Below are 57,671 nucleotides of genomic sequence, written 5' to 3'. Positions count from 1 at the left end.
GGGCATGCCCGCGCAGCGTCTGGATGACGTTGTCGTAATAGGCCGTGTGGCCAAAGCCGTAAACGCTGGTGGTGTCGTAGCTCGACGCGGCCACCAGGGCGTCATCCTCGTGCGGGGTGTCAAAAGCCCAGTGCTCGATCTTGTTCACCGCCGTGCCGCCAATGCGCACCGTGCCGCGCTCGCCCAGGATGGTGATGGAGCCTTCGAGGTTCTTGGGGTAGGTCAGCATGGTGACGTTGATGCTGGCCAGCCCGCCGTGGCGCAGGCGCAGGCTCATCACGCCGGTGTCTTCGGCTTCAATGTCGCGCGCCAGCGTGGCGGTGTAGGCGTGCACGTTGTCCACCGGGCCCACCAGCCAGTCCAGCAGGTCCACGTAGTGGCTGGCTTGGTTCATGAAGGCGCCGCCGTCCATGTCCCAGCGGCCGCGCCAGCGGGCCGCGTCGTAATAGCTTTGCGGGCGGGTCCAGAACACGTTCACCGTGCTCATGAAAATGCGGCCAAAGCGCCCCTGGTCGATGGCGCGCTTGACCAGCTGCACCGTGGCATTGAGGCGGTTTTGCTTGACCACAAAGAGCTTGACCCCGGCCTCGCGGCAGGCGCGCACCATGGCTTGCCCGTCTTCGAACTTGGTGGCCATGGGCTTTTCGGTAAGCACATGGCGGCCCGCGCGCGCGCACTCAATGGCTTGCTGCGCGTGCAGCCCGCTGGGCGTGGCCAGCACGACCACATCCACATCGGCCTGGGCCAGCAGCGCCTGCAGCGAGCTGTAGCCCGGCGCACCGGTGAGGGCTTGAAATTCGGCCAACGCCTGGGGCTGGGTGTCGCACAGCGCCACCAGCTGCGCAGCAGGAGCGTGGCGCTGCAGGGCCTCAACGTGGTTGCGCGCGATGCGCCCACAGCCCACCAGGGCAAAGCGCAGCGGGCGCTGCGCGTCGTTGAGCATCGCGCTGGCGCCTGCGGTGATGTGTTCAGACATGTAGATGCGGTGGGGCCGCCACCAAAAGACCAAGCCGCTGATTTTATGTGCCGCCCCGCCGCCAGGCCCGAGTCGGCGGGGTGAATCGCTAAAATGCCCGTCGCAACAACGAGTGCATGATGAGCCACACCCCTGCCCCTGAACACGGCGCTGCCGCCACCCCCGCCCACGATGACAACCAACTGATCGCCGAGCGCCGCGAAAAACTCGCTGCGCTGCGTGCTCAGGCCCAGGCCAAGGGCGTGGCCGCCTTCCCCAACGACTTCAAACCCCGTGACCGCGCCCTGCCCCTGCAGCAACGCTGGGGCGATGTGGCCAACGAAACGCTCGAACCCCAGGCTGTGGCGGTGAGCGTGGGTGGGCGCATGATGCTCAAGCGCATCATGGGCAAGGCCAGCTTTGCCACGCTGCAAGACGCCACCGGACGCATCCAGCTCTTTCTCTCCAAAGACGCGCTGGGCGAAGAGGCCTACAACGACTTCAAGCACTACGACCTGGGCGACATCCTGGGTGCCGAGGGCACGCTGTTTCGCACCCGCACGGGCGAACTCTCCATCAAGGTCACCACACTCAAGCTGCTGACCAAGAGCCTGCGCCCGCTGCCCGACAAGTTCCACGGCATGGCCGACCAGGAGCAGAAGTACCGCCAGCGCTATGTGGACCTGATCACCGACGAGCACGCACGCGAGCGCTTTGTGGCGCGCTCCAAGGCCGTGTCTTCCATCCGCAACCACATGGTGGAGCACGGCTTTTTGGAAGTCGAAACGCCCATGCTGCACCCCATTCCCGGCGGTGCCAACGCACGGCCTTTCGTGACGCACCACAACGCGCTGGACCAGCAGATGTTCCTGCGCATTGCGCCTGAGCTCTACCTCAAGCGCCTGGTGGTGGGCGGTTTTGAGCGGGTGTTTGAGATCAACCGCAACTTCCGCAACGAAGGCATCTCGGTGCGCCACAACCCCGAGTTCACCATGATGGAGTTCTACGCGGCGTACTGGAACCACCACGACATGATGGACTTCACCGAGGAGCTGATCCGCCACGCCGCACGCGCGGCCACGGGCAGCGCACGGGTGAGCTACGCGGGCAAGGAAGTGCATCTGGACGAACCCTTCGCCCGCCTGTCGGTGCGCGAGTCGCTCATCCAGCACGCTGGGCTGACGCCTGAGCAAGCCGACAACGCCGAGGTGCTGCGCGAGCGCATCCTCGCCGCCGGCGAGGATGCGCTCGCGCACTGGAGCCTGGCGGAACTGCAGTTCGGCCTGTTTGAAGCCGTGGTGGAAGAGAAGCTCTGGCAACCCACCTACATCATTGACTACCCGGTGGAAGTCTCGCCCCTGGCCCGCGCCTCGGACGCCGACCCCAAGATCACCGAGCGCTTTGAGCTCTTCATCACCGGGCGCGAGTACGCCAACGGCTTCTCGGAGCTGAACGACGCCGAAGACCAGGCCGCGCGCTTCCAGGCCCAAGTGGCCAACAAAGACGCGGGCGACGAAGAGGCGATGTTCTTTGACGCGGACTTCATCCGCGCGCTGGAATACGGCATGCCCCCCACAGGCGGCTGCGGCATCGGCATCGACCGCCTGGTGATGCTGCTCACCGACAGCCCCTCCATCCGCGACGTGGTGCTGTTCCCGGCCCTGCGCCGCGAGGCCTAAGGCCTCTCCACACACCGGGGCCGCCAGGGCCCCGGTCATGGCCTCACCTTCAGCCGCTCAGGCCTTGCCGTGGCGGAACTGCGGCGCGCGCTTTTCCAAGAAGGCGGCCATGCCTTCTTTTTGGTCGGGCGTGCCAAAGAGCGAGTGGAAGGTGCGGCGCTCGACGGCCACGGTGTCGCTGAGCGGACCTTCAAAGGCGCGGTTCACCAGTTCCTTCATGAGCACGGCCACGGGCGCGCTCATGGCATTGATGGCTTCGGCGGCGGACAGCGCTTCATCAAGCAGCTGCTCGGCCGGCACCACGCGCGACACCAGGCCCGCGCGCTCGGCTTCGGCAGCGTCCATCATGCGTGCGGTCAGCAGCAAGTCCATGGCCTTGCTCTTGCCGATGGCGCGCGGCAGGCGCTGTGTGCCGCCCGCTCCGGGCGTGACAGCCAGCTTGATTTCGGGTTGGCCGAATTTGGCCGTGTCGGCGGCGATGATGAAGTCGCACATCATGGCCAGCTCGCAACCACCGCCCAGCGCAAAACCTGCAACCGCAGCGATGACGGGCTTTCTCACGCGCAGGATGTGCTCCCAGTTGCGCGTAATCATGTTCTCGCGAATGGCGCGCATGTAGTCGTACTGCGCCAGCGTGGGGATGTCGGCCCCGGCGGCAAACGCGCGCTCGCTGCCGGTCAAGACAATGCAGCCAATGCCTTCGTCAGCATCAAACCCCAGCAGCGCATGGCCCAGCTCGTCAAAGAGCTGGTCGCTCAGGGCGTTGAGCTGCTTGGGCCGGTTCAGGCGGATCAGCGCGGTCTTGCGCTGGCCTTCGCCGCGAACCTCGGTGAGGATGCATTCGTAGGGGGCACTCATCGATCAAACTCCTTGGGTCAGAGGGGAGATACACGTAAGCGGGGGCGCATGCCCAGCATTCAACCCAAGGATAAGGGATGGCGCTGCCTACAACTCAGGGGCTTAGCCCTGCGCAGCCACAGAGCGGCGACGGCCCAACGCGCCCAACGCTGCCAGGCCTAGGCCCATGAGGGCGTAGGTGGCTGGCTCGGGTACAGGGGCAGGCATGACGTCACCAGGGCCGGTGATGGTGCTGCTGAAGGTCCCAGCGTCAATATTGCTGTAACCCGTGGTGACCACGGTGTAGGTGGTGCCCGTGTTGAGCATGTAAGAGAAGCCCGAGGTCCCGATGGTCCCCTGGAAGTCATCGTTGCCGATGAGTGCCCCGGTCAACGGGTCCTGCGGGTTAAAGCCGTTGTAGAGAAACAGGAAGTTATCCCAGCCCGCGGCCTGGCTCAAAAAGTCATAGTTGCCAGCAGCGGAGACAGTGAACGAGAAGGCTTGGTACTGCACATTCGTGCCAATGTTGGACAACACACTGAGCGACTCCACCAGCCGGTTGTAGGTGGGGCCCCCAGATGTGTCTGCACCATAGCTGTAGGTACCAGCCCACGCGCCGACACCCATGAGCGCCAAGGCGGCACCCGCCACCAGAGACTTGAGCTTGAATCGCGAAAGTTGTGACATTTCGTTTCCCCCAAATTGGATCCGGCGCCGCGTGCGACATGCTACGGTGTCCGAATTTCGTGAAATAGTTCACGCCCAAAACCTAGTTGGACATTGCAGGGGTTTCAACCAAACCACTTGTTCCGAGGTTCATCTCCCCCCGGGATTTGGGGGGGTCAATGGCGGTTTGCAGGGGCAGTTGGCGCAGGTTCAGTTCAATCCAAACGCCGCTGCCTTGCGCCATGCGCAAGCGCACAGGCAGGTATTGAAGGGTCGGTGCTAGCCATACCTCTGCCTGCAAGTCGCCACCGCTCATGGTCACGGCTGGGCGCAGATGGATCAGCTCCATCTCACCCAAGGCCGTTGGCATGCGCTCGGAGGGGCTGGCGTCGTAACGCCAAGCGTAGAGCTTGCGGGGCAAGGCCAGCGGGAACTCGATGGCACCCCCGCCTTGCAACTGGCTGGCGCGGCTCAAGAAAATCCAACTGAGCTGCACAAACTGGCTGACCGAGTCCTGCACGCCCTCGGGCCGAGCCTGGGGCTGACCTTGGCCCAGGCGCAGCTCGTGCTCGTCAAACACGATGGCTGCGCGCCGGGGTGCGCCCAGCAGCAGCTGGGTTTCCTCGTCGTAGCGCGTGGGGCTCAGGCCCTGCGCGGTGATTTGCCCGTCGCTGCTCATGCGCCGCCGAACCAAGGGCGCCAGGCTGGGGCCGATCTGCACCTCCAGGTGGACTTGGTAATGGCGCCCCTGGCGCAGCCAGCGCACCTGGGCTTGGCCGAACACCTCGCCGCGGTAATAGCCGTGCAGACGGTAGTCCAGCTGCGTAGAAACAGGCCATTCGGGCCCGGGCTCGAAGGGGTTGACGCCCGACTCAGCAGGTGCGCTGGCGGTCGCTTCAGGGGCTGGCGCCAGCTCAGGCGAAGCAGTGGCCTTCGCAAGCTCTGCAGCAGGCGTCGCGGCGGATGCGGCCGAGGCAGGTGCCTCTGGCGGCGGAGCCGTCTCAGTCTCTGGCGCTGGCAACTCCTGCAGGGCCAGCGTCGTGGACTCGACCGCAGGTGTGGACTTGGCAGGAGCCGCTTCGGGCGCTGGTGCGGCGGGTTGCAGCTCCTGCACAAACTGCGCCTCCAGCAGCTGCGGGGCAGCACCCAGGCCGTCCAACCATGGGCCTTGCTGGCGCTGCCACCACTGCAGCAGCAGGGCGTGTGCAGCCAGCACCGCCAGCACCAGGGCGGCCGCCAGCAGCCGACGCTTCAGGCGCCCAGCCATGCGCGGCGCAGTTTTTGCGCGCGCGTCGTGGCCTTGTCAGACACACTCAAGGTCACGGGAGCGCTGGCCGTGGCCACCGCGCTGGGCAGCTGCAGCGTGAGCTCCAGCATGCGCTGGTCTCTCGCCACGCTCAGGCGCAGCTGCGAAGGGGCCTGGCCCTGCAAGGTCAGCGGCAGATCGTCGAGCTTGCGCACGCGCCAGCCGTTGCACGCAACGATTTCGTCGCCCGCATGCAAGCCGGCCTGCAGCGCGGCACCGCCATGCAGCACGTTTTTGACGCGCAGCGCGCCGCCCTCTTCGCTCACGCGCAAGCCCCATTGCTGGGCCAGCGGCATGGCCTCGTGGCTCCAGCGCAAGCCCATGCGCTCCAGCAGCGCAGGCAGCGGCAAATCGTCGGTGCCATGCACCCACTGGCGCACTTGCTCGGCCAGCGCTGCTGAGCCCAGCGTGCCCACGGCGGCCAGCACATCAGCCTCTTGCACCAGGCGGTCGGGGCATTGCGCCCACAGCTGGCGCATCAGCTCGTCCAGGCTGCTGGGGGCTTGGTCCTGGCTGCGCAGGCTCAAGTCCAGCGCCAGCGCCAGCAAAGCGCCCTTGCTGTAGTAGCTGACCACGGCATTGAGGGTGTTTTCGTCAGGCCGGTAGTACTTGGTCCACGCCTCCAGGCTGGACTGCGCCAGGCTGTGCTGCAGCCGACCCGGGCTGGCCAGCACCTGGCTGATGTGGGCGGCCATGAGCTTCAAGTAGCGCGCCTCGTCCAGCAGCCCGGCGCGCACCAGCATGAGCTCGTCGTAGTAGGACGTGAAGCCTTCAAACAACCACAGCAGCTCGGTGTAGTTCTCGCGGTCAAAGTCCAGCTGGGCGAAGTCCCGCGGGCGCAGGCGCTTGACGTTCCAGGTGTGGAAGTATTCGTGGCTGATGAGGCCCAGCAGCTTCAAATAGCCGTCGCTCACCTCGGGCTGACCCAGCCGCGGCAAATCGCGCCGCGAGGCCAGCAAGGCCGTGCTGGCGCGGTGCTCCAGGCCGCCGTAGCCCTCTTCTATGCAATTGAGCATGAAGACATAGCGCTGCATGGGCGCCGTGGGCTTGGCCCCATGCCAAAAGTGCAGCTGTGCTTGGCAGATGCGCTGTGTATCTTGCAGCAGACGCTGCAAATCCGCCACCGGCAGCTGACCGCTGACCACCAGCTCGTGCACCGCGCCGCCCGCTTCAAAGCTGCCGCTCCAGAACTCACCCAGCTCAAAGGGGTGGTCGGCCATGGCCTCGTAGCTTTGCTCGCAGTACAGCCCCGGCCCACGCTCAGGCATGGCCGTGGCCACACGCCACTGCGGCGCCCAACCCGACAGCTCAATGCGGTGCTCGGCGTCTTCAAAACCGTGGGCGCGCAGGCACAGGCTGGTGGGGTTGAAGAAGGCGCGCTGAGCGTCCAGATAGGCTGTGCGCACCGAGGTGTCAAAAGCGTAGACGCGGTAGCTCAGCTCCAGCGCCGCCGGCCCTTGGCAGGCCACTTCCCAGCGGTTTTTCTCGGTCTGACGGCAGGCCAGTTCACGACCGCCCTGGCGGGCCGTGATGGCGCCCAAATGGCGCGAAAACTCGCGCACCATATAGCTGCCGGGAATCCAGACGGGCAGGCTCAAGACCTGCAAAGACTGAGGTTGCGAGAGCGTGAGCGTGACCTCAAAGAGGTGGGCGTGCTCGTCCAGTGGTGCGATGCGGTAATGAACCATATGTCGATTTCTGCGGCCCGCTTGGAGCCCTCCCCCTCACACGCAATGCATCAGCCCCGGGCCGACGCCTTGCTCACAAGCCTTGAGCCGCCAGGAAGCAGCACAAGGCCGCGCCGGTGCTGAGTCGAAAGCGCATGGTCAGCCAGTCTCCTGCCCCCAGGCCCTTGTAATGGCGCCGGTCCACGCCGTAGCACACCAAGAACATGACACCATGCACCACCAGGCCCGAATGCGCAGGCATCACCGCCCCCACCCAAGCCACCGCGGCCACCAAACTGCCCCAAGCAAAGGGAAAGGGCGAGGGCACAGCCTGACGGAAACCCAAGCCCCAGTACACGCCGCCCAGCAGGCTCACCACCAGCCCCGCCCAGGCCTGCAGGCCCAGCGACACATAGGGCAGCACCTCGGGGCGCACCAGCCACACCAGCGCAGCACCCAAGGCAAAGGGCAGCAGTCCGGCGTAGCCCAGCCGCGGCGCCATGGGGTTCAGAGAGGTCGTGGAGTTGGGCATGTTCAAGGCTTGGTCTGGTTGAGCCGTTGTTCGACTTGGGCAGCGCTGAGTGCACCGGGCACGCGCGTGCCGTCTTCAAAAATCACCGAGGGCGTGGAGCCAATGTGGTGGCGCCGGATCAGCGCCTGATTGCGCTCGATGGCGTCGTCATCGCACTGGCCCGAGGGCTTGGGCAAGGTTTTGCCGTCCAGCATCCAGTCACGCCAGGCTTGCGTGGGGTTTTTGGCGCACCACGCCGAGCGCGCCTTCTCGGGCGAGTCACCGCCCAAAATCGCCACCACAAAGGTGTAGACGGTGACGTCTTTGACGTCTTGCAGATTGCGCTCAAACAGCTTGCAGTAGCCGCAGTTGGGATCAGCAAACACGGCAATGCGGCGCTTGCCATTGCCGTTTTTCCAGACGATGGCATCTTTCAGTGGCAGGGACGCAAAGTCGATCATGTTGATGCGGGTCAGGCGGTCCTGGGTGAGATTGCGCCGCGCCTTCAAGTCAAAGACTTCGCCCTCGATGAGGTATTGCCCGGTGGCATCGGTGTAGCGCAGCTCGTTGCCGATGCGCAACTCCCACAGCCCCGGCACGCCCGAAGGCCGCACTTCGTCGATCTTGATATTGGGCGGCAGGCGCTCGCCCATGGACTTGCGAATGGCGCCCTCGTTGGCCCAGCTCCCAGCCGAAGCACAGGCCAGCAGACCCAGACCCAGCCAACGCCGCGAGGCGTGTGTCAAAACAGATTGCAGCATGAGTGAGATTTCAGCGGCCCAAGGCCTGAGAAGTCAGCCAGCGCTTGAGCGGGGCCAATTGGTTGAGCAAGCCCATGCCTTGATTGCGCAACAGCGCCGACACGGGGTGTGAGCTGGCAAAACCGCGCAACAGCGCGTCCGTGAGTTCGCCCATGGTCCAGGTGGGCCAGGCGCGTGCGCGCTCGTAGCGGCGCAGCAGCTTGATGTCGCCCAGCGCGCGCCAGGGCTCGCGCTCGCTCAGCACCTCGCACAGCGCGCGCACATCGCCCAGTCCCAAATTCAAACCCTGCCCCGCCAAGGGGTGCACCTGGTGCGCAGCGTCGCCCAGCAACGCCCAGCCCGACCCGCACAGGGGCTGGGCACGGCCCAGGGCCAGGGGCCAGCTCTGGCGCGGGCTGTGCAGGGTCAGCGCCCCCAGCTCGGGCGCAGCGTCAGCACATGCGGCGTTGAGTTCGGCTTCGAATTCCAGGGGCTCCAGTGCCATCAGGCGTTCGGCCTCGGCCTCGGGCAGCGACCACACCAAGCCAAAAGACGTGCCCGGCTGCGGCTGGTCAAAAGGCAAAAGCGCCAGCACATCGGGACTGCGAAACCACTGGCGCGCCACGCCGGCGTGGCCCTGCTCGGCACACAGGCGCGCAGCAATGGCGCGGTGGCCATAGTCATGGCGCTGCCAGCTGCCGCCCTGTGTGGCCAGCAGCTGCGCGCGGCGCGCGCTGTCGCGGCCCTCGCACACCAGCTCCAGCGCAGCGGGCACGGCCTGGGCCACACGCTGCACACGCGCCGCGTAGCGCAGCGCCTCGTCCAGCTGGGCTTCCAGCGCTGCGGCGTCCACGATGAAAGCCAGCTCGCGCACGCCCTGTTGCCAAGCACTGAATTCAAGCTCGCTGCCCGGGCGGTCGCCGCGCACGCGCATGTCGTACACCGCGGTCGCCGCATCTTGGGGCAGTGCATCCCACACGCGCAGCTGCTGCATCAGCGCCACCGAAGCGGCGTTCAGGGCATAGGTGCGCACGTCCGCGCCCGGCGCGGCGCCCGAGGGCGCTGGGCGGCCCAGCAAAGCGACACCCAAGCCCTGGGCACCCAGCGCCAGCGCCAGGCTGCGGCCCACGGCGCCGTCGCCTCGGATCAATACATCCACACCGTTTGTCATGCGGCGCATTGTAGGAGCCTGCACCCCTGGGGCCCGTGGGTGCGCCCAGCGCGCGGGCTGCGCACGTAAAATCGCCGCCCAGCGCGCACCCTGTGCGCAAGCAACACGCACCGCAAGGCGCGTGCGCACACCGCTTTACCCACGCACGGCTGGGCAACTTGCTCCAGAGGCTGTGCCCTAATGAAAGCCCCAACATGAGCCTCAAATGCGGCATCGTCGGCCTGCCCAATGTCGGCAAGTCCACTCTCTTCAACGCGCTGACCAAGGCTGGCATTGCCGCCGAGAACTACCCGTTTTGCACCATCGAGCCCAATGTCGGCATCGTCGAACTGCCCGACCCACGCCTGCAGCAGCTGGCTGAGGTGGTCAAGCCCGAGCGCATCGTGCCTGCCATTGTGGAGTTCGTGGATATCGCCGGTCTGGTGGCCGGTGCCTCCAAGGGCGAAGGCCTGGGCAACCAGTTCCTCTCGCACATCCGCGAGACCGACGCCATCGTCAACGTCGTGCGCTGCTTCGAAGACCCCAACGTCATCCACGTCAACGGCAAGGTCGACCCCATCTCCGACATCGAAGTCATCCAGACCGAGCTCTGCCTGGCTGACCTCGGCACGGTGGAAAAAAGCCTGCACCGCTACAACAAAGTGGCACGCGCAGGCGACAAGGAAGCCATCGCCCTGGTGAAGGTGCTGGAAAAGTGCCAAGCCGCGCTGGACCAGGCCAAGCCCGTGCGCTCCATCGACTTCAGCAAAGAAGAGCTGGTGGTGCTCAAGCCCCTGTGCCTGATCACCGCCAAGCCCGCCATGTTTGTGGGCAACGTGGCTGAGGACGGCTTTGAGAACAACCCCTTCCTGGATCGCCTCAAGGAATACGCCGCGGCCCAAAACGGCCCCGTGGTGGCCATCTGCGCCAAAACCGAGGCCGAACTCTCGGAGATGAGCGACGAAGACCGAGCCATGTTCCTGGCCGAAATGGGCCAGACCGAACCCGGCCTGAACCGCCTCATCCGCGCCGGCTTCAGCCTGCTGGGCCTGCACACCTACTTCACCGCCGGTGTCAAAGAAGTGCGCGCCTGGACCATCCACAAAGGCGACACAGCCCCCCAAGCCGCCGGCGTCATCCACACCGACTTCGAACGCGGCTTCATCCGCGCCCAAACCATCGCCTTCGAGGACTTTGTTCAATACAAAGGCGAACAAGGCGCCAAAGACGCCGGCAAGATGCGCGCCGAAGGCAAGGAATACGTGGTCAAAGACGGCGACGTCATGAATTTCTTGTTCAACGTCTAAGGCCCCACCCACCGCAGCAAAGCCCCGTCGATACGGGGCTATTTCATTTCAGCGCCTTTGCAAGCAGCCCCCTGAGGCGCGCCTCAAGCGTGTATGCGGATCTGCAGAGAAACACCTTGATCGGGCTTGAAGTGCGACGCGTCAAACATACGCGCTACGTTCCTCCACTTTCTGCTTGGTGTATCTGCGTCACGGTTGTTGCCGGTGCCATCAAAAAACATGGCGAGGTGAATCACTGTGGAGCAGTCTTGAGACGGGCCAAGCGTTCCGGTTGGCACATCCCGGTTCGACGCTCGGGCCGCTTTCAGATCAGGGTTGGCCATCGCGGTGCCTCCGATACTTTTCGATCTCCTGCATGCCCCTCAGGTTGGGTCGGGGATAGTACTCACTCATCAACAGCTCAACATGCCCACCTGCACTTGGGCGGTGCAGCTGGGTTGGGTACAAGCACCCTGGCCGACCGCACTGGCTTTGCGCAAACCCGCCAGTGCACCCACGCGAGCTTGTGCCCCCTGGGCGGGTTGGGGCGGTTTGACTAGCGCCATTCTGGCCTCTTCCAATCGGGGTTGTCCAAGGGCCTCGGTTTACCCAGGCCGCTGGGATGTTCAGGATGGATCACATCGAATCGGCTCGAGTAAATCTTGACTTCATCGTTCAGCAGAAACATCACCTGCAAGTCCCACACCCGCTCGTAGGGCTCGATGGGGACGATTTTTTTAAGGGTCTTTCTTTCCCACCTGGGGGGCTTTTGCCCAATTGCAAACCCCGGGGGCAGTGGCGGGCATCGCTTTTCGTCGATGACCCGCCCACCACAATCCGAACGCACCCACTCCACCGTCACCTCCAAGCCTGGCCGCCATTTGGCGGGCAGCACGACGCAGCACACGTTGCTTGCCCCACCCTGCCCTATCCCCAGCCCACCTCCCCAGCCCCCATCCACGTAGAACTCTTGAATGCCCTCGCTGGTGTAGTTGTGCCCCACGATGGACGTGGGAATCGAGTCTTTGTCCGGCTCAGGGGCCTTGTAGCAGCCGGTCAGCAGCAGCACCACGGCAGCGCTCACCAGCCAGGTCCGGGTCTTTGTCATGGGGTAGCGTCCTCACTCTTATCCAAGGCTTGCCAGACGGGCGCCGGCCAGGCGGCGGCCCATTGGCCAAACGCCAGACCGCTGCTTTTGTAACTGGGCCACAGGGGTTGGACCAGGGCGTGCTGATCAAAGTCATCCCCCACGGCCAAAGCCAGAACCACGTATTCAAACAGCTCGTTGAGCGCGTTCAGCCCATGGTGGCGCGCCCGTTCGATCAAATGGCACAGCCTTTGGTGCACCTCCCCGCCCGGTGCATCAGGGCAGGCCTCAGGCATGCGTTCGTGCAATAGCTGGTACACCATATCTGGCTCGGCTTGGCGCAACATCAGGGTGTACTGCGCGTCGGTCAGCTCGATCGCCGGCGGGCGAAAGGGTCTGTCACCAAGCAAGCCTGAATCGGAAGAAGCTTGCGCGAATGCCTGGGTTTGCAGCGCGTGGCCCTGCCGGTGAGGCCAGCTCCATTGCTGCAGGCCAGCGCCCACCAGTTGGCGTTGTGGCTCGCTCAAGGCTTCCAACAGGTTTGCACTGACGCGGGTGTCGGCAAAGCGGCAATGCAACAGCAAGCCGTCTGCGGTGACAACGCGGGCCAGGCTGCTCAACGCCGTTTGCAACTGCGCCTGGTCTCGGTTAGCACACACCAAGGACCAAGCCGGGATGCCCGCGCAGCGACGAGCCCAACTCTGCAGAGCTTCCTCGCTCCACTCTGCAAGCGGGCTCACCAAGGGACCGTACTTACCCAGCGCAACAAATTGAGCCTCTGTCAGCAGGGGTTCCCAGGTCATGCCATATTGACGCTGCCAAGCGGCAAGCACATCAGCTTCCACCATGCTTGCGTCGACCAAGACGACCCAATGGGCTCTGCCTGCCTCATGGCGACTCCACCATTGACTGAGGCTCGAGGCAAAGTCCTCAGACAGTTCCGACCACGCAAAGTTCATTGCTCGCTCACTGCATCATGGCAAAGGGTGATCCAGCCTTCATGGCTGCCATCAAGCAAGGCGCGCAGACCTGCAGACTGGGGGCGTTGGGCTTGAGATAAGCCTTTACCCCCTTGTCGGGCAAGATACAGGCCTGCCCTAGCCCTCAGGGGCCTTGCTCAATCGCGAGCTGGAAGAAGATCCGCTCTGGCGCTTTGGAGTCGTTGGAGATCGAGGCGTAGCCGCCCTTCACCTTGGGGGCAAGCTTCCAGCGCACATCGCACTTGTCACTACCCACTTCACCGACCCCAAGCTCGGCCTGAACCGCTTGATAGAGGCTATCGCAGGTGAGGGGGGCTGTGAGTTCCAGGTCAATGATGCCCAGGCCGCCATCCTGCACCGATGCCAGCTTGAGGCCGGTTATGGGGGCGCAGCTCAAGTCGTTACTGCCTTGCGGCCGCTGACAGCCGGGGAACAGCGCTGACATGTTGGCCCAGCTTTGGGTCAGGACGCTTGGGTTTTGGGCCAAGGCGCGCACCAGGCTCAGGGCATCGGCCTTGGGCGCTTCAGCGGCTGCCGCGCTGCTCGCCGCAGCCGCGGCAGTGGGGGCTGCTGCAGAGGCGGCACTCGGTGCTGGCTCGACAGGCACATTGGACTTGACGGGCTTCTGGTCGCAGGCCGTGAGCGCCACGGCCAAAAGAGGAGCCCAGAGAAGGTGGTGTTTCATTCGAAGACTGCTCTATCGATACTGGGGGTCGGGTCTATCAAGTCTTTACGGCGCTGAAAGGGTGGGTTGCCCTTGACCGTCAATGCACCTGCGGCGGTGGTTTCGTACATCTCTAGGTGCAGCATGTCGCTGGGAACTTTGATGCCCACCAACTTGCCAACTTTGCCGAGCTTGTCGCCCCGCTTGACCACAGACCCGCGCGCCACAAAGATGTTGGCTTTGTGCTTGTCAACTTCGCCATAGCGCGCAATGAAGCTGCCGTGGTCGACTTCGATGGCGTAGGTCTCACAGTAAAAGGGATAGACGGCGAGCACTTTACCGTCTGCCATGGCTCGAACAATGGTCCCGGTCGGGGCATACAAATCAATGCCAGCATGCTTGCGCCCCTTGGCTCGACCGGAGCCAAACCGTCGGGCGCCATCGTGGTAGTTGGCTGTTGCCTTCACCGTCAGCGGGTAGAGCAAGCCAGTGATGATTTTCTTCTGACCGGTGCCGCTGCTTTGCACGGCCACCGGTTTCGCTGCCTTGGCCTCATTGGTCAGATGCGGGATCTTCTGGGCCGTGGTGGCGGCAGCGGCTTGTGCCTGACTCTTGCTCCCCGCCACGATCACGTTGTTGTGGGCCACCGTGCCGTCATGCGCTTTGTTGCCCGTGGGCAAGACGACGTGGCTGCGTTTGTGCTCCACCACCGCAGCCGTGTCTTCCAGACCCTCTGCCCCAATGTGTGGCGCCAACACGGAGGCCAGCCAATCCATCTCTGGGCGCCGCCACCAATAGGCGGGGGCAGTGTCTCCACCCGAGCCTGGCAGGCGAAGCACTTGCCCGACCGAGATTTTGTTCACGTCGTGGATGCCGTTGGCTTTGGCAATCTCAGCCACCGTGGTCTTGTTGGCCTTGGCGATGGAACTCAGTGAGTCTCCGGCCTTCACCTTGTAGGAGGTGATCTTGCCAGTTCCTCGACCCGGAAAGTATTGCAACAGCTTTTTGTAGTGGACGTTGAGGATGGTGAACACCACCTCAGACAAGGCCGGCACCTCTAGCTTTGGGGTTCGGCCACTGCCATCGGTGACGCCGGTGACCACCTTCACTGCGCTTTGGTGTTGCACGCTGCTCGGGTGCTGGACCGCCTGCGCCTGCGCCTGCGGCAAGACCACGGCGAAAGGTTGGTTCGCATAAGGTTTGCCATCAGCGGTCTTCAAGCTGAACTGCACCTCCGCCTTCTGCTTGAGCAAGCGCTCCACCTCCGGCAGCTTGGCCAAGATCTTTTCTGTGATGATCTTGCGCACAGCGATAACGTTGGCCTCGTCTTCCTTGCCCTCTGGGTTGAAGTACCAGCCCTCATGGTGGAAGAGGTAGATGTTGGCTTCTACATCCTTCGGAAAGAGCGCTTTGGCGCGGGCCCTGCAGATGAAATAGGACAGCAGCGCGCCGTAAGCACCACGCTGGGCGTCAAAGACCAACATCTCGCTGAGGTCCAATTCGAACCCCAGGTAGTGTTTGGAGTACTGCGGCTTCTTGGCCTCGGCCACGGTGGCTTTGGTGTACTGCGCCAAGCCCGCCGCTGAAGTGGTGCCCGCCGCGGCGTCAGGGTTGAAACCTGACTCCACGCGCACCAGCAATAGCAGATACGCAATCTCCCGGTAGCTCAGCTTGTAGCGCGTGCCGATTTCAACCAAGAGGTCAATGACCAAGGCTTGGTTCTCTGGCGACACATCGCCAAAGATGCGCGAGTTGCCCGCAATCTCGTTGGCTTGTTTTTCAATCTCAGGCGACTTGCTCAGCCAAGAATAGGTCTTGATCTGACTGTCTTTGTAGGCTGCCCCTTTCTTGACCGCCAGTGCCTGGTAAAGCGTGCTCAAGTCAGCCTCCTTCGCCTGGCATGATGGACTTCACAGCGCCCTTCTTGGCCTGCGGCAAAGACTTATAAAGTTTGCGTTGTTTGGCCGGGTCTTTGATCACCTGCAGTTGGCTGTCAAAGAACTCGGCGTCTTCGTCGCCCTCTGCTCGGCCTTGACCAGAGGTGTAATCCAGCAGCAGGATGGGTCCTTGCGAAGTTTCCAGGCAACTCCATAACACCGCGAACAGAGGTGCTTGGCCTTGGCCTGCTGGCCGCGTTGGAATGCGGATGGTCTTGTCGCCCAGGGTCAACCGCTGCCCCGGCTCGCAGGCATTCAACGCCATAGACTTCGTGGCTGCTTTGCAGCGCGAGACCACTTCAAACTGCTGCCCACCGCAGCTAATGGGCGTGCGCCAGTCCTCAAGACTAGGCTTGGCTTGCACGGCCGTGACGCAGGTGCCCAGCACAGCGGCTAGAACTCTGGAGTTAAGGTGCAACTTCATTTGGACTCCGCCCCGCTCCAGTACTTGTCCATTTCCTGGTGGGATGCATTGACGTTTTCTTGAACCCACTCATCGCCACCGAGCAAGGTCAGCTCCACCGGCGCTTCTGCCCTGCTGTAGGCCTCTAGCGTCTGGCCGGCCGAGTCGGTGGTGCCCAGCTTCACTTCGCCGCTGGGCAAGGTCATCAGATAGTGCTGGCCGCCTTGTGGTGCCCCTTGCTCGTCGCGCACGACAAACGACGCGGCGTACATCTTTTCAGCAGGGAGGTCTGGCAACGCGTAGTTCACCCTACCCGCCCCCTTAAAACTTTTCCTCCCCGCCTGCACCGTGAGCTTGCCCGGGCATTGCACGGTGATGTTGCCGCCCTCGATGGTGATGCTCGCTCCCCCGGCTGTGGCCAGCACGATGCGTTTGGCCGCGCCCCAGTTCACTTCACCACTTTGGCTTTGGATGCTCAGCTCGCCCTGGGCTGCGATCAGCGTCAGCCCACTGCCGGTGGCGCCGCTGCCGGGTTCAATGGCGCCGGCCCCTCACCCGCCGTCCACTCGTCTGGTCCGTGTCGAATGCAAGGTTTGCTCAAAGCGCTGCAAACTCTGCTCGAAGGGCGGCGGATCGACCTTGACGTCATCCGGCGCAGTTTGCCGATCAAAGCTGCGCATATTCAGCGAGATGTGCGGCAGCACCCGTGACCCAGGCACACCGCTCACCCCAGCGTAGACGCTGTAGCCCGACACTCCCTCGTCCGTGGAGACCGCCCCCATCAAGCCGCTTCGCGCTCCGATCTGGGTGCTCTTGGGCCCCAGCACCTTGAGCTTGCGCCCGTAGCCGTTGCCCATCACCCCGACAACCGTGGCGCGCGCAGTCGCTTCAATCAGCGGGTCGTCAGGGTCGTAATTGCGCTCCCCCACCACGCCTGTGCTCAAGGTGTAGATCACCCCAGGGCTGTCGGCATAGCGGAACGACACATCGGCATTGAAAGGCCCCTTGCCATCATCCGCAATAAAGCCATGCGGAATGCAGACGCCCGCCTTGTTGGGCACTTGGTAGAGCGAGCGGGGCTCAAAGCGACTGAGCAAATCTTTGAAGGCGACCACGCGCTGCTCGAACGGAGCCTCCCCTTCACCACCGGTGGACATGAACTGAAAGGCATAGCCGCCGCGCAGCAAAAACGCATACAGCGTGGGGCCTGCGATGTACCCCGTACTGTCGGGCAGGCCCCAGTCGGTGGGGTGCCAGTCTTTGTCGAGGTTTTGTTTGCGAATTGCGTACTGGCGCGCTTGTTCAATGCTCTCCCGAATGCCTTCCTTAAAGTTTTCCGTTGCCTTGGCATCCGCCTTGATTTCGGGGAACTCAAGTTGCTCTGCAAGATCTTCTGCTACAAGTTTTTTTACCCGGATGTTTTCATCAAAACTGCGAAGACCCCTTCGCTTATCCATCGCCGCCGACTCCTGCATATCCAAGATGGTTTTCTGATTGGCTACGGCAATCACCACCACGGCCACATTGCCCATCTGAATGCCATCACGCGCACCCCGAAGTAGACGAGAGAAGCCCAAAATCTCTTCGTTGCTTCGGCCCTTGGGTAGGCCCCAGGCCAACTCGGATTGCCTGCTCACCTCAAACACCAATCGCCCCAAGCACTCGCTGCGCGCATCCGCAGCAGGCACATAGGTGGGGTGGTAAGCCTCTGCAATGTCTTGCGGCGTCGGACCCATGGGCTGAAGCTGAGCCTCGCTGGGAGTGCATGCAGCCAAACCCGCCAAGGCCCCCGCGCAGAGCCAATTCGCCAAGGATGGAGGCCTCAAGCGTGTGGCGTAGTAAGGGGTCATGCTGTGGAATCCTTCTGACCCTGATTGGTCTGGGCTAAGGCAGGGCCGGTGGCGGGCAACTCATTGGCCGCGATGGTGGCAAGGTGTGTTTTGCTGAACAAGTTATCTTCACCTCGGGTCCAGCCAGTCGGTCGCGCAGCGCATGCAGCTTTGGCTTGGTCACTTGTTCGGCTCAAACCCCACCCAGCGGTTGGCTGCCTTGAGCCAAGTGAGGTGCTCTCACCTGCGTCATTCGGGGGCCTTCCAGTCGGGGTTGTCCAAGGGCCTCGGTTTACCCAGGCCGCTGGGATGTTCAGGATGGATCACATCGAATCGGCTCGAGTAAATCTTGACTTCATCGTTCAGCAGAAACATCACCTGCAAGTCCCACACCCGCTCGTAGGGCTCGATGGGGACGACTTTTTTGAGGGTTTTGTAACGCCACGGTTTATCTGTGCTTGACACGATGTGCGACTCATTCTTTGAAATGGGACACAGGGGGCCACCCACGCCTCCTGGACCACAATCCGATCGCTCCCACTCCACCGTCACCTCCAAGCCCGGCCGCCATTTGGCGGGCAGCACGACGCAGCACACGTTGCTGGCCCCACCCTGCCCTATCCCCAGCCCACCTCCCCAGCCACCATCCACGTAAAACTCTTGAATCCCTTCGCTGGTGTAGTTGTGCCCCACGATGGACGTAGGAATCGAGTCTTTGTCCGGCTCAGGGGCCTTGTAGCAGCCGGTCAGCAGCACCACGGCAGCGCTCACCAGCCAGGTCCGGGTCTTTATCATGAGCTTCGTCCTTGTGTTGCAGGCCCTAATGGCCTGTAGGCAGGCTGCCTGACAGGCCGCGCGGCAAACCTTTAGCTTCGTTCCAACACCACGCGCCAGCGCACATGCCCTTGGCTCTCGCGCCGGGTTCGAGTCACCGTCATCGCCCGGGTAATGGGTTCGGCCACAGCGCCTGCGCGGCTCACGATGTCTTCGTAGTCCTTGTCCGTGATGGTGGGCAGCTCGCCGGGCCTCGTCTGCTGCAGTGCCAGTACGCGGCGCTCAAACCCATTGAGTGCCTCGCCTTCTCGCTGGCGGGCCTGCACGCCAGCGATCAGTTCTCGTCGCTCCTGCGCGGTCGTCGGGCCCACCAGGTAGAAGGACGCGTGCGAGTCGTGAATGTGCTGGTCAAACAGTTCGGCCACTTCGGCACTCAGCGCTTTGGGGTGCAATTTCTCGGCAATCACGTCCATCTCCGCCTCGCTGAGCTGAGACAGCTGTCCCCGTCTTTGGGCTGCCGCATCGTTCAAAGTCGCCACCACAGGGCGGGTGCGCCGTGCCACGGCAGCATCCCGGTCCGCGAATGCTTGCACCACGTCGCGCTGAAAGTCTTGTTCGCTGGCACGCAAGTCTTCTTGGTCCTGCGCACTGGCTGCGGCATAGCTGCGCAAGGCGCTGAGCTTGCCACCCACCGCCAAGCGCCAGCGCCAATACCAGCGCATGTGCTCGGCCAAGGCCTTGTGCAGCAAGCCTCCCTTAGGGCCCTGCTTCACGTAGGCGTTGAAGCGGCGAATGAGGTCGGGGGAGATTTTGAGATCAGCGTCCGTTTCATCTCTACCCAATTCCTTTAGCGCTTTTGAATCCGCCAACGGCACCCCAGCCTCCCGGGCTTCGCGGTACATGTGCAGCAGTGGCACTTGCGAGAGCAGGTCGGCCCGTGTGAGGCCCTTGCCCTGGTCGCGCGGGGCGTAGCCCCCGCCCACGTCGGAGTGGGCCCCGGGGTACATCACCTCGTGCACCGTGCAGTGGCTGCGCGCGGCGGTAGACAGCGGAAAGGATTGGCGTATTTCATGCGCTGCCACGTAGTGAACGCAGCGCTCCACGCGCGAGGGCAGCTCCAGCGTGCCGTCGGCCCAGCCCATCAGCCCCTCTGGCCCGCGCACGGGAGCCGACTTGGCCACCCCCACTGACGCCACCGTGTCAAACAGGCCCACAAACTGAATGCGCAAGTTCGGAAGCTTGCCCTCGAGAAACATGTCGAAATCCACGTACTCGGTCCATAGCGCCGACATCCAGTGGCAGAACGCGCGGGCCTCTGCCGCCCCACGTGAAAACCCAAACACCGACAGCTGCAAGCTCGTGATCCTGGGCTTGGCATTCTCGATAGCGCTCGCCAGCTGCCTCAACACGCCACTGAATACACCGTTGCGTCGGCCATCGGAGCAAGGCGTGAGCCCATCGCCACCCAAGAAGCCCGCCCCAGTGATCCTTTGGCGGATTTCGTCTTGCCCCAGAAGTGCTGACCCAATCGCTGCCCGGCAAATGGCGTTGATGGCCTGAAACATGGCCCAATGGATGCGTGCCTCGCCGCCACGCCCCATGGCCTTACCCTCGGGGAGCTCGCCATGCTCACCAATTTCAGGAAACGGCGTTCCAACGCCAGGAACATACACCCTATGTTTATAGGGGCGCTCATCATGAAACGCGTCATGCAACACCACCACGTTGGTGTGGCTGCGCTTGTTGGGGTCTGGCACGTCCTCTTGGTCGCGTTTCTTGTTGTTGTTGGTGCCATCAAAAAAGAAACCCACCTGCACTTGAGCGGTGCAGCTGGGTTGGGCACAGGCACCCTGGCTGACGGCACCGGCTTTGCGCAAACGCGCCAGTGCACCGACGCGAGCTTGTGCCCGCTGGGCGGGTTGGGGCGGTTTTACCTGCGTCATTCGGGCGCCTTCCAATCAGGGTTGTCCAAGGGCCTCGGCCAACCCAACCCGCTTGGGTGTGAAGGATGCCAACTTGCGTAGCGACTCGAGTAGACCTTGACCTCGTCGTTCAGTAAAAACATCACCTGCAAGTCCCACACCCGCTCGTAGGGCTCGATGGAGACGACTTTTTTGAGGGTCTTTTTAGGCCAAGGTTTTTCGTCCGTTGCGATATGCGTTTCGTTTCTTGAAATTGGGCACAAAGGCCCACCCACGCGGCCAGGGCCGCAGTCCGTGCGTCGCCACTCCACCGTCACCTCTAAGCCCGGCCGCCATTTGGCAGGCAGCGTGACGCAGCACACGTTGCTGGTCCCTCCTCCTCCGATGCTGACATTTCCGCCCCAGCCCCCATCCACATAGAACTCTTGAATCCCTTCGCTGGTGAAGTTGTAGCCCACGATAGACGTAGGAATCGAGTCTTTGTCCGGCTCAGGGGCCTTGTAGCAGCCGGTCAGCAGCAGCACCACGGCAGCGCTCACCAGCCAGGTCCGGGTCTTTGTCATGGGGTAGCGTCCTCACTCTTATCCAAGGCTTGCCAGACGGGCGCCGGCCAGGCGGCGGCCCATTGGCCAAACGCCAGACCGCTGCTTTTGTAACTGGGCCACAGGGGTTGGACCAGGGCGTGCTGATCAAAGTCATCCCCCACGGCCAAAGCCAGAACCACGTATTCAAACAGCTCGTTGAGCGCGTCCAGCCCATGGTGGCGCGCCCGTTCGATCAAATGGCACAGCCTTTGGTGCACCTCCCCGCCCGGTGCATCAGGGCAGGCCTCAGGCATGCGTTCGTGCAATAGCTGGTACACCATATCTGGCTCGGCTTGGCGCAACATCAGGGTGTACTGCGCGTCGGTCAGCTCGATCGCCGGCGGGCGAAAGGGTCTGTCACCAAGCAAGCCTGAATCGGAAGAAGCTTGCGCGAATGCCTGGGTTTGCAGCGCGTGGCCCTGCCGGTGAGGCCAGCTCCATTGCTGCAGGCCGGAGCCCACCAGTTGGCGTTGTGGCTCGCTCAAGGCTTCCAACAGGTTTGCACTGACGCGGGTGTCGGCAAAGCGGCAATGCAACAGCAAGCCGTCTGCGGTGACAACGCGGGCCAGGCTGCTCAACGCCGTTTGCAACTGCGCCTGGTCTCGGTTAGCACACACCAAGGACCAAGCCGGGATGCCCGCGCAGCGACGAGCCCAACTCTGCAGAGCTTCCTCGCTCCACTCTGCAAGCGGGCTCACCAAGGGACCGTACTTACCCAGCGCAACAAATTGAGCCTCTGTCAGCAGGGGTTCCCAGGTCATGCCATATTGACGCTGCCAAGCGGCAAGCACATCAGCTTCGACCATGCTTGCGTCGACCAAGACGACCCAATGGGCCCTGCCTGCCTCATGGCGACTCCACCATTGACTGAGGCTCGATGCAAAGTCCTCAGACAGTTCCGACCACGCAAAGTTCATTGCTCGCTCACTGCATCATGGCAAAGGGTGATCCAGCCTTCATGGCTGCCATCAAGCAAGGCACGCAGACCGATGCAGGAAAGGTAGGTAAGCCCACACGCTGCTGCTGCCCTGTCTTGAAACTCTTCCTCCCCGCCTGCACCGTGAGCTTGCCCGGGCATTGCAGCGTGATGTTGCCGCCCTCGATCACCACGCTGGCGCCGCCTGCGGTGGCCAGTACGATGCGTTTGGCCGCGCCCCAGTTCACTTCACCACTTTGGCTTTGGATGCTCAGCTCGCCCTGGGCTGCGATCTGCAGGCTGTCGGCTTGGGCTTGCAGTTGCACGTCGCCCTGGGCCGCAATCAGTGTCAGCCCACTGCCGGTGGCACCGCTGCCGGGTTCAATGGCACCGGCCAGCAGGCCCAGTGCCTGCCCGCTGTGCAGGCGAACGGCGCCGCCCGCGCCGGCGTGTAGCGCACCGCCAGCCCCCAGCACCACGGCTTCTTGTGCCGCAATTTGCAGGTCTTGCCCAGCCACCACAGCGGTGCTGGCGCGGCTGGCCAGTTCAATGATGGCGCCACCAAGCTGTGGCACCCGGCTCTGGCCGGTGCTGGTTTGGTGGGCTTGTGCGTCGCTAGAGGCAGCATCAAACGCTTTGGCGTCAACCATGCCTTTGAGCGCTGTGTGGTGTGCGGCCACGGGGGCTTGTGTGCTGTTGAGCGCACTGGCGTTGGCCTTGGGTGCGCCTTGCTGGGCACCGAGCGCCACGCTTTGGTGCTGCACTGCAGCTTGGTTCAGCCCCTGGGCCAGCACTTTGAGCTGGCCCGCCAGGGCTTGGGCAGCTGCGGCGTCGCCCGCACCTTCGCTGGCACGGGCGCCGTAGCTGCTCACCAGCACGCCTGATTCTGCGCGTAGCGCGCCGTAGGCGTCACTTCGCAGCTCCCACCCCTGCCCTCGCAGGCCGCCGCGGTGGTTGTCGGATTGGTGGATGAGGTGCCCCAGATTGAGCTGGCTGGCGTACTGCGTGCTGCCCAGCTGCACGCGCAGCTGCCCCGGCGTGTCGTCCAGCACCAGCTGGTTGTAGCCCGTGCCACCCAGCTCTTGGGTTTTGATGCCGCTCAGCGCCCCTGCATTGGCTTGCCCGCCGCTGCCCAGCACCCCGGGCGCAGCTGCATGCCATGCCGGGCTGTGGCCGCCTTTGACATTGCCTTGCGCTGCGGCGCTGGCGTCGGTGCTGTGGGCAAAGGCCTCACCAACTTCACCCTGGCCGTTGTAGAGCGCCCCCACCACCAGCGGGCGCTCGATGTCGCCGCCGACAAAGTCCACCAACACCTCTTGCCCCACCCGGGGAATGAACTGCGCACCCATGCCGCTACCCGCCCAGCGCTGCAGCACGCGCACCCAGCTGGAGCTGGTGCTGGTGGAGGGCCCAGCCTCAGCCTGCTGGAAGTCAAAGCTGATGCGCACCCGCCCCAGTGCGTCGGTGTGCACCACATCGTCCGCACCACCTTCAGGTGAGCCCACCACAGTGGCACAGAGCAGCCCCGACACCGTGGGTGCCACATGACGTCGCGCACCGCTGCCATCGACCAACTGCGGGCGCCAAGGCTGACCGGCGCGCAAGGCCTCAAACCGATTGGCATAGCCTGTGGCCAGCACCTGCTGGCGCAGTGCCTCGTCCACCCAGGGTGCCTGCAGCACTTCACCGGGCACATCACCCAGCTGCGCACGCACCTGTTCTTGCAAGGTCTTGGGCAAATTGCCCTGGCCCGCATGCACCACATGGGTGAGCAAAAAGCGCTGTGCGTCTTGCTTGCGGCTCAGGCGTGCCAACAGATCCAATTCGCTGCCCTGCAAGTCAAACCACTGACCTGCCGTGAAGCTGCGCACCGTGGAGCGGCCCAACCAGCGTTTATGCCTTGCCTCATGGCTTTGCTGCATGAGCCGTGCGGCGCGTTCTGCCTGCCCTTCGTCGGCAAAGGCGTAGGCACCCGGGTCGTCGTAGTCTTCCAGGTGTGGTGCGTTGGCACCACCAAAGCTCTGTGCTGTGGGCACGCTGGCAGCCACGGCGCGCTTGTTTTTGTAGTCCCAGCTCAACACCGTGGTGCTGGCCACGGGAAGGCGGCGTGCGCCGCCCAGGGCGTAGATTGCGTCCTGCCCCTGCTGGGCGCCAGTGCCGTGAAAGCGCACCCCGCCCACGCTGGCGGCACTGACCGCGTCTTGCACGCAGCTGTGTGGATTGGCGCTGTCGGCGAACAGCACCAGGCGGTGCTGCGCTGGCGCGCTCTCATGTTGCTCAAGCCGCAAGCCAATGCCTTCGCGCGCCAACAGGCGCTGGACGAAGGCCAGATCGCTCTCCCGGTATTGCACGGTGTAGCTGCGCACTCCGGCATTGCTGCTGTCCTGCAAATGTGCCTGCACGCACGGCGCCCAGTGCCAAGCCGCGAGTGGATATTGGGCAAAGACGCTTTCAACAATCTCGACCACGCTACGCTCTTGCCACACTTGGCTGCGCCGGTGGTGACCCAACAATGCCAGCCAGGGCTCGACAGTCAGAACATAGCGAGCCAAGCCGCCGTCAGCCGAGTCGGCGCTGGCCTGTGTGACCACGCCGCTGCGGGGGTGTTCGCTGCCATCGGCCAAGCGTGCCCACAAGCTCACGCATTGGCCCAGCAGCTGCTGCGGCTCGATGTGTACGCTGGCGCTGAGTGCGCTGACCTGCATCAACCAAGGCTCATCCAAGGCCTCGCGCAAGCTAAAAGCCTCCACCAGCAAGCCCGCCTCTGGCAACGCAGACGCTTGCAGGCGGTACATGCGTGTGGTGTCACTGAGCAACCGGCCCAGCATGTCCATCAAGTTCATGGTTGCGTCGATTTTTTGGCTGATTGCTGGCGGGCCGCACGCTCAGCTGCTCTGCGCTCATTGCGGGGGCATGTTTCAACCTTGCCCCAGTGACCGGTACAGACTTTTGCTTTGCAAGCCAGCGCCTCTTTGCGAGGCTTTGCCGGACAAGACTTGATGCGAAGGGCAAGCGCCTCGCGATCTGCCTCCAGATTGGTTTCGTCAAGATGCGTCATGAGCGCCGAAACAAGCGCCACATCGCTATCGGGCTGAACGGGGTTTGAAGTGCGCTTGGGCTTCTTCGTGGCCGATACGGGTCTCTCCGCCTTGGCGACCTCGTCCTTAGCAGGTACTGCTCGCTCTGGCTTGGAGTCGACCTTGACTTCACGGACTTGGGTTGTTGGTGTCGGGCTGGAGGCCAAAGGCATGCTGATGGCAGCAGGCACAGCCTGCACCTGCCCCCCGAGTGAGCCATCGCCAGCCGCAGGCAAAACGGCTTGAGTTACCAGGGCAGCGTTAGCGGCCTGCGCATACTTCGGCGAAGTAATGTTTTCCGATGGTGAGGATGGGGTGATGGACCAATACGCGCCGCCTCCGACAAGAGCACTCAACAAAACGGCGACAACACCCACACGCACTGATTTCGAAGACGTTTGCAGACTCGCGTGACGTGCCCCCCTGCTCACAGCATCGGGGCTCTCCAAGGCCATGAAGATGGAGTCCTGCACCTCCTCTTGTGCCGCCGCCGGCGTCAGCAGAGACGGCCTCGGCCTTGGTGCCCGGGCTATACCCAGGGATGGATCTGCTCGACTTGGCACCGCCGCCTCCTCACTTCACGCCTGTACCCGCGTATGCATAGAGCGCGCATTCTGACCTCCTTACCTCACGGACCACCGTCGCCCTTTCGGGGGATGCGATCTCCGCTTGCATGCGCCAGCGACTCGGACAGAATAGACCCGCCCCTCAGCAGCCCGTCGTCATGGTGCTTCTCGCCTCACTCCTTTACTTACTGCTTGTTTCGTTTGTTGCAGCTTTAGTTGTGGTGCCGCACTGGCGCCAGCGGCTCATCGAACGCGCGGGTGCGCTTTGGAGCTACGGATTGCAGACTCTTGGGCAAGGCGGCAGTCGAATCAAATGCATCCGCATGTCATGGCCCTTTGTTTGGAAAGCACTGGAACTCCTAACCGGGGGCCTGTCCCGCAATTGGCGCTGGCTGAGTGTAGCCACCGGTGTTTTGATCTTGGTTCCATGCCTTGCGATTTGGCTCAGGCACCACAACGCCTATGACGGTTTTGACCACACAGAAAGCCGCGAGATCAACCCTCAGATCGCAGCACTGCTGCAGGGCGAGCGCCTCGTTCCTCCTGCACCACTGCCACCCGATCTGTTCTTGACTCGGGACGTGGAGCGAGACCGCCCGAGCACTTCAAGTGCTAACCGAGATTGGGCGCTGCTCGACGAAGAGTTCCGCAATCGCTTGCTGGCCGTCTACCGCATCATGCGTGAGGAGCACGGCATCGAGATGGTGCTGCTGGAAGGCTACCGCAGCGCGCAGCGTCAAGCGCAGCTTGCGGGTATGGGTCCCACCGTCACTCAAGCGGGCGCTGGTGAAAGCTATCACCAGTACGGGCTGGCGGCAGACAGTGCGTTTTTGTTCGATGGGCGCGTGGTCATCAGTGAACGCGACCCGCGCGCGGCCAAAGCATATGAACTGTTCGGCGAAGTCGCACGAACAGCGGGACTGGTTTGGGGAGGAGGGTGGCGCACCCTCAAAGATTTGGGGCATGTGGAACTGCGAAGGCCTGGCGTCATACGCCAAAAAACAGCCGCGCACAGTTCGCATTGAGCGTCAGCAAAGGGAGTAAATCATGGGCCGACCCTTCATCGTGATGGGCGACAAAACAAACCACGGCGGCACGGTGATCGAAGGATCACCCACCACCGACACCAACGGAAAACGCATTGCACGCGTGGGGGACAAAGTGAGCTGCCCTGTGAAGGGTCATGGTGGCGTTACTGTCATCGTCTCAGGCGACCCCACCTGCCTGATTGATGGCAAGCCTGCTGCACGACACGGCGACAAGACAGCCTGTGGGGCCATCTTGATTGCCGGCCAAGCCCTCACCCTCGACTGACCCCAGCCGGGACCAGCGCCCCGCCCTGCAGCGCGGCGCCTGTGCGTGGTATTTGACAGAGAGAACTCCATGGGTTGGTTGCGTGGGCTAGGTTTGCTGGTGGCCGTGACATGCGTTGTCTGGGTGGCTGTGCTTTGGCATTGGCAAGGCACCCATCGCGACATGTCGGTTGAGGACATCCTCATCTATCTGGGCGCATTGCCACTGACCCTGTTCGCCTTGCTCTTGGCTGCGCGCTGGGCGTGGCAAGGGGTCGAAAAGCGTTTGACCGCACCGGAACCAGCAGCCAACCCGGCCGAGACTCCGGCGGCTGCACCAACGCTTGCACGCCCGCCCAAAGCGATGCGCGTGCTGGGTGCGTACGTGACCACACCAGCTGGAGACACGGTGGGGGCCATGCTTGATGCAGCCGAAAAGAATGATGCTTGCGCAGACCTGAGTGACACCTTGTACGACGCGGAGGGCCTGCCTGTCATGGTGAGCTGCGTGCCCGAGCTCTCCACCGATGCCCTCACGCAAGAACTCGAAGCCCTGAACACTGACAAAAGCGAACACCCCGAACCCAGCGCAGCACTCTTGCGCGCCCTGAGCCTGCTGGAAGCGCCGCTGCAACAGGCCGCAGAGGCGCTGGGCGCTTGGCATGAGGCGCAAGCGCCGGTCAGCCAAGCCGCCCCTCGATTGCACGTCCGCGTACTGGCGGCATGGCCGCAGTTTTGGAATGCCGCCGAATTGCAAGTGGCGCAGACCTGGCTGCAGAGTCGCCTGCACAAATGGGGATCGAATGTGGGCCTGCCGCCGTCGCTGTGGCTCATGCAGCCCAGCGCAGCAGCGCTACCGCTGTGGTCGCAGGTGGAGCGCCTGGCTGACGCTTTGCGTCACGAGCGCCTGGGCGATGCGCTCTTGGTCTTGGCCACGCACAGCGATGTGTGTGAGCAGCGCATTCAAGCCCTCGATGACGTCGGGCAACTCTTCAACGCCCGTCGCCCCAAGGGGCTAATCCCTGGGGAAGCAGCATGCGCCATGGTGCTGGACGAAGCGCTGCTGAGTCAGCCTGCCGCGGGCGCAGAAGACACCCCCTGGCTTTACGCCGCCGCGCTGCAACAACGCGACAAATCCGTGGATGCGCCCGGGCGCATTGGCGCGAAGTGGAGCACCGCTGTGCTTGAACAGGCCATGCTCAGCCGGACTGAGGCGCCGAGCGCCAGCTGCGTGGTCAACGACGCGGACCATCACAGCCCCAGAGGCGCGGAGATGTTCGCGGCCATGCACGAAAAGTTTCCGGATCTTGATGCCGCCCAAGACCAACGTATGTTGGGGCCGCTGCTGGGGCATGTGGGCGCAGTCGCCCCCTTGTTGGTGCTGGCCAGTGCCGCAGAACTGGCCCGGCAAAGCACCAAACCCTGCATGGCACTCAGCGTGTCTGACCCGCTATGGCGCCTGGCCGCCCTGGCCGAACCCTCCCCTCAAGCCGTGACGGCTTCCACCCCTTCTGAATCTCCCAACGCAGCATGAACCGCTTTTGGACCATACTTTTTGACACCCGGGTGCTGACCGTTTTGGGCTTGGCCTCGCTGGCAGCATTTCTATTCCTAGGTGCCGATGCTTTGAAAGTGGCGCTGATTTGGGCAGCGGCTGCTTTTGCTGTCTTCCTGCTGGTTTGGGCTGTGGTCTGGGCGATCAATCACTGGCGCGCACGCCAGGCCGCACAGGCCCTGGAAGAAGCCATTGACGAGCAAGCCCGTGTGGCCGAGCAAACCACCGCTCAACACAAACGCGCCGACGTTGCGGCTCTGCGCGAAAAGCTGCAGGCCTCCATCAAGACAATCAAAAGCTCCAAGCTGGGTCAACTCAGCGGTTCGGCAGCGCTGTATGAGCTGCCTTGGTACATGATCATCGGCAACCCAGCTGCGGGCAAAAGCACGGCCGTGGTGCGGTCTGGTTTGACCTTTCCTTTCAGCGGCGACGGCAGCGACAGCGGCAACATCCTGCAGGGCATTGGTGGCACACGCAATTGCGACTGGTTCTTTACCAGCGAGGGCATCCTGCTCGATACCGCCGGGCGCTACTCCGTGCATGAGGAGGACCGGGGGGAGTGGCTGGGCTTTCTGGACTTGCTCAAGCGCTACCGCAGCAAAGCGCCCATCAACGGCATCGTGATGGCCGTCAGTGCGGCCGAGCTGGCGCAGGGGCGTCCGGAGCAGGCCATTGCACTGGCCAAAAATTTGCGCCAACGGGTGCAGGAGCTGACTGAACGACTGGAAGTCTTCGCACCTGTGTATCTGGTGTTCACCAAGGCCGACTTGATCAGCGGTTTCACGGAGTTTTTTGCCGACAGCGATCGCAACGAATGCGACCGCATCTGGGGCGCCTCCCTGCCCTATGAACACAAGGAGCGGCACAACGCCGTTGCGCAGTTTGACAAACACTTCAACGAGCTGTGCGACGGGCTGAGAGAACTGTCCCTGGCCCGCATGTCCCTGGCTCGAGGCCAGGCACTTGCCCCCGGGGTGTTGTCTTTCCCCTTGGAGTTTGCGGCGCTCAAACCAGTCTTGCGCGCCTTTGTGGCAACCCTGTTTGAAGAGAACCCCTATCAATTCCGGCCCGTGTTTCGGGGCTTCTACTTCACCAGCGCCATTCAACAGGGCCTGCCAGACAGCCGCGCCAGCACCCAGGTGGCACGGCAGTTTGCACTGCAGCTGCAAGGCGCAAACGAAGCCGGCGCAGGACCCGAACACGCCCGTGAACACGGTTTTTTCCTGAAGGATTTGTTTGCCAAGGTCATCTTTGCCGACCGCAACCTGGTGCGCCAATACGCCAGCCGCGAAAAGCTGCGTTGGCGCGTTGGCACTTTGTGTTCGGGGGTGCTGGTGCTGGCCTTGACGCTGGGGGCATGGAGCTGGACTTACCTGGGCAACCGCCAGCTCATGGCCAATGTCCAAGCTGATTTGGAGATGGTCAGCAAGCTGCAATCCGAGCAGCAGGATTTGGCCTCCAGACTGCAAGCGCTGGAAATCTTGCAAGAGCGCATCACCCAACTCAAGCGCTACCGCAAGGACCCGCCGTTGGAGCTGGGCCTGGGCCTCTATCAAGGGGATGCGATTGAGACCAAGCTGCGTGAGGAATACTTCGCTGGCGTGCGCCAGGTCATGCTGCAGCCGGTGATGCAGGCCATTGAAATCTATCTGGCGGAGGTCAACGCCAACCCGCAAAGGCTCAAGCCCCTGGTCACACTACCGGAGTCGGGTGCAACGCCCGCTGCACGCAGCGAAACCCGTGCCGCTGGGGCACGCTTCATCGACGCCTCGCCGGAGGACTCTGCTGACGCCTACAACGCGCTCAAAACCTATCTGATGCTGGCTGACAAAGAGCGTCTGGAGCCCAGCCACCTCACCGACCAAATCACTCGCTTCTGGCGCGGCTGGCTCGATGACAACCGAGGCACCATGCCGCGCGAGCGCATGATTCGCAGCGCCGAGTCCATCATCAGCTTTGTCAGCAGCAACTTGCAAGACCCTGCCTTCCCGGTGATGAGCAACCAGCTCGCGCTGGTGGATTCCACACGCGAACACCTGCGCGAAGTGGTCAAGGGCATGCGCGGTGTGGAGCGCGTGTATGCCGATGTCAAAGCCCGAGCAGCCACGCGCTTTCCGCCCATCACGGTGGCTGGTTTGATGACCGAGACCGACCAGCACACCGTGGCGGGCAGCTACGCTGTGCCCGGCACCTTCACCCGCGAGGCCTGGGATGGCTACATCAACCAAGCCTTCAAAGATGCGGCGAACAAGGAGCTGCAAAGCGTGGACTGGGTGCTCAAAACCAGCGCACGCGATGACCTGACGCTGGAAGGCAGCCCCGAGCAAATCCGCAAGCAGCTCACCGAGCTCTACAAGCAGGAGTACGTGCGCGAGTGGCAGCGCTTCATGCAGGGTGTGACGGTGACCGAGTTCGCCTCCTTCGAGCAGGCTGTGGAGCGGGTGAACCGCTTGGGCGACCCGCAGCAATCGCCAGTCTTGAAGGTCTTGCAAACACTGCTGGATCAAACGTCCTGGGACAACCCCTCGCTGCTGAACGAGCGCCTAGCGACAACGCAAAAAGGCGTGGTGGAGTGGTTCAAGCGCACCATCTTGCGCCAAGCGCCATCGCGTGTGGACATCAACCTGCAGCTCGGCGGGCCACAGGCTGCGATTCCCTTGGGGCCGATTGGGCGCGAATTCGCACCGCTGGCCCGCATCATGATGTCGCGAGAAGGCACCACCGCGCCCATCAACGAGTACCTGGTCTCACTGTCCAAGCTGCGCACCCGCTTCAACCAAATCAAAGCGCAGGGCGACACTGGGCCGGGGGCTCGCCTGTTGGTGATTCAAACGCTGGAAGGCGGCGACTCTGAGCTGGCGTTGACCTTGCGATTGGTGGACGAGCGTTTGCTCAACGGCATGACTGACACCGCCAAAGCAGCGCTGCGCCCCTTGCTGGTGAGGCCGCTGATCCAAGCCATGGCCGTGACCGTGCCCCTGGCGGAGAGCGAGGTCAATCGCATCTGGACGGCTCAAGTGCATGAACCCTTTTCGCGCACGCTGGCGGCCAAATACCCCTTTGATGCAGCCTCACGCGTAGAGGCCGGCCCGGCCGAAATCGCCAAAATCTTTGGTCCCGACGGGGCGGTGGCCAAGTTCTCTGCCGAGGCGCTGGGCCCGCTGGTCGTGCGTCGCGGCGACGTGGTTGAGTCACGCCAATGGGCGGAGCTTGGCGTGCGCCTGCGGCCCGAGTTCAAAGCCAGCTTGGGCCATTGGGTGGGCCCCTTGGACGGCTCTGCCTCTGCGGGGGCTGCGGGCGCTGCCGGGGCAGCTGGCGCTGGTCAGGCAGCTGCGGGTGCGGCAGCGGCCAGCGCCGACCAAGTGGTGTTCCAAGTGCTGCCAATGGGCTCACCGGGCCTGCGGGAATACGCACTCGTGGTCGATGGGCAAACGCTGCGCTACCGCAATACGGCGCCCGAGTGGATGCAGATGGTGTGGCCCAACCCCAGCGGCGTGGCTGGTGCCCGACTAAGCGCCATCACCAACGAAGGCCAAACGGTGGAGCTGGTGAACGAACCGGGCAGCTACGGCTTGAACCGCCTGTTCGAACTGGCCCAACGACGCAAGCTCCCGGACGGCGCTTTTGAGATGAGTTGGAGCAAAGACATCCACAAGGTCACCCTGCAGCTGAAAGTGCTGCGCTCCCCAGGCGAAACGGCGCCGCAAAACAGCCAGGGCCGCGGCACGCAAACGGCCGCCGCGGGGGGCGGCCCTGTGGCGGGCATGGTGCGCCTCAAAGGCGTACGCCTGCCCACCGTCGTTGCCGGTGGTGACGAACCCTTGTTGCAACCTGCGAACTCTGGCGCACCCACAGGCGGCGCTGTCAGCACGTCCGCGGTGGCGGTGCCTGCTGCAGGAGTGAATCCGTGATGGCCTCCACCATGCTTCACACCGAGCCGCTGCTGTACTTCGGCAAGCTACCCTCGCGCGGCGACTTCGTGCGCAGCAGTCGCGGGCAAGGGCTGTTGAACATCCTGGACCGCTGGCTGTCCGGCGGTATCGAGGCCATGGCTCGCGACCCGCGCTGGAAAGAGGTGTACGACCAGTCCCATCCAATGCACTTTGCCTTCCTGGGGCCGCGCAACAGCTATGGCTGGGCAGGCCACTTGCTGGCCAGTCATGATGCATCGGGACGGCGCTTCCCGTTCATCGTGGGCAGCCGCGTCGAATCCTCGCAACCCAGTGCTGCGCTGGCTTACGCCCCGCTCGTGCTGAGCCCCTTGTGGCAGGGCTTCAGCCACTACGCCCAACGCGCTCAGCTGGACCCCGACGCCGCGCCATTGCTCTTGCAATACAACCAGGCTGAGGTAGAGGTCGACCTTGCGCTGGAGCCGCACATGCAGCGCTTGAATGAGCTGCTGCAAGCCACCACAGTCGGTGAGCTTCAGCAGCAACTGCAGCGGGACGGCCATGTTCTGAGCCTCAAGCGCACCGTGCTGGCCTTGGGTCTTTTGCTGCAGCCCTTGCCCAGCAGCGGGCAGCGCAGTCTGGACCGAGGACTTCGTTTGCCCCTGCCCCAGGACCCGCTCACACGCACCGCGGTGGCCTCGCTGTGGATGACCATGGTCAGCAGCTTTTTGCAACGCGCTGACTTTGAGTTGGCGCTGTTCATGCCGCAGTCCCAGGCGGAACCCGCCGAGCTCATCGTCGGCTTCGACGGCGCGTCTGCGCGCATTCTCCAAGCCGTGCTCGATCCGGCCTTCGCGCCCGAAGTCTTGATCGACGTGCGAGACGCCGACTGGGTGGACGAGCACCTCGGGAACGACTACGCCCTGCACAAGCTCGCCAGCTATCTGGACCAAGATCAGCTCTCGCTGCAGCAAATGATGCTGACCTTCAAAGAAGTCTTTCTAGGACATTGACCGTGAGCACGCCCATGCACGTACGCCTCCTTCCGCGCCAAGGCCCGCACCTTTGGGCCGCCTTGGCTCTGGGCCTGACCCTGAGTGGCCTGGCCGCCGCGCAAACAAGCGCGCCTGCGCCCAGCAACAACGCGCCAGCTCGCCCCAACACCACCGCACAGCCCGGCATGGTGGTGGTGGCGGGCACGGTGCCCGACGAAGCCTCGCGCCAACACATCCTGGTGCGGCTGCGGGAACTCTACGGCGTTGACCGCGTGGTCGACCAGCTCGGCGTTGCCCCCCTGGCCGCACCACCGGCGTGGTCCGAACATGTGCAGCGCATCCTCACGCCCGAGCTCAAGCGCGTGAACCGCGGGCAAATCGCCATTCAGGGCAATATCGTGCAGATCAAAGGCGAGGTCGCGGATGAGGGGCAACGCCAGCTGGTCGTCAACACCTTGAGCACGCAGCTCAACAACCCCACCTATGCCCTGCGCAACAACCTGCGCGTGGCCGGCCCGGGGCAGGACAAGGTGGATGCGGCGCTGGCCAACCGTGTCATCGAGTTCGAAGCCGGGCGCGCCGTGCTGACCGCCACCGGTCAGGCCGTGCTTGACCAATTGCTGCCCGTGTTGGCACAGCTACCCGGCCGCAAATTTGAAATCCTGGGCCACACCGACGCCATCGGTGCACGCGCCACCAATGTGTCCCTGTCTTTGGCCAGAGCAGACGCAGTGAAGGACTATCTGGTGGGCAAAGGTTTGGCGGAGGGCCTGCTCAACACCTCCGGCGTTGGGCCTGACCGCCCCGTGGCAAGCAACGACACGCCTGAGGGCCGTGCGCGCAACCGGCGCATTGAGTTCCGCGTGGTTCAGTAGACCTCAATTCAAGATGACACCAAACGGGGGCCATCCCGTCTGTTGTGCCTGTGTGCTCAGGGCACAACCCAGGCAATACCCCCTCAATCCACCACAAACACCAGCGCCGTGCGCGGAGGAAAGACGAAGTGGCCGGTGGTGGGGTTGAAGTGGGCTTGCTCGCGGGGGCGGGGGTCGGCGGCGCCAGGCTGCAGGTGCAGCGGGTGCAGATGCCAGGCTTGGCCTGCGGTGTGGGGCAGGTGCAGGGTGTGGGCATGAACGTCGGCGTTGACGGCGTAGATCACGCGGCTGAAGTTGGCGCCGGGCAGGCGCTGGCCGTCGAGTTCGCCCACCAGCAGGGTGGCTTGCTGCTGTGGGCCTGTATTGTGAAAGCGCAGGCGTTGCCGGACTTCGGCGGCACTGTCCAGCGCGAACAGCCGCGTGCTGGTGCGCAGGCGCAGCAGGTCAGCGAAGGCGGCAGCGCTCCAGCGCATGTGCTCGCTCTGCGGCTTGATGCGCGGATTGGCCAGCACCGGGGCCATCCAGGGGTAGTGCGCAGCGTTGTCGGGCTGGGGCGGCAGTCCGCTGCCGAAGTGGTTGTTTTGCAGCGTCCAGTCCAGGCGGTTGAACCAGTCGCCAGAGTCGTAGCTGTTGCGGTCCAGTGATTTGGAGCGCAGGGTTTCAATGCCCGCGTGGAAGTAGGCCACACCCTGGCTAAAGGCGGTCAGCGCCATGCCCAGCACTTGCACGCGGGCGCGGTCTTCGCGCGTGGTGTCTTGCGGTAGGCGCAACGCGTTGATGTCGAACAGGGTTTGGTTGTCGTGGTTGTCGGCGTAGTTCACCACCTCGCCCGGTGCGGCTGTGTAGCCCGCGCTTTGTCCAGCGTAGTCGATGTCGGCCAGGCGCCGCTCTTGTCCGTCCCATGTATGCAGACGATAGTCGCGCAGGCTGCCAGCCAGGCCCACGCGCAGCCAGTCGGCGCTGCGCAGCAGGTCCTCGCGCTGGGCCGCGCTGCCCAAGGCGTTGGGGGCATAGAACTGACCGTTGAGCCAGCCTTGGCGGCGCACCATGTCCGCGCCGCTGTCGGCCGCGCTGCCGCCGCGCAGGGCGTCGCGCGCCCGGTCGCTAAAGGTGGCAATACCACTGCCGTAAAGCGACAGCTGTGAGGCCTGCACAAAGCGCGCACCGTCGGCCACTTCGCCAAAGTTCCAGCCTTCGCCGATGAGGGGCACGAAGTAGCCCAATTCGGCCTGCAGCCGCGTTTGCAAGCGCTGCATGAGCGCGCGCGGCTGATGTGCCATGAGATCAAAGCGGAAGGAAGCGATGCGGTAATGGCGCGCCCACTGCAGCACGGAGTCCAGCAGCAAGCGGCCCATCATGCGGCGCTCGGTGGCGGTGTTGTCGCAGCAGGTGGAACGCTCGATGCGGCCCTGGGCGTCGTAGCGGTGGTAGTAGCCCGGCACGATGCGGTCCAGCACCGAAGCTGCCTGCTGGCCCGAGGCCGCCATGTGGTTGAACACCAGGTCCATGCCGGTACGCAGGCCCATGCCCGCCAGGCCCTGCACCATGCGGCGGAATTCCAGGATGCGGCGCCCGCCCTCATTCGCGTCGCTGGCGTAGCTGCCTTCCGGCGCGTTGAAGTGCAAGGGGTCGTAGCCCCAGTTGAAGCAGTCGCGTCCGGCTTGCGCCATGACCTGGGCCTGCGGGGCCAGGCTGTCGGGCGTGGCCGGTGGCTCGACCGGGCCTGCGGTACAGCCGCGCTCGGGCACGCTGGAATAGTCAAACACGGGCAGCAGGTGCACATCCGTCAGGCCGGCCTGGCTCAAACGGCTCAGGTGCTGCATGCCCAGCGAATCGGGCTCGGCAAACGCCTCGTAGCGGCCGCGCCGGGCTGCGGGCACAGAGGGGTCGTCGCGCGAGAAATCGCGCACGTGCAGCTCGTAGACCACCATCTCGGTGTTGCGTTGCACGCGCGCGGGCGGACGCAGGGCGTCCCAGCCCGGGGGCTTGAGCGCAGGGTCGGCCAAGTCGGCGATATAGCTGCGGCGCGAATCGGCGTTGAGGCTGACCGAATAGGGGTCGGTGACGCGGTTGAGCACGCGCCCCGTACCAGGCACTTGCACCTCCACCAGGTAGCGGTAGTAGCCCCCGCGCCAGGCCGCGGCCCCCTGCCCTTGCCACAGCCCGCTGCGGGTCTGGCGCTGCAGTGGCAGCAGGGTTTGCAGCGGGCCCTCAGCACTGGCGTGGTGGCAGAGGTAGACAGCTCTGGCCGTGGGGGCCCAGAGCCGGAAGCTGAAGCCCCCGTGCGGCTCGGGGTTCACGCCCAAGGGCGGCGCTGCCTCAGCGCTGGCGTAGAGCGCATCGAGCCAGGCACCGGGCTGCACGCCGGTGTAGTGACGCACACGCGCCGCACTGTCTTGCGCCACCAACAGCAGCTGGCCGCGCAGCAGGGCTTGAAGGTGCGCCAGCGGTACCCCTGCCGACAGGCGCAAGCGCCGCCCTGCCCCTATCCAGGCTTGATGCCCCTGGGCGGCAAAGGGGCCACCGTCTTGCAGGGGCAGTGTTTGCGCGTGGCCCTGCACGCGGCCATGAGTGTCCAGCTGCAGCTGCCCTGTGGGCGAGTGGTAGAGCACAAAGCGCAGACCCTGCAGTGTCTCCCCCGGTGCCGTCCCCAAGCCCGCCCACACCAGCTCACGCACCGACAGGGCTTGTGCGGCCGCGCCATGGGCTGGCAAACGCTGGGCCTGCAGGACTTGATCAAAACCGGGCGCATCGCAGGCTTGTCGCAAAGCTTGGGCGCTCAGACCCGCCGCGCCTGCGTCCCGCGCAGGCAGCAGCGCCAACAGGCCGAGCAGACCAGCGCAGAGGGTGCGAAACATGGTGTGTGGAGCCGCTGCGGCGGCGATCGGCAAACGGGAAGGAGATGGTAGCAATACTACACATCCACACTTCCCCACCGCACGCCAGGGCGTGAGGGCTGATTTACCAAGAACTGAACAGTAGCGACACAATAAAGGCCAGCATTCGCGCAACCCGGCTTGATGCAGTAAGCAAACTACAGCATCAAGCCCTACAAACTGCCCCTTCAGCGCCCCAAGCACCCCTTCACCGACTGAGCCCGCCATGCTGACAAGGAGAACCCTGTTGAAGACCACCGCCGCCAGCGCCGCCTTGGGTGCCCTCGCGCCAGCGCATGCGAGCGCGGAGGCGCCGCCACAGCCGGCCTTGCAAAGGGTGGAGCCCCCCAGCTGGTGGGTGGGCATGGCCGAGCCGCAGCTGCAGCTGATGTTGCATGGCCCGGGCTTGGCCGCGCTACACGTCCGCATGAGCGCCCCGGGTGTGCGGTTGCTCGGGCAGCAGCGCCTGAGCAGCCCCAACTACCTCTTTGTAGACCTGGAGCTGGCGGCGGACTGCCGCCCTGGCCGCATCGACATCCAGCTGCATCACCCCGGCCATGACACACCGCTGCTGAACTTGAGCTATGAGCTGCAAGCGCGCGAGCCTGGCTCGGCCCAGCGCCAGGGCTTTGACACGCGCGACGCCGTTTACCTGCTGGTGCCCGACCGCTTTGCCCGGGCCGAACCGGCGGTGGCGCCGCCCGCCATGCGCGAGTCGCGCGTGCAGCGCAGCCAACCCGGCGCACGCCACGGCGGCAATCTGGCGGGCCTGCGCGAGCACTTGGGCTATATCGCCGACATGGGCTTCACTCAGATCTGGCCCACGCCCGTGGTGGAAAACGACAACCCCAGCTACAGCTACCACGGCTACGCGGCCACGGACTTTTACCGCGTCGACCCGCGTCTGGGCAGCAATGAGGAGTACCGCGCACTGGCCGTGCAGGCGCGCCAACAGGGGCTGGGCTTGATTCAGGACATCGTGCTCAACCACATCGGCGACCACCACTGGTGGATGGCCGATCTACCCACACCCGAGTGGCTCAATCAGTGGCCAAGCTACACCGAAACCCACCACGCCCGCGTCACCTGGCAAGACCCGCATGCCGCGCCCAGCGACCAACGCCGCTTCAGCCAAGGCTGGTTCACGCCAAACATGCCCGACCTCAACCAGCGCCAACCCCAGCTGGCAACTTACCTGATACAGATGAGCCTATGGTGGATCGAATACGCGGGCCTGTCGGGCCTGCGCACCGACACCTATTCCTACTCCGACCGCGACTTCCTCAGCCGCTGGTCCGCACGCCTGATGCGCGAGTACCCACGGCTGAACATCGTGGGTGAGGAGTGGAGCGGCCACCCCGCCATCGTGGCCTACTGGCAGCGCGGCAAACGCAACCATGACGGCTATGTCTCCTCCACGCCGAGCATGTTGGATTTCCCGCTGCACTACGCGCTGATTGCCGGGCTCAAAGAGGCCGATCAGGGCGAAGGCGGCATTTACAAGCTGTACGAAGCCTTGGCCCAGGACTTCCTTTACGCGGATGCGAACCGGCTCATGGCCTTTGAGGGCAACCACGACACGCCGCGCCTCTACAGCCAACTCAACGAGGACCTGGACCTGCTGCGCATGGCCTGGGGCTATCTGTGTGTGGTCAACCGCATCCCGCAGTTCCTCTACGGCAGCGAACTGTTGCTGACCAGCCCGGGGCAGCGCGACGACGGCCAGGTGCGGGCCGACTTCCCCGGCGGCTTTGCAGGCGACAGGGTTGACGGCTTGCGCGGCCGTGGACTGAGCCCACGCCAGCGCACCGCCCAAGCCCTGCTGCGGCAGCTGCTGAACTGGCGCCGCCAAACTCGCCTGGTGCACGAGGGCCGACTCACGCATTACGCGCCGCTGCAAGGTGTCTACGTGCTGCTGCGTCACTGGGGCGCGCCCGGCAGCGCTGAGGCCCGCCAGGGCGAGCGCGTGATGTTGGTGCTGAACAAACAAAACCAGGACGTGGCCCTGGACCTGCGCCGCTTTGCCGACGTGCTGGGCCCGGGCGACCGCGCCCATGACGTGCTGCAGGGCGGTGCCGCACGCGAACTGGGGCGCACGCTCACATTGGCAGCGCGCTCCACCACACTGCTGCAGCTGGCGGCACGCTGAGGGCGCAAACCCTCAGGGCAGGCGCAGCAGTGCCAGGGGGGCACGGCCGCTGGCCGCGGTGATCAGACCCAGCACACGCGCGGGTTCCCCACCTTGGTGCAGGCCCAGCATGTCCCAGCTGAAACGCCAGCGCCAATTGCCATCGGGCTCGCCCGGCACATTCATGCGGTGTGCACCATCCAGGCCCAACACGTCCTGCAACGGGAACAAGGCCATGTGGGCCACCGAGTTGCAGCAGGCGCGGATCATGGCCCAGTGCACATCGTGCTCGCCACAGGCCAGGTAGGAGCCCGCAAAAGCACGCTCGCGCGGGCTGGCGGCCTGCCACCAACCGCGCACGGTGTCGTTGTCATGCGTGCCGGTGTAGGCCACGCTGGTGCAGGGCCAGTTGTGGGGCAAGAACTCGTGCGTGCCATCACCGCCAAAGCCAAACTGCAAAATCCTCATCCCCGGGAAACCGCAGGCTTGGCGCAGCGCATGAACATCCTCGGTGATGAAGCCCAAGTCCTCGGCCACGATGGGCAGGGGGCCCAGCTCACGTTTGATGGCATCAAACAAAGCCTGCCCAGGCCCCGGTCGCCAGTGCCCGAGGCGTGCATCGGGGCTGCTGGCGGGAATTTCGTAGTAGCCCGCAAAGCCACGGAAATGGTCGATGCGAAACACATCGGCCAGCGCCAGCGAGCGCTTGACGCGTGCCGTCCACCAGGCGAAGTTCTCATGGGCCATGCGCTCCCAGCGGTAGAGCGGGTTGCCCCAGCGCTGCCCCTGGGCAGACATGGCATCGGGCGGCACACCGGCCACCACGGTGGGCTGGAAATCGGCATCCAAAAGGTATAGATCGGGCCGCGCCCAGCAGTCGGCACTGTCGTGGGCCACGAAGATGGGCAAGTCACCCATGAGGCGCACGTCGCGTGCATTGGCATAGGCCTTGAGCTGGCGCGCCTGCTCGTCAAACTGCCATTGCACAAACTGCCAGAAGCCCAGCTCCGCAGCCGCCTCGCTGCGAGCCCGCGCCAATGCGGCAGGCTCGCGTCGCGCCAGCGCAGGCTCCCAGGCCCACCAAGGCTGACCCTGGCGCAGCGCATGCAGGGCCATGAACAGGGCGTAGTCCTCCAGCCAGTGCTGCTGAGCCTGGCACCAGTCTTCAAAGGCCTGGCGCTGCATGGGCGTGGCGCGGGCTCTGAACCCGGCCTCAGCAGCGCGCAGCTGCTGCTCGCGCCAGGGGCAGATTTGCGCGTAGTCCACGGCCAGGCTCGGGAACTCGGGCACGCTGGGCAGAACCAGCCAGCCCTGCTCCACCAAGGGCTCCAAGGCCACCAGCCAGGGGTTGCCCGCAAAGGCGGACACCCCTTGGTACGGGCTGTTGCCCGGGCCTATGGGCGTGGTGGGCAGCATCTGCCACAGGCGCTGACCTGCGCTGTGCAGCCAATCCACAAAGCGGTAGGCGGCGGGGCCGAAGTCGCCTGACCCATGGGGGCCAGGCAAGGAGGTCGGGTGCAGCAGCACACCGGCCATGCGCAGGTTCATGTCCATCTCGGGTTCTCACGGCAAAACTGGAGGCTCACGCCAAGCCTCCGGCGGCACCTGATTCTGGCGCGGCACACAACAACAAAAGGCTGTGTGCAGGTGCACACAGGCTGGGGTGCGGTAGGGCCTGGGGCCGCAGCATGCCGCTGCTGTCCAGCAACAGGCGCCAGGTGCCCTCCGGCAGGGTGATGGGCAAGTCGTGCTGCTCCGGATTGAACACCAGAGCCAGCACCGCTTCATGCGCCGTGGCGGGGTGAACCACACAAGCAAAAGCACGGCTGTCTGGCGCATGCCAGTCTTGCAGCTGCATAGCAGCCCCCTCGGGGGTGTGCCAGCTGAGGCAAGCCTCACCCGCCACCGGTGCAGCAGCCCCATGCCAATGCGTGTGACGCAGCAGCGGGTGCTGACGACGCAGGCGCAGCAGCTCGGCCACAAAAGCCGTCAAGTCGGTTTGGGCTTGCGCCCAGTCCAGCCAACCGGTGGGATTGTCTTGGCAGTAGGCATTGTTGTTACCGCCTTGGCTGTTGGCGATGTCATCGCCCGCCAGCAGCATGGGCGTGCCCTGCGCCAGCAGCAAGCTGGCAAGCATGGCACGGCGCACGCGCTCGCGTGTGGCTGCAATGGTGGGGTCGAGGCTGGGGCCTTCCACGCCGAAGTTGGCGCTCAGCTCGCCATCGCGGCCGTCGCGGTTGTCCTCGCCATTGGCGTGGTTGTGCTTGCGGCTGTAGCTCACCACGTCTTGCAGCGTGAAGCCGTCATGTGCGCTCAGATAGTTGATCGAGGCCCAAGGCAGGCGCTGGCTGTGCTGAAACAGGTCGCTGGACGCGCACAGGCGGCGCGCAAACTCCCCACGCCCTGCCACTGGCCCGCCGCAGTGAGGCCCCAGCCAGTAGGCGCGCACAGCGTCGCGGAACTTGTCGTTCCACTCCATGAAGCGGCCTGGGAAGCGGCCAGTTTGGTAGGCGTCAAAGCCCGCCGCGTCCCAGGGCTCGGCGATGAGGTGGACCTGCGCCAGCAGTGGGTCTTGGCGCAATGCGGTGAAGAAGGCGGCCTGAGGGTCGAAGCCTCCGCTGGCCACACGCCCCAGCACAGGGGCGAGGTCAAAGCGAAACCCGTCCACGCCCATTTCCTGCACCCAAAAGCGCAGCGAATCCAGCACGAGCTGGGTGACGCGCGGGTGGGCCACATTCAGTGTGTTGCCACAGCCCGTGAGGTTCTCGCTGCGGCTTTTGTCGTCGGCCTGCAGGCGGTAGTAGCTGGCGTTGTCGAGCCCACGCCAGCACAGCGTGGGGCCCCATTCGTTGCCCTCGGCGCTGTGGTTGTAGACCACGTCCAGCACCACCTCCAGGCCCGCCTCGTGCAGCGCCGCCACCATGGCGCGGAACTCCGCGGCCACAGCGCTGGGGTCGCGGCGGTGCGCGGCTTGAGCCCAGCGCGGGTCGGGCGCGAAATAGCCCAGGGTGTTGTAGCCCCAGTAGTTGCGCAGACCTTTGCGGCGCAGGTGCGGCTCGTCCAGCGCGTAATGCACCGGCAGCAGCGAAAGGGTGGTGACGCCCAGGGCCTTGAAATGCGCGATGGCTGCGGGGTGGGCCAGGCCTGCATAGCTGCCTTGCAGCGCGGGCGGGATGCCCGGGTGCTGCATGGAAAAGCCTTTGACATGCAACTCGTAGAGCACCATGTCAGCCGGGGCGATGCGCGGGGCGCTGTGGCGCGGTGAGGGCCCCACCAGCGGTGCGGGCACGCACGCTTTGAGCGCCTGCACGGCGTTGTCGCGCACATCAAAGCTGTGCGTGCCCTCGGGGTGGTCCACCACATAGCCGTGGTGCTGGTCGGCCCCATCGAAGTGGCCGACGATCTCCCGCGCGTAGGGGTCCAGCAGCAGCTTGTGCGGGTTGAAGCGGTGGCCTCGCTTGGGGTCATAAGGACCATAGGCCCGCAGCCCGTAGAGCAGACCGGCGCCTACGCCGGGCAAAAAACCATGAAAAACGCCGTCATGCGGCCCATGCAGCGCGTAGCGTCGCAGCTCCTGAACCCCGTCAGGTGCAAAGAGGCAGAGTTCCAGCGCCTCGGCGTGCTCGGAGAAGACCGCAAAGTTCACGCCCTCCTGCCCTTGCTGTGGCCCGACCTGGGCCCCCAGTGGATAAGGCCGCCCAGCCCTGAGCTGCTCCGGCCAGAGCGATATCGACAAGGGTAGGCCGCCCACAGTCATGGCGAGGGACTCAGAAACAGCGTGGCCAACGGAGGCAAGTCCAGGCTGAGTTGCGCATCGGCCGCCACCTGCAGTGCGCCGATTGGCGTACCCGCATCGCTGCCACCGTAGTCTGCCGCGTCGGTGTTGATGTGCACGCGCCAAGCAGGCGCAACGCAAGGCATGCGCAGGCCGTAGCCAGGGCGCGGCACGGGTGTGAGGTTGCACACCACCACCATCACGCCGCCCTGGCCGTCAAACCGCGCCCAGGCCAGCACCGATTGCTCACGGTCTTCGGCCTGCAGCCAGGCAAAGCCCGCGGCCTCGCAGTCCAGGCGGTGCAGCGCGGGCTCGCGGCGGTAGAGCTGGTTGAGATCGCGCACCAAGCGCTGCAGGCCCGCATGGCGCGGCTGCTCCAGCAGCAGCCAGGGCAGCTCGGCCTCGAAGTTCCACTCGGTGGGCTGGCCGAATTCCTGACCCATGAAGAGCAGCTTTTTGCCCGGGTGTCCCCACATCAAGCCCAGGTAGGCGCGCAAGTTGGCGAACTGTTGCCACGCGTCGCCAGGCATTTTGGCCAGCAAAGAGCCCTTGCCGTGCACCACCTCGTCGTGCGAGAGCGGCAGCACAAAGTTTTCGCTGAAGGCGTAGACCAAGCCGAAGGTGAGTTTGTCGTGATGCCAGCGGCGGTGTATGGGGTCCTCGCGGAAATAGGCCAGGGTGTCGTTCATCCAGCCCATATTCCATTTGTAGTGAAAGCCCAGGCCCCCGGCATGGACTGGCGCGCTCACACCGGCAAAGGCGGTGGACTCCTCCGCCAGGGTCACCACCCCCGGCGCCTGCGCCCCCAATACGGTGTTGAGGTGCTGCAACAGCGCGATGGCCTCCAGGTTCTCGCGTCCACCCTGGGCGTTGGGCAGCCACTGCCCGGGCTGGCGCGAGTAGTCGCGGTAGAGCATGGAGGCCACGGCATCCACGCGCAGCCCGTCCACACCCCAGCACTCGGCCCAATACAGCGCACTGCCTGCCAGAAACTGCCGCACGCCGGGTTTGGCAAAGTCAGGGATGAGGGTGTTCCAGTCCGGGTGATAGCCCTCGCGCGGGTCGGCGTACTCGTACAGCGGCGTGCCGTCAAATCGTGCCAAGCCATGAGCGTCGGCGGGAAAGTGCGCGGGCACCCAGTCCAGCAACACGCCCAGGCCCTGGGCATGGCAGGCCGCCACAAAGCGCGCAAAGCCCTCGGGCGGGCCAAAGCGCGCACTGGGCGCGTATGGACCCAGGGCCTGATAGCCCCAAGAGCCATCGAAAGGGTATTCGGTAATGGGCAGCAGCTCGACATGCGTGAAGCCCAAATCAGCAGCGTAGGCGGGCAGCTGCGCGGCCAACTCGTCCCAGTTGGGGCAGCGCCCATCGGGGCGGCGCCAGCTCGGAGCGTGCACCTCGTAAATGCTCATGGGCGCGTCACGCCGGTTGGCGCCCTGGCGTTGTGCACTGAGCGCGCGCGGCTGCGGCGGTGCGGCGCTCACCACGCTGGCGTTGTCCGGGCGCAGCTGCGCAGCACGGGCATAGGGGTCGGCCTTGAGCGGCAGCAGCTGGCCCTCGGGGCCTTCGAGCTCGTACTTGTAGAACTGGCCCAGCTGCGCCTGCGCCACCAGACCGCACCAAATGCCGCTGTCGCCCAGGCGCTGCAGCACATGGCGGCGGCCGTCCCAGGCGTTGAAGTCACCCACCACGCTGACGCGCCGCGCCGCCGGGGCCCACACGGCAAAGCGCACGCCCTGCCCTGCTTGCACATGTGCGCCCAGGTGCAACCAGGGGCGCGGGTGCTGGCCGCGCGCCAGCAAGGCGAGGTCCTCTGCGGCGATGAGTTCAGCGGACATCAGCGCAAGCTCTGCACCGACCAAACGCGCTCGACGTATTGCGCAATGGTGCGATCGCTGGAGAAGCCGCCCATGCCCGCAATATTGAGCAGCACCTGACGCGCCCAGTCCTGGGGCTGCTGATAGAGCGCATCCACGCGCTGCTGCGCGCTGAGGTAGTCGGCAAAGTCGGCCATGAGCAGATAGGGGTCGCGGCTCAGCAGCTGGTCCACCAAGGGGCGGTAGCGGCCACTGTCGCCCGCGCTGAACTCGCCCTGTGCAATGGCCTCAATCACGCGCTGCAGCTGCAGGTTTTGCTGCACATACAGGCGCGGGTCGTAGCCCAGGGATTTGATCTGCGCCACGTCCTGGCTGCGCAGGCCGAAGGTGAACATGTTCGCTTCGCCAAAGGCCTGAGCCATTTCAATATTGGCGCCATCCCAGGTGCCCAGGGTCAGCGCACCGTTGAGCGCAAACTTCATATTGCCCGTGCCCGAAGCCTCGGTGCCAGCGGTGGAGATTTGCTGGCTGAGGTCGGCCGCTGGGATGATGCGCTCGGCCAGGCTGACGCCGTAATTGGGCAGGAAGACGAGCTTGAGCCGGTCGGCCACGCGCGCATCGCTGTTGACCACCCGGGCCACATCGTGGGCCAGCTGGATGATGCTCTTGGCCATCTGGTAGGCGCTGGCGGCCTTGCCCGCCAGGATGACGGTGCGCGGCACCCAGTGCGCCGCGGGGTCGGCCACCATGGCCTGATAGCGCGCGATCACATGCAGGAGGTTGAGCAGCTGGCGCTTGTACTCGTGAATGCGCTTGATCTGCACATCAAACAGGCTGTCCGGGCTCACCGCCAGGCCCAGCTCGCGGCGCACCAGCGCGGCCAATGCCTCTTTGTTGGCGCGCTTGACAGCCTGCACCTCGCGGCCCAGCGCTGCGTCCTCGGCCAGGGCTTTGAGGCCCGCCAGCTGGGTCAGATCCTGGCGCCAGCCACGGCCAATGCGCGCGTCAATCAAGCCCGACAGCGCGGGGTTGGCCTGCTGCAGCCAGCGCCGCGGCGTCACACCGTTGGTGACGTTGTGAAAGCGCTCGGGGAAGAGCCGCGCGTAGTCGGCAAAAATGGTTTGCACCATCAGCTCGGAGTGCAGCGCGGCCACGCCGTTGACACGGTGCGAGGCCACGATGGCCAGCGCCGCCATGCGCACCCGGCGCTCGCCACCGTAGGGGCCGCCCTCGTCGATCAGCGACACCCGGCGCACCAAATCCTCGTCGCCAGGGTGGCGCTGGCGCAGCTCGGCCAGGAAGTGGTGATTGATCTCGTAAATGATGTCCAGATGGCGCGGCAGCAAGGCCTCGAACAGGCGCACCGGCCAGGTCTCCAGCGCCTCAGGCATGAGGGTGTGGTTGGTGTAGGACACCGCCTGGCGCGTGATGCGCCAAGCCTCCTCCCAGGGCAGGCCATGGTCGTCCAGCAGCAAGCGCATGAGCTCGGCCGGTGCCAGGGCGGGGTGGGTGTCGTTGAGGTGGATGGCGTTGCAGCGGCCCAGGCTGTGCAGCTCACCGAACTCGCGCAGGTGGCGCTGGATCAAGTCCTGCAGCGAGGCGCTGACCAAAAACGCCTCCTGCTTGAGCCGCAGCTCGCGCCCGGCCTCGGTGCTGTCGTCGGGGTAGAGCACCCAGTTGAGCGCGTCGGCAGCCACGCGGTGGCGCGCTGCGGCGGCGTAGTCGCCCTCGCAAAAAGCTTTGAAGTCGATGGGGGCTTGCGCCACCGCATGCCATTGGCGCAAGGTGGCCACGCGCTCGCTGTGGTGCGCGGGCACGATGAAGTCATAGGCCTGTGCCTGCACCACCTCAGCAGGCCGCCAGCGCCGCGTGCCATCGGCCTCCACCCGCACGCGCCCGCCAAAGCCCACGGCGTAGCCGATGTCGGGGCGGTGGATCTCCCAGGGGTTGCCGCCGCGCAGCCAGTCGTCGGGTGACTCCACCTGGCGCCCCTCCTGTATGCCCTGGGCGAACATACCGTACTGGTAGCGCAGGCCATAGCCAAAGGCGGGCAGGCCCAGCTCGGCAAAGGAATCCAAGAAGCAAGCCGCCAAGCGTCCCAGACCCCCATTGCCCAGCGCGGCATCAGACTCACGCTCCAGCACATCCGACAGATCCATGTCTTGCCGCGCCAACGCCTCACGCAGCGTCGGGGTCAAGCCCAGCGCCGCCAGCGCATTGGACAGCGCGCGGCCCATCAAAAACTCCATGGAGAGGTAGTGCACGCGGCGCACGGCGGCGTCGGGGCCGCGCTGCGCGTCGGCCTGCTGGGTCTGGCCCCAGCGCTGCGCCAGCGTGTCGCGGCAGACCGCCGCTGCCGCACGCAGCAGGGTGTCGCGGCTGGGCTGGACGGGCGAGGCGGCACGGGCCAGCTCGCGCTGCAGCGCCTGGGCAAAGGCATGCTCCCCCCCTGGGACCTGGGTCATCTCGGCTTGGGTCTTGATCATGTTAGGCAGACAGGCCAGCAAGGGTTTCAGTATCACCCACGGCGCAAATTTCGTGTAGTTTCACTACATATGGTAATCCCGGAATGGGTCATAAGCCTTTGATTACAAGAGAATGCCTCGGGAAATCCATGCAGAACCCAACGTTGTTTCACGCCATCTTGGGCTGTATATTCTCTACAAAGAAGGGCAGCCCGCGACGCCACAAACGCCAGCTCAGTGGCCAGCCCCTCAGCCCACCCAGTGCACACAAGCCGGGCCGCCAGCCCGGCGCGGAGGTATCCCCTTGGCAGACGTGAAGCTGCAAGCCGTGGTCAAGACCCATGGGTCAAGCACCATATTGCACGGCATCGACCTGGACATACGCGAGGGCGAATTCATGGTCTTTGTCGGCCCTTCGGGCTGTGGCAAGAGTACGTTGCTGCGCACCATTGCCGGACTGGAGGACATCAGCGGCGGCGAGCTGCGCATTGGCGGGCGGCTGGTCAACGACGTGCCCCCAGCCGAGCGCGGCGTGGCCATGGTGTTCCAGAGCTATGCGCTGTACCCACACATGACGCTCTACCAGAACATGGCTTTTGGTCTGGAGCTGGCGCGCGTACCCAAGGAGGAGATCGAGCGCGCTGTGCACCATGCCGCGCGCATTCTGCACATCGAGCACCTGCTACAGCGCAAACCCAAAGACCTCTCAGGCGGCCAGCGCCAGCGCGTGGCCATCGGCCGCGCCATCGTGCGCAAGCCCGAGGTGTTTTTGTTCGACGAGCCGCTGTCCAACCTGGACGCAGCGCTGCGCGTGCGCATGCGCTACGAGTTCGCCAAGCTGCACGACGAGCTCAAAACCACCATGGTCTACGTCACCCACGACCAGGTCGAGGCCATGACGTTGGCCGACCGCATCGCCGTGATGTCGGCTGGGCGCATCGAACAAGTAGGGTCGCCGCTGGAGCTGTACGAGCACCCCAACAACCTCTTTGTGGCGGGCTTTATCGGCAGCCCGCGCATGAACTTGCTGCCCGTGGAGCTGCTCAGCGGCCAGGCTCATGAGGCCGTGTTGCGCCTGGCCGATGGCCAGCAGCTGCGCGCCCTGGTGGACGCCTCGGGCCTGGCCCCGGGTGCGTCGCTGACGCTGGGCGTGCGGCCCGAACACCTGCGCCTGGGTGGCCACGACAACACCCTGCAGACTCAGGTGGCCTTTGTCGAATCGCTGGGCGGCACCACCTACGCCTACTGCCCCTACCCGGGCCTGGAAGAACCTCTGACCTGCCAGTTCGAGGGCCGCAATGGCCGCGACCGCCTGCGCATGGGCGACGCGCTGACCCTGCACCTCCCACCCGAGGCGCTCTACGTCTTTGACGACACCGGCCGCGCACTGCGCCGCCAGGCCGCACCGGAGCTGCAACCATGAGCCGCACCTGGGCCGCGTTGGTGTTGGCATTGGCAGCCTGGGGCGCCCAGGCTCAGAGCGCGCCGCGCCTGTTGGTGTGGATCAATGGCGACAAGGCCTACAACGGCCTGGCACAAGTTGGCCGTGCTTTTGAGGCGGTCTCGGGCGTGCAGGTGGTGGTGGAACACCCCGTCGACGCCCCCGAGAAATTCCAACAAGCCACGGGTGCGGGCAAAGGGCCCGACATTTTTTGCTGGCCCCACGATCGCGTGGGCGAATGGGCGCGCGCGGGTCTGCTCACGCCGCTGCGCCCCAGCGCGGCGCTGAAGGCCGAAATCGAAGACACGGCCTGGGAGGCCTTTCGCTACCGTGGGCGGCTCTGGGGCTACCCGCTGGCCATTGAGACTGTGGGCCTGATCTACAACAAAGCCCTGGTACCCAAGCCCCCGGCGAGCTTTGACGAAGTCATTGCACTGGACCGCCAACTGGCGCGCCAAGGCCGCCATGCGATTTTGTGGGACTACAACAAGGCCTTCTTCAGCTGGCCGCTGCTGGCCGGTGCGGGGGGCGAGATCTTTGGCCGCACCCCGGAGGGCGACCCCGACCCAAGCCAGATCGGCGTGAACAACCCCGGCGCCCTGGCCGGGGGGCGCATGCTCGAGCGCCTCTTCAAAGACGGCCACATGCCACGTGGCGCGCGCTATGCAGAGATGGAGTCCGCCTTTGCGCGCGGCGAAGTGGCCATGATGATTTCCGGCCCCTGGGCCTGGGACAACGCGCGCCGCGCCAAGATCGACTTTGGCGTGGCCCCCATCCCAGCGGTGCTACCGGGCAAGCCCAGCAAGCCCTTCGTGGGCGTGGTGGGTTGCATGATCACCGCCCCCTCCAAGCTCAAAGACGTGGCCCGTGAGTTTCTGGAGCACCACCTGCTGCGCCCGGCCGCCTTGAAGGTGCTCGACGCGGATGTGCCCATCGGCGTCCCCGCCAACAAGGCCTTCTACGCCGAGCTGGCGAGCAACCCGCTCATCAAGGCCAGCATGGACAACGCCCGCGTCGGCCTGATCATTCCCAACGTGCCCGAGATGGGGCGCTTTTGGTCGGCCATGAACGCAGCGCTGGAGGCCATGAGCAACGGCCTGCAGCCAACACAAGAGGCGCTGGACGGCGCGGCCGCGCGCATGCAGCTGAAATGAAACGCCTCAGCCCCACCCCACCCGCGCCCGCGCTGACCTTGCCCTACACCCAGCGCCCCCTGGGCAAGGGGCAGCAGCTGGCGCGCGCGCTGCACTGGCCGCTCACCGGCGCGCTGGTGTTGGCGCTGCTCTATGCCGTGTTTGCGCTGTACCGCCTGAGCCAATCCGGCTGGGCGCTGGGTCTGCTGGTGGTGGGCAGCGCGGGTTTTTACGTCTATCTCGCACGCTCCACACAGGCCTGGCGCTACCTCTTTCCCGCTGCGCTGGCGATGCTGGTGTTCATCGCCCTGCCCCTGCTCTACACCGTGCAGATGAGCTTCACCAACTACGCCTCGGCCCATCTGCTCAGCCAGGAGCGGGTGCGCAGCTATTTGCTGGAGCAGCACGACGCCGTGGAGGAGGAGGTGCTGGCTTTCAGCCTGCACCGTGCGGGCGCGGACACCTACCGCCTGGCCTTGAGCGCGCAAGAGGGTGCCCCCGCACGCTGGGTGAGCCCGCCGCTGACGCTGCGCGCGCCCACCGCACCCGTACAGCTGCTGCCCGCCGCGGGCATGGCGCTGGGCCCAGCGCTGTCGCTGCGTGAGCGGATTGAGCACCGCCTGGCACTGCAGCAGTTGGAACTGCACCTGCCCAGCGCAGCGGCTGCCGACGCTGCGCCGCTGCGCTACCTGGGCCTGCGGGAATTCGGGCCGCTACGCCCGCACTACCGCAGCCTGCCCGATGGCGCGCTGCTGCGCAACGCCGACGGCCAACGCTTTGAGCCCGACACAGAAAGCGGCTGGTTTCGCAGCCGCGATGGTCAAACTCTGCAACCGGGCTTTACGGTCAATGTCGGAGCCAAGAACTACGCCCGCATGGTGCTGGATGCCGAATTCCGTGGCCCCTTTGTCGCTGTCTTTGGCTGGACGGTGTTGTTCTCGGCGCTGACAGTGCTGTTTGCCACGGGCATTGGTATGGGCCTGGCGGTGCTGCTGAACTGGGAGGACCTGCGCGGGCGCGGCGTCTACCGCACTCTGCTGTTCCTGCCCTATGCGGTGCCGGGCTTCATCTCCATCCTCGTCTTCAAGGGCTTGTTCAATCAGAACTTTGGCGAAATCAACGCCATCTTGGATGCGCTGTTTGGCGTCAAACCTGCCTGGTTTGCCGACCCGTTGCTGGCCAAGACCATGCTCTTGATCGTCAACGTCTGGCTGGGCTACCCCTACATCATGATTTTGAGCGCGGGGCTGCTGAAGTCGGTTCCGGCCGATCTCTACGAGGCCTCAGCGCTGGTGGGTGCGGGCCCGCTGACGAATTTCTGGCGCATCACCGCGCCGCTCATCTTCAAGCCGCTGGCACCGCTCTTGGTCTCGGCCTTTGCCTTTAACTTCAACAACTTCGTGCTGATTGCCCTGCTCACCGACGGACGGCCGGACTTCCTCTCCACCAAGATCCCCGCAGGCCAGACCGACATTCTGGTGAGCTACACCTACCGCATCGCGTTTTTGGACTCGAACTCCGACTTCGGCCTGGCTGCCGCCATCTCCACGCTGATCTTCCTGCTGGTGGCAGCCATGTCCTTGATCAACCTGCGCCTGATGCGCAAAGCCCAAGCCTGAGGAGGCCGCAGAAAACATGGCCATTGTTCGCAGCAAACAAGCCCGCTGGCGCGTGTGGGCTGCCCATGCCGTGCTGTGGGGGTTTCTGGCGCTCACGCTGTTTCCGCTGCTGGCGGTGCTGTCCATCTCGCTGCGCCCGGGCAATTTCGCCACCGGCAGCCTCATCCCCAGCGAGATCAGCTTGGAGCACTGGAAGCTGGCCCTGGGCATGGCCTATCAAGGGCCCGATGGTGCCTGGGTGACACCGCCCTTTCCGGTGCTGCTGTGGCTGTGGAACTCCATCAAAGTGGCGACCTTCGCAGCGCTGGCCATCGTGGGCGTTTCCACCACCGCGGCCTATGCCTTTGCAAGACTGAAGTTCCCCTTCAAACCCGCGCTGCTCAACGGCATGCTGGTGCTGCAGATGTTCCCGCCGGTACTGGCTTTGGTGGCCATTTACGCCATTTTTGAAACCCTGGGCAGCGTGGCGCCGGCTCTGGGCCTGGAGACCCATGCCGGGCTGGTGCTGGCCTATATGGGCGGCTTGGCCACGCATGCCTGGACCATCAAGGGCTATTTCGAAACCATTCCGGTGGAGATTGAAGAAAGCGCCAAGGTCGACGGCGCCAGCCCCTGGCAGACCTTTGCCCGCGTGCTGCTGCCCATGGCAGTGCCCATTTTGGTGGTGGTGTTTGTGTTGGCCTTTGTCGGCGCCATCATCGAGTACCCCGTGGCCTCGGTGCTGCTGCGCGAAGAGGCGCACCTCACACTGGCCGTGGGCTCCAAGTATTTTTTGCACGACCAGCGCTTTCTCTGGGGCGACTTTGCCGCGGCCGCCGTGCTCTCGGGCCTGCCCATCACGCTGGTGTTTCTGCTGGCCCAGCGCTGGATCATCTCGGGCCTGACGGCAGGCGGCGTCAAGGGCTGAGGCCCCCAAACAAAACGGGCCCGAAGGCCCGCCGTGCGTGTGCTGCCACTGCAGCGCCTGCATCAGAACTTGTAGCTCGCCCCCAGCAAGTAGCTGCGACCCCACTCGATGTACTCCAGCGGCCGGTCCTTGCTTGCAGCATAGGTGCGGTAGGCATCATTGCCCAGGTTGTTGACCTGCAGCAGCAGGTTCAGGCCCTTGGCAGGTCCGCTGTTGAAGGTGTAGCCCAGCTGCATGTCCACGATGCTCTCGCCCACCACGTAGCGCAGGGTACGGTTGCCGTTGAAGTTGCCGATCTCGCCGATAAAGTCCGAACGCTTGCGCTGGCTGATGCGGGCCTCAAAGCCCTCACGCTCGTAGTAGGCCGTGAGGTTGTAGACGCGCTTGGACAGGCCCGGCAGCGAGATGAAGTCACTGCCCACACTGCTGGCACTCTCCGGGTCTTTGATCTTGATGGAGCTGCTGTTGAAACTGGCGCTGGCAATCACGCCCAAACCCTTGAGCGCGGGGCTCAGCAGCTCCAGCGGCAGCGAGGCGGCCAGCTCCACGCCCTTGAGCTTGCCGCCCTTGCCGTTGTAGGGCGCACTGTAGCTGCCCGAGCTCAGCGCTGCGGGCGAGCCCACCGGCGGCACATAGCCCGCCACAAACTTGGAAAAGTCGTAGCTCTGGTTGGTCTGGGTGTAGATGTAGCTCTTCAAGTCCTTGTAGAAGGCGGCAGCCGACACATAGGCCTTGGTGCCGAAGTACTTCTCATAGGACACATCCAAAGCGTTGGCAATCCAGGGGTCCAGGCGCGCATTGCCGCCGCTGGCGCCAGGCTTGCCGGTGGCCGTGTCGATGCCAAAGTCCAGCGCCGAGCGCAGCTGGTCCACACGCGGTCGCGCCATCTGCCGCGCCAAGCCCAGGCGCAGGGTTTGGTCGTCCGCCAAGGACACGGCCAGGTTCAAGCTGGGCAAGACATCGGTGACAGTTTTGCCGTCGTTGACAGGCTTGACCCGGCTACCCGCTGCAGCGGTGCCGTCCCAGTAGTTGGCGCTGGAGGACTGGTCCACACGCACCATCTGCAGACCAAAGTTGCCTCGCACCGGCATGCCACCGAGGCTGCCATCCAGATTGGCGCGCACAAAAGCGGTGGTGGTTTTCTCGCTCACATCCCAGGCCTTGGACACCAAATAGCTTTCGGCATCGGTGGGCTGGAAGACCATGTAGCGGCCCACAGCTGCGGGCACATTCCAAGCCGGAATCTGGCCCAGGCCGGCAAAGCTCAGGTCCACCGGGCTGTACTGCAGGTCTGCAGCAATCGTGCTGCTCCCTTGCGGGCCCACATTGATATTGCCCTCGGGCTGGCGCTTTTTCTTGGACCGGTCGACATAGGACAGGCCAACATCAAGGTCGGCAATCCAAGCCACCAGCGGCTGGGTGAACGGTATGTTGCCCGTGAGCTTGAAGCCGGTGAGCTCGTCTTGCACACTGGGCACTTTGCCGTAACCCGAGCCGTAGATGGTGTCGCGCAGGTAGAGCTTGCTGGGGTCGGCGTAGTTCAGCGTGGGCACCATGGTGGAGAACCCACCCGGGTTGAAGCTGAGCTTGACGGTGTCGTAGGGCACGCCGCCCACAGGGCTGAGCTGGGCGTTGTTTTCCAGACTGAGTTCCTTGCGCTTGGCCTTGGAGTAGCTCAGGTCCGCCACCACGGTGATGCCCCCGTCCAGCGTGAACTTGTTGTTCCAACCCGCGGCGGTGATCTCATCTTCTCGCTTGTTGTACATGCCCCGCACCAAGGGGTAGACGTTGGTGATGGTGCCGCCGGTGTGGGTGTTGGCAGCGTTGGTGCTGCTTTGCACCCAGGTGCAGTCAGGCTTGCAGGGGTAGGCCCCGTTGTATTGCAGATTGAGCTCGAACTGGTTGGCCGTGTTCTCTTCCTTGGCCTTGGACCAGAAGGCATCCACCACACTGGTCCAGGCCTTGAAGGGGCGCAGCTCCAGCGTGGCCATGAGCCCATTGCGTTCGGTCTTGCCAGTGCGGCGCAGGGCCTTGATGCCGTCGGTCACAAAGCTGCCCGCTTGCACACCGGGGCGGGACTCCAGCTTCCAGGGCTCGTAGAGGCCGACCTGGTTTTCCTGGCTGGGCGTTTCCTGGTGGGCAAAACCCACGGCCAGGCCGACCGTCCGGTTGGCAAACTGGTCGATATAGCTGGCGCTGACGCGGTTGCCGTTGGCACTGGCATTGGCCGCCGAGCCCAAAGCGTTGCGCTGGCCGCGCGCGTTCAGGGCCACCGAGCGGGTGCCAAAATTCAGCGGCCGCACCGTCATCATGTCCAAGGTGCCTGACAAGCCCTGACCCACCAAGGCCGCGTCGGGCGTCTTGTAAATGGTCACGCCACTGAGCAGCTCCGAGGGGTATTGGTCGAACTCCACGCTGCGGTTGTCGCCCGTACTCACCAGCTCGCGTCCGTTGAGCAAGGTGGTCGCAAAGTCCGGCGAGAGGCCGCGCACGCTGATCACCTGCGCACGCCCGGCCACGCGCTGGGCCGACAGGCCCGGCAGCCGCGCCAGGGACTCGGCAATTGAGGCGTCGGGCAGCTTGCCAATGTCCTCGGCAGAGACGGACTCCACGATGGCGTCGGCATTGCGCTTGACGGAGATCGCGTCCTCAATGCCCTTGCGAATGCCCGTGACGGTGACCTTCTCCAAAGCCTTGGGCTCGGCTTGGGTTTGAGCTTGTGCCACCGTGGCCAAGGCCAACAGCGTGCAGCCCAGGGCCACTTGGCTCATGCGCCAGATGTCAGGTCCAGCGACTCGCGCGGGGGATGAATTCAAGGTCATCTGTATCTCCTCTTGCTTCAAGGCGGCGGCTTGCACCCAAACCCCACCCAACCAAATCGACCCGTGTTCCAACGAGCCGGGGGGCCGCACCAGGGCTCGAAACAGCCACAGGCCGCAGGGCGGCAAGCCGCGTTTGTAGCAAAACTAGATATTCAGAAACATGGACAAAACCATGATTGCAGCCAAGCTGACGCCAAAACACGACGCAACCCATTGATTTTCAGGCAGGAATCCCAAAGACCCCTCGGCCACACAGGCGGCCACAGGCGTGAACCCTGACAAAGAATGTAGCTTGCCTACACCACCCACCCTCAGGCCGGCTTGTGTGCCGCTGAGGGCTCCAGCGCCACCGCAGCCCCACCCAGGGCCGCCAGCGTGTCGGTGATCAAGGCCGTGGGAATGGCCTGCAAATAGGACTCAAAGCGGCCCTTGGCCTCAAAGCGCTGGCGAAACTGCGAGCGAAAGAAGAAATCCCCCAACCTCGGCACGATGCCCCCGCCGATGTATACGCCGCCACGCGCACCCAGGGTCAGTGCCACATTGCCCGCAAAACCGCCCAACAACGCGCAAAAACTCTCCAGCGTCCTGACGCACAACACATCGCTGCCGGCCAGCGCCGCCTCCACAAGGGCCTCGGCACCCAACTCAGCCGCAACCTGCCCATGCACAGCCGCCACCGCCCGGTGCAGGCGCGGCAGACCCATGCCTGAGAGCAGCCGCTCGGCCGAGACATGGGACAAGTCGCGCCGCACATGGGCCAGCAACTCGCTCTCAAAGGCATCGGCAGGAGCCAGGGTGGCGTGCCCACCCTCCCCCGGCAAGGCCTGCCAGCCCTGGGCCGTCTGCACCACACCAGCCACCCCCAGACCGGTACCTGGACCGATCACGGCCAAAGTGCCCTGGGGTCGCGGCAGCTCGGCGGCATGGCTGCGCAGCTGGTGCCCTTGCAGGCGAGGCAAGGACAGCGCCAAGGCCTCAAAGTCGTTGAGCACCCGCAGGCGCTGCAGCCCCAAGGCCTCACACAGCGCGCGCTGCGAAAAGCACCAGCTGCTGTTGGTGAGCTCCACCTTATCGCCCTCCACGGCGCATGCCACAGCCAAGGCGGCGCAGCGCGGCGCAGCGCCAGCCCCTCCCAGCTCAGCGGGCAGGGTCGCCAGATAGCTGCGCACCGCCTCGACCACCCCCGGGTAGGCCGCCACTGCAAGCGTGCGCACATGACAGAGGTGGCCCTGCGGCATGAGCCAGGCAAAGCGCGCGTTGCTGCCGCCAATATCAGCCAGCAAAGCGCCCTCGTTACGGCCAACCGTCGCGGGGCCTGTCATGCCGCAGCGGGCCCCAACAGCGGAGCACACAAAGCGGCAGCAACCCAGAGCGCTAGGCCGACAGCAGCATCAACTAAGAGGTATACGGGTGGGTGCATGGCCATGTGGGCGCATTCTAGGTAGCAAAACTACACGCAATCAAGTGCAAACACATTGCGAAATTACAGACCCAAGCCCTGCCACAGCCTCAGCCTCCGGCTCAGGACCTGATGCCGGCGCGTACCGTGGCGGCATCCGGCGACATAATCGCGCGCACTTGTTGGTCAAGCCGCCTTGCGCGCCCCGCGTTCTCTACCCGCTGATCCATGGCCACTTCTTTTGATAGCCCCCGCCTGATCGCCGACGTTGGCGGCACGTTCGCGCGTTTTGCCCTTGAATCAAGCCCTGGGCAATTCGAGCACGTGCGCTCGCTGCGCTGCGCTGAGCATGCGGACTTCCATGCCGCACTCACCCACTACCTGCAGCAGCTGCCTGCAGGGCAGCCGGTGCGCCACGCAGGGGTGGCCATTGCCAACCCGGTGGAGGGCGACCAGGTGCGCATGACCAACTACCACTGGCAGTTCTCGATTGAGGAGATGCGCCAGCGCCTGGGGCTGGAGACTTTGCTGGTGGTGAATGACTTCACCGCCCTGGCCATGGCCGTACCGCGCCTGCCCGGCACGGCATTGCGCCAGGTGGGCGGAGGCGAGGCGCGCAAGCACAGCGTGGTGGGCCTGCTGGGCTCAGGCTCGGGCCTGGGTGTTTCGGGCCTGATCCCTGCGGGTGAGGGCTGGGTGGCCCTGGGCACCGAGGGTGGCCACAGCAGCTTTGCCCCGCGCGACGAGCGCGAAATCGCCTTGCTGCGCCACGCATGGCAGCAGTTTGACCATGTCTCCTTCGAGCGCCTGCTCTCGGGCCCTGGGCTGGAGCTGATGTACCGCGCCATGGCCGAACACGCGGCTCAGCCTGCCCAAGCCCTGCAGGCCCCCGAAATCACCCAGCGCGCGCTCGACGGCAGCGATGCCCTGTGTAGCGACACCCTGGATCTGTTTTGCGCCCTGCTGGGCACGGCGGCGGCCAATCTGGCCGTGACGCTGGGTGCGTTGGGGGGCATCTACATCGGCGGAGGCATCGTGCCGCGCCTGGGCGAGTATTTCGACCGCTCGCGCTTTCGCCAGCGATTTGAGGACAAGGGGCGCTTCAGCAGCTATCTGGCGGGCATTCCCACCTATGTGATCACGGAC

Annotated in this window: 43 protein-coding genes (2 of these 43 cut by a window edge); 14 read left to right on the top strand and 29 right to left on the bottom strand. The window is 64.5% G+C overall.

Annotated elements, in window-relative coordinates; all coding sequences use genetic code 11:
* Positions 1-976, bottom strand: partial view of a Gfo/Idh/MocA family protein gene (locus tag ACG0Z6_RS02785; RefSeq protein WP_394458538.1) — the 5' portion only. Its footprint begins 107 nt before the window's first position; only the first 976 of its 1,083 coding nucleotides appear in the window; it begins with the start codon at positions 974-976; its stop codon lies off the left edge, out of view.
* Positions 977-1,095: 119 nt separating this feature from the next.
* Between ACG0Z6_RS02785 and lysS the strand changes: the two genes are divergently transcribed.
* Positions 1,096-2,634: a lysine--tRNA ligase gene (lysS, locus tag ACG0Z6_RS02780; protein ID WP_394458537.1), complete on the top strand. Its 1,539-nt coding sequence runs from the start codon at positions 1,096-1,098 to the stop codon at positions 2,632-2,634.
* A gap of 57 nt (positions 2,635-2,691) precedes the next feature.
* On the opposite strand, the gene ACG0Z6_RS02775 is transcribed toward lysS, so the two are convergent.
* The 7 genes from ACG0Z6_RS02775 to ACG0Z6_RS02745 all read right to left on the bottom strand — a co-directional run bounded on the left by ACG0Z6_RS02775 (position 2,692) and on the right by ACG0Z6_RS02745 (position 9,532).
* Entirely contained in the window at positions 2,692-3,492 is an 801-nt protein-coding gene (locus ACG0Z6_RS02775; RefSeq protein ID WP_394458536.1) for an enoyl-CoA hydratase, read from the bottom strand.
* Between the two features lie 102 nt (positions 3,493-3,594).
* A complete protein-coding gene (locus tag ACG0Z6_RS02770; protein WP_394458535.1) occupies positions 3,595-4,158 on the bottom strand; it encodes a PEP-CTERM sorting domain-containing protein in 564 nt (187 codons plus the stop codon).
* 82 nt (positions 4,159-4,240) lie between these two features.
* Positions 4,241-5,404 (bottom strand): DUF3108 domain-containing protein, encoded by a 1,164-nt coding sequence (locus tag ACG0Z6_RS02765; protein ID WP_394458534.1) that lies wholly within the window; start codon positions 5,402-5,404, stop codon positions 4,241-4,243.
* Positions 5,389-7,131, bottom strand: a complete 1,743-nt coding sequence (locus ACG0Z6_RS02760; RefSeq protein ID WP_394458533.1) for a M61 family metallopeptidase — start codon at positions 7,129-7,131, stop codon at positions 5,389-5,391. Before ACG0Z6_RS02760 ends, ACG0Z6_RS02765 begins: the two co-directional genes overlap by 16 nt.
* 73 nt (positions 7,132-7,204) lie before the next feature.
* The gene (locus ACG0Z6_RS02755; protein WP_394458807.1) at positions 7,205-7,642 is read right to left on the bottom strand and encodes a DUF3429 domain-containing protein; all 438 of its coding nucleotides are present in this window, start codon (positions 7,640-7,642) and stop codon (positions 7,205-7,207) included.
* A 2-nt stretch (positions 7,643-7,644) separates the two neighbouring features.
* Entirely contained in the window at positions 7,645-8,382 is a 738-nt protein-coding gene (locus ACG0Z6_RS02750) for a DsbC family protein (RefSeq protein WP_394458532.1), read from the bottom strand.
* A 10-nt stretch (positions 8,383-8,392) separates the two neighbouring features.
* Entirely contained in the window at positions 8,393-9,532 is a 1,140-nt protein-coding gene (locus ACG0Z6_RS02745) for an FAD-dependent monooxygenase (protein WP_394458531.1), read from the bottom strand.
* Positions 9,533-9,726: 194 nt separating this feature from the next.
* Here ACG0Z6_RS02745 and ychF point away from each other — a divergent pair, with 194 nt between their 5' ends.
* A complete protein-coding gene (gene ychF, locus ACG0Z6_RS02740; RefSeq protein ID WP_394458530.1) occupies positions 9,727-10,818 on the top strand; it encodes a redox-regulated ATPase YchF in 1,092 nt (363 codons plus the stop codon).
* A gap of 83 nt (positions 10,819-10,901) precedes the next feature.
* Here the strand turns inward: ychF and ACG0Z6_RS02735 are convergent, their stop codons facing one another.
* From ACG0Z6_RS02735 to ACG0Z6_RS02670, 14 genes are all read right to left on the bottom strand, one after another.
* On the bottom strand, positions 10,902-11,141 hold the full coding sequence (locus ACG0Z6_RS02735) for a hypothetical protein (RefSeq protein ID WP_394458529.1): 240 nt from the start codon (positions 11,139-11,141) through the stop codon (positions 10,902-10,904).
* Positions 11,142-11,353: 212 nt separating this feature from the next.
* Positions 11,354-11,905, bottom strand: coding sequence for a DUF3304 domain-containing protein (locus ACG0Z6_RS02730; RefSeq protein ID WP_394458528.1), 552 nt, complete (start codon positions 11,903-11,905; stop codon positions 11,354-11,356).
* Positions 11,902-12,843: a DUF4123 domain-containing protein gene (locus ACG0Z6_RS02725; protein WP_394458527.1), complete on the bottom strand. Its 942-nt coding sequence runs from the start codon at positions 12,841-12,843 to the stop codon at positions 11,902-11,904. Before ACG0Z6_RS02725 ends, ACG0Z6_RS02730 begins: the two co-directional genes overlap by 4 nt.
* Positions 12,844-12,988: 145 nt before the next feature.
* Positions 12,989-13,549 (bottom strand): hypothetical protein, encoded by a 561-nt coding sequence (locus ACG0Z6_RS02720; protein ID WP_394458526.1) that lies wholly within the window; start codon positions 13,547-13,549, stop codon positions 12,989-12,991.
* Positions 13,546-15,408: a LysM peptidoglycan-binding domain-containing protein gene (locus ACG0Z6_RS02715; RefSeq protein WP_394458525.1), complete on the bottom strand. Its 1,863-nt coding sequence runs from the start codon at positions 15,406-15,408 to the stop codon at positions 13,546-13,548. The genes ACG0Z6_RS02720 and ACG0Z6_RS02715 overlap by 4 nt, the downstream gene beginning before the upstream one ends.
* Position 15,409: 1 nt before the next feature.
* Entirely contained in the window at positions 15,410-15,889 is a 480-nt protein-coding gene (locus ACG0Z6_RS02710) for a hypothetical protein (protein ID WP_394458524.1), read from the bottom strand.
* On the bottom strand, positions 15,886-16,365 hold the full coding sequence (locus ACG0Z6_RS02705) for a DUF2345 domain-containing protein (RefSeq protein WP_394458806.1): 480 nt from the start codon (positions 16,363-16,365) through the stop codon (positions 15,886-15,888). The genes ACG0Z6_RS02710 and ACG0Z6_RS02705 overlap by 4 nt, the downstream gene beginning before the upstream one ends.
* 54 nt (positions 16,366-16,419) lie before the next feature.
* Entirely contained in the window at positions 16,420-17,604 is a 1,185-nt protein-coding gene (locus ACG0Z6_RS02700; RefSeq protein WP_394458523.1) for a T6SS immunity protein Tli4 family protein, read from the bottom strand.
* Positions 17,605-17,946: 342 nt separating this feature from the next.
* On the bottom strand, positions 17,947-18,492 hold the full coding sequence (locus ACG0Z6_RS02695) for a DUF3304 domain-containing protein (RefSeq protein WP_394458522.1): 546 nt from the start codon (positions 18,490-18,492) through the stop codon (positions 17,947-17,949).
* A 71-nt stretch (positions 18,493-18,563) separates the two neighbouring features.
* Positions 18,564-20,414 (bottom strand): T6SS phospholipase effector Tle1-like catalytic domain-containing protein, encoded by a 1,851-nt coding sequence (locus ACG0Z6_RS02690; RefSeq protein WP_394458521.1) that lies wholly within the window; start codon positions 20,412-20,414, stop codon positions 18,564-18,566.
* Positions 20,411-20,956: a DUF3304 domain-containing protein gene (locus tag ACG0Z6_RS02685; protein ID WP_394458520.1), complete on the bottom strand. Its 546-nt coding sequence runs from the start codon at positions 20,954-20,956 to the stop codon at positions 20,411-20,413. Before ACG0Z6_RS02685 ends, ACG0Z6_RS02690 begins: the two co-directional genes overlap by 4 nt.
* Positions 20,953-21,894 carry a DUF4123 domain-containing protein gene (locus tag ACG0Z6_RS02680; RefSeq protein ID WP_394458519.1) on the bottom strand — a complete coding sequence of 314 codons (942 nt, stop codon included), beginning with the start codon at positions 21,892-21,894 and terminating at the stop codon, positions 20,953-20,955. The genes ACG0Z6_RS02685 and ACG0Z6_RS02680 overlap by 4 nt, the downstream gene beginning before the upstream one ends.
* 7 nt (positions 21,895-21,901) lie before the next feature.
* Positions 21,902-24,736: a type VI secretion system Vgr family protein gene (locus tag ACG0Z6_RS02675; protein WP_394458518.1), complete on the bottom strand. Its 2,835-nt coding sequence runs from the start codon at positions 24,734-24,736 to the stop codon at positions 21,902-21,904.
* On the bottom strand, positions 24,733-25,425 hold the full coding sequence (locus ACG0Z6_RS02670) for a hypothetical protein (protein ID WP_394458517.1): 693 nt from the start codon (positions 25,423-25,425) through the stop codon (positions 24,733-24,735). Before ACG0Z6_RS02670 ends, ACG0Z6_RS02675 begins: the two co-directional genes overlap by 4 nt.
* A 269-nt stretch (positions 25,426-25,694) precedes the next feature.
* Between ACG0Z6_RS02670 and ACG0Z6_RS02665 the strand changes: the two genes are divergently transcribed.
* From ACG0Z6_RS02665 to ACG0Z6_RS02640, 6 genes are all read left to right on the top strand, one after another.
* Complete coding sequence (locus ACG0Z6_RS02665) at positions 25,695-26,561, top strand: M15 family metallopeptidase (RefSeq protein ID WP_394458516.1); 867 nt, start codon at positions 25,695-25,697, stop codon at positions 26,559-26,561.
* Between the two features lie 22 nt (positions 26,562-26,583).
* On the top strand, positions 26,584-26,850 hold the full coding sequence (locus ACG0Z6_RS02660; RefSeq protein ID WP_394458515.1) for a PAAR domain-containing protein: 267 nt from the start codon (positions 26,584-26,586) through the stop codon (positions 26,848-26,850).
* A gap of 69 nt (positions 26,851-26,919) precedes the next feature.
* Positions 26,920-28,362 (top strand): hypothetical protein, encoded by a 1,443-nt coding sequence (locus tag ACG0Z6_RS02655; protein WP_394458514.1) that lies wholly within the window; start codon positions 26,920-26,922, stop codon positions 28,360-28,362.
* Entirely contained in the window at positions 28,359-32,294 is a 3,936-nt protein-coding gene (tssM, locus tag ACG0Z6_RS02650) for a type VI secretion system membrane subunit TssM (RefSeq protein ID WP_394458513.1), read from the top strand. Before ACG0Z6_RS02655 ends, tssM begins: the two co-directional genes overlap by 4 nt.
* The gene (tagF, locus tag ACG0Z6_RS02645; RefSeq protein ID WP_394458512.1) at positions 32,294-33,286 is read left to right on the top strand and encodes a type VI secretion system-associated protein TagF; all 993 of its coding nucleotides are present in this window, start codon (positions 32,294-32,296) and stop codon (positions 33,284-33,286) included. The genes tssM and tagF overlap by 1 nt, the downstream gene beginning before the upstream one ends.
* Before the next feature lie 14 nt (positions 33,287-33,300).
* Entirely contained in the window at positions 33,301-34,143 is an 843-nt protein-coding gene (locus ACG0Z6_RS02640) for an OmpA family protein (RefSeq protein ID WP_394458511.1), read from the top strand.
* An 83-nt stretch (positions 34,144-34,226) separates the two neighbouring features.
* Here ACG0Z6_RS02640 and ACG0Z6_RS02635 read toward each other — a convergent pair whose 3' ends face one another.
* Complete coding sequence (locus tag ACG0Z6_RS02635) at positions 34,227-37,001, bottom strand: alpha-1,6-glucosidase domain-containing protein (protein ID WP_394458510.1); 2,775 nt, start codon at positions 36,999-37,001, stop codon at positions 34,227-34,229.
* Between the two features lie 265 nt (positions 37,002-37,266).
* Between ACG0Z6_RS02635 and ACG0Z6_RS02630 the strand changes: the two genes are divergently transcribed.
* Positions 37,267-39,168: a glycoside hydrolase family 13 protein gene (locus ACG0Z6_RS02630; protein WP_394458509.1), complete on the top strand. Its 1,902-nt coding sequence runs from the start codon at positions 37,267-37,269 to the stop codon at positions 39,166-39,168.
* 12 nt (positions 39,169-39,180) lie between these two features.
* Here ACG0Z6_RS02630 and malQ read toward each other — a convergent pair whose 3' ends face one another.
* The 4 genes from malQ to ACG0Z6_RS02610 are packed head-to-tail and all read right to left on the bottom strand — an operon-like array spanning position 39,181 to position 47,225.
* On the bottom strand, positions 39,181-40,701 hold the full coding sequence (gene malQ / locus ACG0Z6_RS02625; RefSeq protein ID WP_394458508.1) for a 4-alpha-glucanotransferase: 1,521 nt from the start codon (positions 40,699-40,701) through the stop codon (positions 39,181-39,183).
* A 28-nt stretch (positions 40,702-40,729) separates the two neighbouring features.
* The gene (glgX, locus tag ACG0Z6_RS02620) at positions 40,730-42,904 is read right to left on the bottom strand and encodes a glycogen debranching protein GlgX (protein ID WP_394458507.1); all 2,175 of its coding nucleotides are present in this window, start codon (positions 42,902-42,904) and stop codon (positions 40,730-40,732) included.
* Entirely contained in the window at positions 42,901-44,760 is a 1,860-nt protein-coding gene (gene glgB, locus ACG0Z6_RS02615; RefSeq protein ID WP_394458506.1) for a 1,4-alpha-glucan branching protein GlgB, read from the bottom strand. The genes glgX and glgB overlap by 4 nt, the downstream gene beginning before the upstream one ends.
* Positions 44,760-47,225: a glycogen/starch/alpha-glucan phosphorylase gene (locus tag ACG0Z6_RS02610; protein WP_394458505.1), complete on the bottom strand. Its 2,466-nt coding sequence runs from the start codon at positions 47,223-47,225 to the stop codon at positions 44,760-44,762. The genes glgB and ACG0Z6_RS02610 overlap by 1 nt, the downstream gene beginning before the upstream one ends.
* A gap of 283 nt (positions 47,226-47,508) precedes the next feature.
* On the opposite strand from ACG0Z6_RS02610, the gene ACG0Z6_RS02605 reads away from it, so the two are divergent.
* From ACG0Z6_RS02605 to malG, 4 genes are read left to right on the top strand one after another with little or no spacing between them, the layout of a single operon-like run.
* Positions 47,509-48,627: an ABC transporter ATP-binding protein gene (locus ACG0Z6_RS02605; RefSeq protein ID WP_394458504.1), complete on the top strand. Its 1,119-nt coding sequence runs from the start codon at positions 47,509-47,511 to the stop codon at positions 48,625-48,627.
* The gene (gene malE / locus ACG0Z6_RS02600; RefSeq protein WP_394458503.1) at positions 48,624-49,799 is read left to right on the top strand and encodes a maltose/maltodextrin ABC transporter substrate-binding protein MalE; all 1,176 of its coding nucleotides are present in this window, start codon (positions 48,624-48,626) and stop codon (positions 49,797-49,799) included. Before ACG0Z6_RS02605 ends, malE begins: the two co-directional genes overlap by 4 nt.
* On the top strand, positions 49,796-51,397 hold the full coding sequence (malF, locus tag ACG0Z6_RS02595; RefSeq protein WP_394458502.1) for a maltose ABC transporter permease MalF: 1,602 nt from the start codon (positions 49,796-49,798) through the stop codon (positions 51,395-51,397). Before malE ends, malF begins: the two co-directional genes overlap by 4 nt.
* Before the next feature lie 16 nt (positions 51,398-51,413).
* Positions 51,414-52,304, top strand: a complete 891-nt coding sequence (gene malG, locus ACG0Z6_RS02590; protein WP_394458501.1) for a maltose ABC transporter permease MalG — start codon at positions 51,414-51,416, stop codon at positions 52,302-52,304.
* 62 nt (positions 52,305-52,366) lie between these two features.
* On the opposite strand, the gene ACG0Z6_RS02585 is transcribed toward malG, so the two are convergent.
* Positions 52,367-55,075 carry a TonB-dependent receptor gene (locus tag ACG0Z6_RS02585; protein WP_394458500.1) on the bottom strand — a complete coding sequence of 903 codons (2,709 nt, stop codon included), beginning with the start codon at positions 55,073-55,075 and terminating at the stop codon, positions 52,367-52,369.
* Between the two features lie 362 nt (positions 55,076-55,437).
* The gene (gene glk, locus ACG0Z6_RS02580; RefSeq protein ID WP_394458499.1) at positions 55,438-56,448 is read right to left on the bottom strand and encodes a glucokinase; all 1,011 of its coding nucleotides are present in this window, start codon (positions 56,446-56,448) and stop codon (positions 55,438-55,440) included.
* Between the two features lie 305 nt (positions 56,449-56,753).
* On the opposite strand from glk, the gene ACG0Z6_RS02575 reads away from it, so the two are divergent.
* Positions 56,754-57,671 carry the start of a glucokinase gene (locus ACG0Z6_RS02575; RefSeq protein ID WP_394458498.1) on the top strand. Its footprint extends 975 nt past the window's final position, so the window shows 918 of its 1,893 coding nt (coding positions 1-918); the start codon lies at positions 56,754-56,756; its stop codon lies beyond the right edge, outside the window.

Origin of the sequence: Roseateles rivi (assembly GCF_043555845.1) — a bacterium.
In the GTDB taxonomy this organism is placed as follows: Bacteria; Pseudomonadota; Gammaproteobacteria; order Burkholderiales; family Burkholderiaceae_C; genus Roseateles; species Roseateles rivi.
The sequence above is the reverse complement of the archived record's forward strand: the minus strand, read 5'-3'. Positions and strand labels throughout refer to the sequence as shown.

Coding starts and splice junctions, on each gene's coding strand:
- lysS (WP_394458537.1), top strand. CDS start 1,096: ATGAGCCACACCCCTGCCCCTGAACACGGCGCTGCCGCCACCCCCGCC.
- ACG0Z6_RS02775 (WP_394458536.1), bottom strand. CDS start 3,492: ATGAGTGCCCCCTACGAATGCATCCTCACCGAGGTTCGCGGCGAAGGC.
- ACG0Z6_RS02770 (WP_394458535.1), bottom strand. CDS start 4,158: ATGTCACAACTTTCGCGATTCAAGCTCAAGTCTCTGGTGGCGGGTGCC.
- ACG0Z6_RS02765 (WP_394458534.1), bottom strand. CDS start 5,404: ATGGCTGGGCGCCTGAAGCGTCGGCTGCTGGCGGCCGCCCTGGTGCTG.
- ACG0Z6_RS02760 (WP_394458533.1), bottom strand. CDS start 7,131: ATGGTTCATTACCGCATCGCACCACTGGACGAGCACGCCCACCTCTTT.
- ACG0Z6_RS02755 (WP_394458807.1), bottom strand. CDS start 7,642: ATGCCCAACTCCACGACCTCTCTGAACCCCATGGCGCCGCGGCTGGGC.
- ACG0Z6_RS02750 (WP_394458532.1), bottom strand. CDS start 8,382: ATGCTGCAATCTGTTTTGACACACGCCTCGCGGCGTTGGCTGGGTCTG.
- ACG0Z6_RS02745 (WP_394458531.1), bottom strand. CDS start 9,532: ATGACAAACGGTGTGGATGTATTGATCCGAGGCGACGGCGCCGTGGGC.
- ychF (WP_394458530.1), top strand. CDS start 9,727: ATGAGCCTCAAATGCGGCATCGTCGGCCTGCCCAATGTCGGCAAGTCC.
- ACG0Z6_RS02735 (WP_394458529.1), bottom strand. CDS start 11,141: ATGGCCAACCCTGATCTGAAAGCGGCCCGAGCGTCGAACCGGGATGTG.
- ACG0Z6_RS02730 (WP_394458528.1), bottom strand. CDS start 11,905: ATGACAAAGACCCGGACCTGGCTGGTGAGCGCTGCCGTGGTGCTGCTG.
- ACG0Z6_RS02725 (WP_394458527.1), bottom strand. CDS start 12,843: ATGAACTTTGCGTGGTCGGAACTGTCTGAGGACTTTGCCTCGAGCCTC.
- ACG0Z6_RS02720 (WP_394458526.1), bottom strand. CDS start 13,549: ATGAAACACCACCTTCTCTGGGCTCCTCTTTTGGCCGTGGCGCTCACG.
- ACG0Z6_RS02710 (WP_394458524.1), bottom strand. CDS start 15,889: ATGAAGTTGCACCTTAACTCCAGAGTTCTAGCCGCTGTGCTGGGCACC.
- ACG0Z6_RS02700 (WP_394458523.1), bottom strand. CDS start 17,604: ATGGGTCCGACGCCGCAAGACATTGCAGAGGCTTACCACCCCACCTAT.
- ACG0Z6_RS02695 (WP_394458522.1), bottom strand. CDS start 18,492: ATGATAAAGACCCGGACCTGGCTGGTGAGCGCTGCCGTGGTGCTGCTG.
- ACG0Z6_RS02690 (WP_394458521.1), bottom strand. CDS start 20,414: ATGACGCAGGTAAAACCGCCCCAACCCGCCCAGCGGGCACAAGCTCGC.
- ACG0Z6_RS02685 (WP_394458520.1), bottom strand. CDS start 20,956: ATGACAAAGACCCGGACCTGGCTGGTGAGCGCTGCCGTGGTGCTGCTG.
- ACG0Z6_RS02680 (WP_394458519.1), bottom strand. CDS start 21,894: ATGAACTTTGCGTGGTCGGAACTGTCTGAGGACTTTGCATCGAGCCTC.
- ACG0Z6_RS02675 (WP_394458518.1), bottom strand. CDS start 24,736: ATGAACTTGATGGACATGCTGGGCCGGTTGCTCAGTGACACCACACGC.
- ACG0Z6_RS02670 (WP_394458517.1), bottom strand. CDS start 25,425: ATGGCCTTGGAGAGCCCCGATGCTGTGAGCAGGGGGGCACGTCACGCG.
- ACG0Z6_RS02665 (WP_394458516.1), top strand. CDS start 25,695: ATGGTGCTTCTCGCCTCACTCCTTTACTTACTGCTTGTTTCGTTTGTT.
- ACG0Z6_RS02660 (WP_394458515.1), top strand. CDS start 26,584: ATGGGCCGACCCTTCATCGTGATGGGCGACAAAACAAACCACGGCGGC.
- ACG0Z6_RS02655 (WP_394458514.1), top strand. CDS start 26,920: ATGGGTTGGTTGCGTGGGCTAGGTTTGCTGGTGGCCGTGACATGCGTT.
- tssM (WP_394458513.1), top strand. CDS start 28,359: ATGAACCGCTTTTGGACCATACTTTTTGACACCCGGGTGCTGACCGTT.
- tagF (WP_394458512.1), top strand. CDS start 32,294: ATGGCCTCCACCATGCTTCACACCGAGCCGCTGCTGTACTTCGGCAAG.
- ACG0Z6_RS02640 (WP_394458511.1), top strand. CDS start 33,301: ATGCACGTACGCCTCCTTCCGCGCCAAGGCCCGCACCTTTGGGCCGCC.
- ACG0Z6_RS02635 (WP_394458510.1), bottom strand. CDS start 37,001: ATGTTTCGCACCCTCTGCGCTGGTCTGCTCGGCCTGTTGGCGCTGCTG.
- malQ (WP_394458508.1), bottom strand. CDS start 40,701: ATGGACATGAACCTGCGCATGGCCGGTGTGCTGCTGCACCCGACCTCC.
- glgX (WP_394458507.1), bottom strand. CDS start 42,904: ATGACTGTGGGCGGCCTACCCTTGTCGATATCGCTCTGGCCGGAGCAG.
- glgB (WP_394458506.1), bottom strand. CDS start 44,760: ATGTCCGCTGAACTCATCGCCGCAGAGGACCTCGCCTTGCTGGCGCGC.
- ACG0Z6_RS02610 (WP_394458505.1), bottom strand. CDS start 47,225: ATGATCAAGACCCAAGCCGAGATGACCCAGGTCCCAGGGGGGGAGCAT.
- malE (WP_394458503.1), top strand. CDS start 48,624: ATGAGCCGCACCTGGGCCGCGTTGGTGTTGGCATTGGCAGCCTGGGGC.
- malF (WP_394458502.1), top strand. CDS start 49,796: ATGAAACGCCTCAGCCCCACCCCACCCGCGCCCGCGCTGACCTTGCCC.
- malG (WP_394458501.1), top strand. CDS start 51,414: ATGGCCATTGTTCGCAGCAAACAAGCCCGCTGGCGCGTGTGGGCTGCC.
- ACG0Z6_RS02585 (WP_394458500.1), bottom strand. CDS start 55,075: ATGAGCCAAGTGGCCCTGGGCTGCACGCTGTTGGCCTTGGCCACGGTG.
- glk (WP_394458499.1), bottom strand. CDS start 56,448: ATGACAGGCCCCGCGACGGTTGGCCGTAACGAGGGCGCTTTGCTGGCT.